This window comes from Erythrobacter rubeus, from assembly GCF_014705715.1.
In the GTDB taxonomy this organism is placed as follows: Bacteria; Pseudomonadota; Alphaproteobacteria; order Sphingomonadales; family Sphingomonadaceae; genus Erythrobacter; species Erythrobacter rubeus.
In genome coordinates this window covers 99,792-153,836 of the sequence record NZ_JACXLC010000001.1, presented here as the reverse complement: position 1 = coordinate 153,836, position 54,045 = coordinate 99,792, and the positions used below count along the sequence as shown (strand labels likewise).

Genomic DNA, 54,045 nt, shown 5'->3' with positions numbered 1-54,045 from the left:
CATTCCGGGACCTGCCCTGGAACGCGCCGTTTTATGCGAGACTGGGGTTCGAGGAAGTCACCGCTCTCGATGCCCACCCGCGGCTTGCCGGCGAACTGGCCAACGAAGCTGATGATGGGTTTCCGATGGATCGCCGCTGCGCGATGATCCAGTTCATCGATTGATCGAACGCTTACCGCCGGATCATCGTGCTGCGGGCAATTCGTCCGACCAACGGCAACATCCCCGCATGGTTCGCCCCTTCATAGGTGGAACCCTTCCCCAATTCGGCGTTGAGGCGGCGATGCGCTTCGGGAAGATCGTGGTACGGCATGGATGGCATCAGGTGATGCAGCGCGTGATAGCGCAGCCCGACAGGTGCCCAAAGCTCGGCAACCCGCCCCGGTGGGGGCACGTTCACGCTATCAAGGAACTGCGCGGTGACCGTCATCGGTTCGCCCTCGTTTTCCCAGAGGTGCGCCACGAGGGTGCGCAGCTGATTGAGAACGGCGGTGAGAGAGAAGATAGCAAAAGCAATCAGAACGGGACGCCAATCGAGCACTAGCGGGCTGAGCAGGATGGCAATCGCCCACACGCTCGCCGCGCTTTCCTGCCAGAGAACCCGCTTGCGAAAATCGCCGGTCGGCGCTTTTCGCCGGAACTCCGGATTGATCGAAAGCGCGGAAAAGCGCTGCCATACGAAATTGCGAACAGCCGGAATGACCAGGCCAAGCGGTACCAGTACCGCGAACCTTACGATAAGCGCGAAGGGGGCCAGCAAGGCGATCAGCACAAAAACCGGCAGGCTCCACGGCTTCATCAAGGCGAGCGGTAAGTATTCCGGGTCCTCGACCGTGCCGTATTGCGTGCGCTTGTGATGGATCACGTGCACACCTTCATACATGAAGCTCGGCGTGAGCATCGGGACACCGACCAGCATGTTCCAACCCAGCCGGAACCCGGGCAGCGCGTCTTTGCGAATGTGGGTCAACTCATGAATGAACATGAGCGCGCGGTAGAGAGCAAGCGAGGCAATCAAGCCTGCAACAACCGACACGGCCAGATTGCCTGAAAGGATCGAAGTAGCCATGCCGAGATATCCGACACCTGCGGAAACCAGCATGTCGCTCCAGTAAATGGAGGCCTTCGCCTCGCCGAGATCCTTTGTCAGATCGCGAGCAGCACGCAGCATATCCTTGTCGTCATTAGTCTGGAACTGAGCGCGCGTGGCGATGCCTTCACGGCGTTCGACCGTGGGCATATCTCGCGTGATCAGATGAGTTTGCTGCGTATTCATAACTTCGAGTTCGACATGCTTTACCGCAAACACACGGCAAGGCCAAACAGACTGTGTTGGCAAGTGTGATCGGTTGGCTTGCGCGTAATGGCCAATCAAGGGCAGAAGCCCGGAAACCAATATCAATACGGGGCGAGCCGCGTGACGGATGCACAAATAAGCATTGAAACGATCAACGACAAGCGTGGACGGGCGCGGTTCGTCGATCTTGGCCGCGATTTCGCGTCCCGTGTGAAGCATTCGGTGCCTCAGCTACGCAGCGAGCGCATCGAACTCATCACGCCGGAGAAGAACCCCTTTTTCGAGCATGCGCGGGCCGAGCTGTTCATCGCGCACCGCGGCGGGAAGCCAGTGGGGCGGATATCGGCGCATATCGATGAGCTCGCGCTCAAGATGCCCGCCGAACAGGGCTTTGGACCCGGCACAGGCATGTTCGGCTATTTCGATGCCGAGGATGAGGCCGTCGCCAGCGCCCTGCTGGAGCGTGCAGAGGATTGGCTGAAAAACGAAGGCATGACCCGCGTCCTCGGCCCAATTTCGATGGCGATGTGGGAAGAGCCGGGCCTGCTGACGAAAGGGCAAGACCATTCGCCAATGCTGATGATGGGGCACCACCCTTCACATTATGAGGCGTGGATCACGGGTGCAGGGTATCGTCCGGCAAAGACACTTTACACCTATGATCTCGACATTTCGCAGGAATTTCCTCCCATCATCCAGCGCATCGTGAAATCCGGCGAGCGCAACAAGCGGATCACGGTGCGACAGGTCAACAAGAAGCGCTGGGATGAAGAGGTCGAGGCGATCCTCGGCATCCTCAACGATGCGTGGTCCGACAATTGGGGCTTCGTGCCATTCACTCCGCACGAAGTCGAACATGCGGGCAAACAGCTCAAGCCGGTGATCCATGAAGAGCTCAACATGATCGCGGAGGTCGACGGGAGGCCGGTTGCTTTCATGCTGACTTTTCCCGACCTGAACGAGCCGCTGGCAGACATCAAAGGCAAACTGCTGCCCTTCGGCTGGATCAAGATGCTGCGGTGGCTCCGAAACCCGAAAGGGGCGGGAATGCGCGTACCGCTCATGGGCGTGCTCAAAGAGCTGCAGAATTCACGAATGGCGAGCCAACTCGCTTTCATGATGATCAGCGCCATCCGCAAGCAAGCGCACGAGAAATTCGGATCGGTGCGCGGCGAAGTTGGCTGGGTGCTTGAGGACAATCAGGGCATGATCGCGATTGCCGATGCGATCGAGAGCTCGATCAACCGCGAATACGTGATTTTCGAAAAGCCACTGGCCTGAAATAGCGAACAGTCCACGAAAAAGGCCTCCACTTCGGAAAGTGGAGGCCTCGGGATCGTATCACCAGCCGCTTGGACGGGAGGGGGGTCTCGGCGGTGACACAAGGATAATGCCTGCCGCGAAAAGCGGTTCCCGGAGCTCGGACTTTTTTTGATTTTTATTGGCTTTTTGCGGATCGAATGCGCTGCCTAAGGGTAATCCCCTTATCGGCAGTCGCTCGTCACGGGGCGGATGGCCGCTTGTTTGATGAGCGATTTACAGGCAAGCGATTTGGGGGTTCCAGACGGTTTTCACCGCGCCAGATCCACAATCGGATTGTCCAGCTCGGACTTGAAGCAATTTTTGGAGAGCGAGTTTCTATGTCGTTGGGTCAGCAAGTTGCAGCAAACCTTCCCTTCCTCCGCCGCTATGCACGCGCGCTGACAGGCTCCCAGGCGACGGGCGATGCGTTTGTTCGGGCAACTTTGGAAGCAGCACTTGCGGACGAGGAGCTCAAGGCTTCACTCGATGGCGGACGCATCCCGCTCTACAGCGCATTCAACAAGGTATGGTCGAGCGCCAATGTCGAAGTCGAGCAGGTCGATGATGTGAGCAGCGAGCACGAAGCTGGTGTGCAAAACCGTCTGGGTGCGATCACTCCGCTCAATCGTCAGGCCCTATTGTTGACCACGCTGGAGGATTTCTCCGCCGCCGAGGCTGGGACGATCATGGGGCTGGAAACCGCCGAAATCGAAGCGCTGGTAGCGGAAGCCATCAGCGAGATCGATCGCGAGCAGGCGACTTCGGTACTGATTATCGAGGACGAGCCGCTCATTTCGATGCAGCTCGAAGATCTCGTGTCCTCACTCGGCCATGAAATCTGCGGCACGGCAGCCACGCGCACCCAGGCGCGAGAGGTCGTAGAAAGCAAGACACCTGGCTTGGTGCTTGCAGACATCCAGCTCGCCGACGGATCGTCCGGCCTTGACGCGGTCGACGACATTCTGGAAATTGCGAAAGTCCCAGTGATCTTCATAACCGCCTACCCGGAAAGGCTGCTTACCGGCGATCGTCCTGAGCCGACCTATCTCGTCACGAAACCGTTTCAGGAACAGACAGTGCGGGCCGCCATCAGCCAAGCGCTTTTCTTCGGATCGACCCGCCCACTGGACTAAGGTCAACCAGGCGCTGCGTCCTCGCGGATCTGAAATTGATCGCGTTGCCGCACCGGAATGCGGAGCTTGCAACGCACGCCCTCTCTTTCAAAGCTGAGCTCGACAGGCTGTCTCAGTTCATGCGCGACGATCTTCTCGATCAGGTCGGTTCCGAAGCCGCGACTGCGCGTTGCCGGCACCGCCGGTCCGCTGCGCTCGATCCATTCAACCTCTGCGAGGTCGCTATCGAGCAGACGCCAGCTCACGGCTACTTCGCCGTGCGGGACGCTGAGCGATCCGTACTTGGCTGCATTGGTCGCCAATTCGTGGATCGCCAATCCGAAAGAGAGTGCATCGTTGGGGGCAAGATCAACCGGTGGCCCCTCGATCACGACCGTATGTTCTCCGCCTGCGCGGAAATGTTGAAGCTCCGCTTCAATCACAGCCCTCAGCGGAGTGGTTCCCCAATCGGTTCCGGTCAGAAGATCGTGCGTCGCCGATAGCGACCTGATGCGACCCTCCAAGCTGTCAGCGAACTCGTCCAGATCGGTGCTCCTGCGCCTCGTCAGCGAGAGGATCGAGAGAACATTTGCCAAAGTGTTCTTCACCCGGTGATTGAGTTCACGGCTTAGAGAATTGCGGATAGAATGCTGCTCTTCGAAAAAGGCGAGCCTCGACTGATCTTCAGCTGCCTGTTTGGTCAGCAATCGAGCCAGCAGCATCAAAAGGCTGGCGACGGCCAAGCCGAACAGCAGCGTGACCATCGACAAAGGTGCCAGCACCTGTGGATCGTCGCTCTGAACCACCAGACGCAGTTCGCGATTGGCAATCGAGACGGGGCGTTCGATTTCGTGCGCCACTTCCCCTTCGAGCGCGCGGGCGACGAGCAAGCGCTGAGAACCCTGCGATCCATCGTACAGCCGAACGCCAAGATCGCTCGAATCCGCAGTTTGTATCGCTGAATCAAGGAAGCGCGCCGCGTTGAAGGTGCTGTAGACAAATCCCGCCAGGCTGGTCTCGCTATCGCGCGTTTCCGGATCGCCGCCGTAGACCGGCATGAAGATGACGAAACCCGACGCATCGATTTCGCCATCTCTGGCTAGAGATACTTTGCCGGATGCCGTCGGGCGAACCGTCCGCTTCGCCTCATCCATAGCTTCGGCCCGCACCGGGTCTGAGTACATGTCGAAGCCGAGCGTGCGCGAATTGCGCTCATTATCAGGAGAGATGTAGGTGACCGGCGCAAACCGGGAGGCCATGGCGCGGCTACCATCAAGGGCGCCGTCATCGGCTGGCCCGGAGTTTGCTGCTGCCCAACCGATGCCTTCCGACCCCTTGTAATCGACATTGACCCGCAACTCGCTCACGAACTGGTTGAATGTCTGCTGGGTAACTTCGTCGACACTCGAAAACAGTGCGGCTCCCGCGCGCAAATAGGTCGAGAAACTGTTTCCTCGCTGCTCAAGCGCCGATGCGATCGATTCCGCGTATTTGCTCATCTGCGCGGTTTCACGCGCGCGCACGTTACTCTCAATCGAAAACACGCTGAGTATGGTCACAGCCGCGATTGCGAGGAAGATCGCGATCGGGATCGCGCGTGGGTAATCCAGTAGCCAACCGCGCGCACGGCCCCGGCCGAAAGACCGTTTGTGGCCGCCGGACCGTTCATCGCGGCCCGAACGCTGCAAGGCGGAATTGGAAGCGTGGATCCCCATGTCTTTCTTTATCGCGTGTGTCTTTGGACGGAACCAAACTCAGATCGCATCGTTCCCAAACCACAGGAATTCTAGGGTCCCGAAGGGACGAATTCTTGTTGAGCGACTAGAACTCGAAGCCAAGGGATCAAGGCAGACTGCGATATGCCGCGAAACGAACATGAAACTGAAAAAGCGCGCCGGAGCGGTAAGACCGCTGGTGGTGGCGCATCGCCAGAGTGGGCCGACGGCTTGCGACACCTCTACGATTCAGTAGTCGAAGAGCCCTTGCCCGACAGCTTCAAGGATTTGCTGGCGCAGCTGGACGAAACCGACGATGATGACCTTCCTTCAAAAGAAGGAAAGAAGGACTGATGGCCGAAAAGAAAGAACCGCCGAAGCGGACCGCTTCGGAAAAGGCCGACTTCAAGCGTGAGTTGACGGAGGTCGTTCCTCATCTGCGTGCATTCGCGCGCGGGCTGTGCGGACGGCCCGACATGGCAGACGATCTGGTTCAGGAAACCATGCTCAAGGCATGGGCTGCGCAGGAGCGGTTTGAACCGGGCACTTCCATGCGCGCCTGGACTTTCGTGATCCTTCGTAACGCTTACCTCACCGACATGCGGCGCAACCGGTTCCGCGGCGAGTATGATGAAGGCGTGGCAGAGCGCATTCTGACAGCCCCTGCCGGACAGGAAGAACCGCTTCACCTATCAGACATGCACCGTGCTTTGTTGACGCTCCCACCGGAACGCCGCGAGGCGCTCTTGCTCGTGGGGGCTGGCGGTTTCTCTTACGAAGAGGCGGCCAATATCTGCGGCTGCGCAGTCGGCACGATCAAGAGCCGGGTCGGGCGGGCGCGTGCAACGCTCAACTCGATGCTTGCCGATGGCGACATTCCGCAGCGGTCCATCGACGACGAAAGCGCACACCGGGCGATCCTCGAAGAGCTCGACGATGTGGCTGCCGGCAAAGGCGAAGCCGCCGCGAAAGCCTAATCCGCGCGGCTCCCCGTCCACCGATCCACAATCGAAGCGACCGAGACATTCATCGTCACGTTCGCAAGCGTGCGCATGATATCGGGCAGCATTTCGACCGCGACCAGCAGGGCCAGAGGTTCGATCGGAACGCCCATCGCCAGTGCGATCGGGCCAATTGAGACGACAAAGCTGATCGAACCGGGCAGGCTGACCGATCCGACGCTGATAATGACGGCAACCAATATGCCGACCACGATCAGCGGTGCGGAGACTTCAATCCCTGCGAGCGCAGCGACATAGAGCGCCACAGCGAGGTTCATCGCCACGCTCGTCGAACGAAAGATCGCCACCGCGAGCGGCAGCACGAACTCGCTCGTCGCCGGTTTCACGCCAAGCCGGTTCGAGCTGTCGAGCATTGCCGGGAGGCTCGCCAGCGAGCTTTGCGTGGACACCGCGACCGCCTGCGCAGGCAGCACAGAGGTGGCGAAGCGTAAAGGACCGATCCCGCCGAGCAGCATTGCCATCAGATAGGCCAGCACCAGAATGAAGCCGCCCATCGCCGACACCGCCAGGATGTAGTGCCCCAGCGCCGCAAAGGCACCGCCGCCGCTCCTAAGCCCAACACCGAAAGCAAGCGCGGCGACTCCAAACGGCGCAACCCACAGCACCCAGCCGATGATAAGCAGCATGGCGTTGGCGAGCGCATGGAAAAATCCCAGCAGCGTGCGGTTCTGATCGCCAGGCAATTTGGCAATCGCAACCGCAAAGACAGCGAAGAAGATCGTGAGCGGCAACATCGCGGTGTTCGCAGCTGCCGTAAAAACGTTCGATGCGATCAGCGACTCTGCAAAATCGAGGATTTCCGGCACGATCTGCTCGTCCTGCGGCATATTGGCGAGGAAGCCAGCCGCCGCTTCCGGGATCGGCACGACCTGCAGGATCAGCGGCATTGCGATCGCGGTGAATATTCCGCCGGCGATAAGGACCGCGAAAACCACCGCGAGGAATATGGCAGACGCCGCACCGGCCCTAGCAGCGCTGATCATCTGCACGATCCCGAGCACCAGCAGGCTCGCGACGAGCGGAATGATTGTCATCTGCAAAGCGCGCAGCCACAGCGTCCCGATGAGCGCGATCGTATCCCGCAACCATGGCGACAGCGCGAGGTCGGCAGAAAGGACACCCGCTGCCAGCCCAAGGATCAGAGAGGCGAAAGTCGCCAACACTGGAAGCCGAACGGCAACGAGTTCAAAACCGCTCTCTTCCAGCCCGCCATTTGAGTTTACCAAGAAAACGGCTCCCTTCGATCCCTGTCGCCCTTCCCTTCTCGCGATAACCGCGTCAGAAGCGCCTGACAAATAGTTGCGATCAATCACAGGCAGCACTTCATCATGGTACGCAAATTTTTCGGCACGGACGGGATCAGGGGCCGCACCAATGCCGACCTCATGACCGCAAAGACCGCGATGCGGGTCGGTCAGGCCGCGGGCAATTACTTCGTTCGCGGCGGGCACCGGCACAGGGTGGTGATCGGCAAGGACACGCGGCTTTCAGGCTACATGATGGAAAGCGCGCTGGTGGCCGGGTTCACCAGCGTGGGCATGGACGTGATCATGACCGGTCCCCTCCCCACGCCCGCCATCGCTCTCCTCACTCGCGAAATGCGCGCGGATCTCGGCGTGATGATTTCCGCCAGCCACAATCCTTACGCCGACAACGGTATCAAGCTCTTCGGACCGGACGGCTTCAAGCTGTCGGACGAGGCCGAGGCCGAGATCGAACGCTTGCTGGAAAGCGAGCCCGATCTGGCCGAAGCCGAAGCGATCGGGCGTGCAAGGCGGATCGAGGATGCGCGCGGGCGCTATATCCACGCGGTCAAGAACTCGGTTGCCAGCGACGTTCGTTTCGACGGATTGAAGGTCGTGGTCGATTGCGCTCACGGCGCCGCATATCAAGTTGCTCCGTCGGCCATTTGGGAGCTCGGCGCCGAGATCGTCACGCTCGGCGTGACACCCGACGGCACCAATATCAATGACGGCGTAGGATCGACCTCACTCGAAGCGCTCCAAGCGAAAGTGGTCGAGGAGAAAGCCGATATCGGCATTGCGCTCGATGGCGATGCCGACCGCCTGATCGTCGTCGATGAAAAAGGTCAGGCGGTCGATGGCGACCAGATCATGGCGCTGATCGCGACCCGGATGCACGAAAAAGGCGCTCTCACCGGGGGCGGCGTCGTTTCCACCGTGATGTCCAATCTCGGGTTAGAGCGTTATCTCGAGACGATCGGACTCACGTTAGAGCGCACGAAAGTCGGCGATCGCTATGTACTCGAGCGGATGAAAGAAGGCGGATTTAACGTCGGCGGCGAACAGTCGGGTCACATGATCCTGCTCGATCACGCGACGACCGGCGACGGAACGGTCGCCGCGCTCAGAGTGCTCACAAGCCTTGTCCATTCGAACAAGCCGGCAAGCGAGATCCTGCATCTGTTCGATCCCGTGCCGCAATTGCTCAAGAACGTGCGTTACGAAGGGGATTCGCCGCTAGGCAATGAGCAGGTCCGCGCCGTAATCGCCGATGTCGAAAGTGAACTCGTCGGCAAGGGGCGCCTTGTTATCCGTCCTTCGGGCACGGAGCCGGTCATCCGCGTGATGGCAGAAGGCGACGATGCCGCGCAGGTCGAAACCGTAGTCGACCGCGTTTGCGATGCCGTTCGCGTCGCCGCCTGAGCAGGGATCGCCCGATGCTTGAGATGCGCCCCGACTGCGAACGCTGCGGCACCGATCTACCGGCGGAGCAACCCGGCGCCTTCATCTGCAGTTTCGAGTGCACCTTCTGCGCATCATGCGCCGAGGATATGGACGATCAATGTCCCAATTGTGGGGGCGAGTTGATGGATCGCCCCACGCGCGCCAAGCGGCTTCATGACAAGTTCCCGCCGTCGACCACGCGGAAGTTCAAGGGATGAACAGCAGGCCCGTCCCCCGTATCCTCGCGATTGCAGGTTCCGATTCATCGGGCGGCGCAGGCATTCAGGCCGATATCAAAACCATCGCAATGCTCGGCGGATACGCGATGACCGCCATAACGACGGTCACCGCACAGAACTCGGTCGGCGTTCAGGCGATCGCGCCGATGTCCGGCGAGGTCGTGAGCAAGCAGATCGCATCATGCCTAGACGATATCGGGGTCGACGCGATCAAGATCGGGATGCTGCACGAGGCCGACATAATCGAGCATGTCGCCGAAGCCCTTTCCGGCGTCGCTGTCCCCATTGTGCTCGATCCGGTCATGATCTCCACCAGCGGCGCTACGCTGATCGCGCCTGATGCCATCAAGGCCATGCGCGAGAAGCTGTTCCCGCTGGCGACGCTCATCACGCCCAACCTTCCGGAGCTGGGCCACCTTCTCGAACGCAACCTCACAGACACCACTCAGATGGCTGACGCAGCCGAGGAACTCTCGCGCAAGGCCGGAGCAGCAGTGCTCGCGAAAGGCGGGCATACGAGCGATGCCCGGATCATCGATATTCTCTACGTCCCCGATGCGCGGGCGGTGCAATTCGACCACGCCCGCATCGACACCAAGCACACCCACGGCACGGGCTGCACACTCTCGTCAGCAGTCGCCACTCTGCTTGGTCACGGCCAACCGCTCGAACACGCAGTGCGGCTGGGCCGGAATTTCGTGCGCAGCGCAATCGAAAATGCGCCGGGGTTTGGCGAAGGCCACGGGCCGCTGGGCCACCAAGCGGTGAGACGCCTCGCCGACGAGGTCTAAGGCGCGGTTCCGTTCTCGAGCTCGTAGAATTCTTCGATGTGAGCCCACGCATCTTCGGCCGTTTCGCACCAGTGAAACAGGTCGAGGTCCTTCTTCGAAATCGTCCCCTCTTCGGCGATTGCCTCGAAATCGACCACGCGCGTCCAGAAATCCTTACCGAACAGCAGGATCGGTAGCGGCTTCATCTTGCCTGTCTGGATAAGCGTGAGCAGCTCGAAAAACTCATCGAAGGTACCAAATCCGCCGGGGAACACCGCTACCGCCCGCGCGCGCAGCAGAAAATGCATCTTGCGCAGGGCGAAATAATGGAAATTGAGCGACAGGTACGGCGTCACGTAGCTGTTTGGCGCCTGTTCGTGCGGCAGGACGATGTTTAGGCCGATGGATTCGCCGCCAGCATCGCTCGCCCCGCGATTGCCCGCTTCCATGATCGAGGGGCCGCCGCCCGTCGTCACGACGAACTGGCGCTTACCGTCTTCGATAATGGCCTTTTCGGAGACAAGCCGGGCAAGCTTGTACGCTTCCTCGTAATACTTCGCCTTTTCCGCGAGCCGCGCCGCAACCTTCTGCTCGTACTCGGTCCCGTTCTTTGCCGCATCCATCGTGGCCTGAGCCTGCTCCGGCGAAGGAATGCGGGCCGATCCGTACATGACCATGGTCGACCCGACGCGCGCTTCATCCAGCAGCATTTCTGGCTTTAGCAGTTCAAGTTGAAACCGGACCGGGCGCAGCTCGTCGCGCAGGAGAAAATCGTGGTCGCGAAATGCGAGCTTGTAAGCGGGATGTTCGGTTTGAGGAGTGCGATCCGGAGCTTCGTCAGCAAACCGGGATTCTTCGCCCGCGCGGTAAAACCGGCGGTCCTTTAGGTCTTTATCTGTCATCGCTGCAGCCCTAGGCGCAGCGAAAGCCATCGGCAAGGCGGAGCGTGATTACCGGAACACCGCATCGCTCGGTATTGGGTAGCAAACGCACAAAGCCAAGAAGTGCAGTATGCTCTAGCTAGTTAATCGACCGATCGAGGTGATCGCGAGTCTAGCATACAGCTTGCGCGCTGCATCGCGAGGGTCTGCGTTTCTTCGTCGGTAGCGAAAACGATCTCTTCCAAGATCGCCCGAAGTTTGTCGTAGTGTTGCAGACGTGTCCAAGTCTCATCGAAGCCTAACCCTTCTGCATGGACGTTCGCTGTGTAAGAATTGTCCTGCACATCGATACTGTATTCCGCAGCAAGTCCGTAGGGTCGAAGCATACTGCCCAGTCGATCCAAAACCTCTCGCAAGAGGGTGGCCTCATCTCCCGGTAGGTGTTTCATTGTCATCGTATCTCTTCTCTGTTTGCAGAGTGCGGACACAACCGCTTTTTACCTGATCGTGTCTTGCCCACACTTTTGAAATTGGATAGCAGGTTCGCAAAACAAATAGCGAACATTCTCTTATTCGGAATGATTGAGCTAGCAGCAGCAATATAGTGCAGGAGGTATGTGTGGTTGAGATCAAAGAAGCCAGTATCGGCTTCGGCAATGTCCGATACATCGGCAAGGTGGATGAAGTGCCGGAGACGACGCAGCGTGATGGAAATGTGACGATAGTCAACAAGGGTAGACCGGGCCAACCGGGCTACTTTGAGACATCTTTCACTCTGAGCTTTCATGCCTTTGACCAAGAAGCATCGGAGCACAATATCTTCACGGTAAGGCTTCCGATCAACCTACCGCATGACAGCCCTTACTCTGAGATCGAAGGAAAGGCAGCCGAGGACTTACCGGCAGTTCTGCGAGCAATCGCGGGTGAGGTCGAGCGGCTGGTAGACGAGGCGAAAACACCAGCGCCAGCCACGTAGTCAGGATGAATCGCTTGAAGGTAAATCGCTAGAGTATTCCCAATAAAGAAGAGGTCAGAAAAATGGAAAGAGATTCAGACGAAGGGCGAATGGCAGACGTAAGAGCGCAACTGCATTTCACGTCCGGGGCGCTCAGCTTCGGATTGGAAATGTTCGGTGACCACATTGCTGAACGAGAGGGATACAACGAGCATAAGGGGCTTGATGCAATCCGATTTTACCTCATGAACCAGTTTGGTTGGCTACCACGAGATGTAAACGCGATGAGTGTTGAGGAAATGCGGTTCCTGTTGGCCGAAGAAATGCACGGTTGGACGCTGCCCATCGAAGCGCGAGGAAGCTACCCACACTTGGATAGAAAGGCGTGGGAAAGCGGCGCGTAGTTCACATGGATGCACCTGCCTGCGGCCTCTGCCGGTAAACGCGCCATGAGGGCAAAGCGGAATGCACTTGATTTATCCGAAAAAGGTAACCCAATTTTCGTTCAATATGAGTCCGTTACCCGCAAAATGCCCTCGTCTCGCCGTAATGCTGTTTGAGTCGATCAAATATACTTCGTCACAATATCCGCACCGGTAGGCCTCACTGATCTACTCACCAGACACACCAGTTAGTTCTAGGGTAGCGGCTTCGAGCTTATGCTGCGTTCGAGATGCACCTCCACTGCACTTCGCGGGGCATGGATTGACCGATCTTCTCAACATAGCACCTTTCGAGCTAGTTCCTTCGATTATGGCGGCTGGAATTAAAATGGGGCGCTTGTGCGCCCCATTTGATTGATCGAAGTGGTCGAGTGAATCCTAATTCCGAACGTATCGGACAAGCCCTACAATATCTTCAGGGGCCTTAGGCTTCAACGCCCCATTGTTGTCATCGGCGAATTCAACGAGACCTTCGCTGCGGGCAGAAACCTTCCGAAACCGCATGGGCTTGGTTTCATCGTCCAAAGGAGACGCGATTATCACCAAATCGTCGGCTGCAATCTTCTGGCGGCTCTCGCTGGTAAGTTTGTCGGCAATTACAACCGCCCCATCGCTAATTCCGTAATTCACGCACGATTCTCCTCGCGCGACGCCGACCATACGATCGTCGAGATCAATGCTCTCGCCTTTTGCATCCCGGAAAAACCCATCAAACAAAAAACGACGCTTACGGAAGACCATTTCTTTCGAGCGAGCGGCATGGATCACTTGGCCTTGAGGGGAAAGGCTCCAAATGATTGCAAGAGCAAGAGCTGAAATGGCAGCGATGTAAATCATACAAACTCCTTAAGGCAGGGCGTCTTAATGGGTGCCTAACACCTCTCTCACCTCGATCCCGGAACCTCTTCAAAAGGCTTTTGCGAAGAGAATGATACATATCTGGGCACTAGTAGGCAAATGAATGCGAGTGCGAGTAGCCACATATGGGTGCTCTCCGAATGGTCTGCCCCATATATGGGAATCAAAGCGGCTACAACAATATATACGAGGAGAGCCAAAGCTGAGATGGTAAGTCCTGTCGGGGTCGCACGAGCGTGGCCGAGCAGCGCGGCGACCACGATGTCAACCAGTAGCAACAAAGGAATAAAGACCCGCTCAGATCGCGCTGCTTGGTCCCCATCGAAGAAATCATTGGCCAAGCTGGCAAAATCTACTGACAGAGTTTGGCTGGGAAAACCGACCATAAAAGCAAACGACAACCACAAGGTTGCGCAGAAAAACGCAGCTAAAACCGAACGCAATTGAAATCCCCCTTAATAACGGAGCCATGTAGATAGCTACATTTTTCGGGGTCAAGAGAAAAAGCGAAGTTTCCACCACACTTGAAAGATATGTTATATTATATCTGATTTGGGTTCTAATGTCAAGCCTTTCTTCGGACTTGCGGGAGTCCAGCCGTAATCGCGGCCACATCACACCGCATCGCCCGACACAGCCTCACCAACGATGCAAATGTCAGGTTATGCTCGCCGCGCTCGATCCGCCCGACGTAGCTGCGATCCAGCCCAGCTTCGTTGGCCAAGCCCTCTTGCGACATGCCGAGTTCTTTCCGCTTTGCGCGGATGCGTTGGCCAAGGATGTCGAGATATGGGTCCACGCCGCCAAATCGCGGCAAGGAGGAGTATCAGTCCACGGTGTATGAATCCCGCTGTTAACCTTTTGGCCCTAAGGAGGTTTGCGATCCATCAGCGGAGGCAATTATGAAAAGAGTATTTCTGGCCACCATCACTGCGAGCGCTCTGGCATGGCCCAGCGTTGCTCTTGCACAACCCGTGTTCTTGACATGCACCCTCACCGATCAGGGTGGCGAAAGCACTTTCGATGTCCAGTTGAACGAGGCGGCCAACACAGTCAGCTATTTCATTCATCGCAATGGAATGACCGTCAAAAAGCCAGCAATCTTCACTCCGGAGAAGGTCTTGTTCAATGGCTTTGAGATTGATCGCAAGGACCTCAGTTTCCGGAGGGACAACACCCAGAGCGCATTTTACCGCGTCACAGGCGGACCAGCTATGGATGTTGGGAAGTGTGTCATCGACCGCGAAGAGCGTGCTTTCTAGTCGGTCTCTATGGCGCACTGAATGCGGCTTGTCGCGATCATCACACGCCGACAAACACCATCCCCATCTGCCTGCGCCATGTGGCCTGTCAAATAGCGGGCTGTAGCGGACTGATCCGCAAGATCGTCGATGTCGGCACAGGGCAAGTCGATTGTGATGGGCTGATGTTGACCCATTAAATGAATTGTGAAGTTAGCCATCACGCGGCCTCCTTCCGGCGCTGCCAGTAGCCCTTCCATTGCATCGATGGTGGGTGGTGCAGCCCAGCCGTCACGAGGGTCAAGAATTGCTCACCATTGGACTTGCGCCGATGGTCTTCGCGCCAAGTCATCTCGTCGGCGTAGCCTTGTAGGTGATCACCGGAGATGCGGTGGTGAACACCCATCTGCGAGCGCTTGAGTCGCGAGTGGCTGGACTCTGCAAGGTTGGTGTGAACTCCGTCCCGCGAGTATGCGGCCTCTCCGTAGTTCTTCGTGTCGTTCCCGTCGTGATTGACGCGTTTCACATCAAACAGCGCTTCGAGCCCATCAAATGCTTTGGACTCGTCAAAGATCAGGACAGTCCCGTCCTCGACGAGATCGCGCATGACAGCGGCGGTCTGTTTCTCAGTTTGAACGAAAGCGCGAGATTTACCGCCTCGCTCGCGCAGGACGGTGATCGCCTGTCTCTTGCCTGACTGGTTCGCCAGCTTGCGTCGATCGCGGCGGTTCTTTTTGAGATTAGCAGGCTTTACATACCCACCAACATAGGTTGCGTCGCCCTCGACTTCGCCTGAGAGCTTTGCCGCGTGCTGGAGCGTGCCCATCACCTCGCGAAGCTTCTTTTCGAGAATGAACGCCGTCTTCGGATTTACATTCATGTCCCTGCACAAATGCAGGGCTGCTTCACCTTTCGCTCCGTTCACCCAAAGTGCGATCCCGAATAGGATGTCGCGGTGCTCCAGTTTGCGTCCGTGGAAGATCGTCCCTGAGGTTGGTGAAAACTGGTGGGTGCATTCGGCACATGTGTATTTGCGGCTCTTCCCGGTAACCTCACCGGTCTTGCGGTTCTTGATGGTGCGATTGATCTTGTAGGTTACCTGACACCCGCATTCCGGGCAGTATGGCTCACCATCCGTTTCTGGATAACGCAGCAAGACAAACGCATCCACTGCCTCCTCTTCGGACATGCGAGCGATGCGCTTGAGATCAAGCGTCCTAGCCCTTGCCGAAGTGAGAAAATGTTGCGACTTATCCTCCGATGCAGTGATATTGCATCGAATTTGATGAATAAGTCCGATTCTGTCAAGTGACTTTTCACCATATTTGGTGATTTAACCTCGTTAGGAGTGATATGGAGAGGGACTGGAACGTCTACGCAAAGGGTGTCCTGCAAGCCGAGATGGCTCGCAGAGGCATGAAAACGCCTGATCTGGTGAAGCTGCTTGCCGATGTCGGCGTGGAGGATAATCCGCGAAACGTGGCGAATAAGATCGCCAGAGGCACATTCTCTGCGGCGTTCCTTTTCCAGTGCCTCGCCGCGATGGAAGTTCGGAATCTCCACCTCGGCGAGGACTAACTTATTCTCTGGACTCCGAAATAAGAGTCACGTATAGCGTAATAACGCGCAGTTGATCTGCACGGGACACCTCCTTTCTACCGAAAAGGCGGTTGAAATGAAGCCACGAACACCTGCAAGTGTTCGTGGCTTTGCCCGTTTCTGGGGCTGGAATCCGTGCTTATAGCCGATTCGTTACTTATCGTAAAGTCCTTTATTTTCAGGTGTTTGTGTAAAGCAAAAGTATACATTCACTGCAATACTTGCTTTACATCATGGATCGAAATTGATTTCCGGCTTATTGATGGCTCGCCATTGGGCCGGATACTTCCCCGACGATTCTACCGTGCGCCCCCTGAACTTCCTAAGCGAGGACTCAACTGCCGTCTGGACGCGCCGCACAGCTTCGATGTCGGGCTCAGTCTCACCGGCTTGTCGCAGCAACTCCAATGTGATCTGCCGACATGTCATTGGCCGCTCAGTCTCACGCAACAGCGCCATTGCCCTTCGACCACACTGACCGAAAGGGATCGGATTCTTGAAAGACCACGGCTTGGTAGGTTCCACCACCGAGGGGTCCCAATCAGGGTCATTGTCCCGGAGCAACAAATCAGTTGCTTCGATCAGGCTTTCGAGATCAGGGATGCGGGCTTCGAGAGTAGGGAGTCTGTCTTGCTCTCGTTTGATCCGCTCGATCTGAAAATGAACGTCCTCAAGTTCGCCAGTGAGACCGGCGTATCGCTTTTGCAGAGATTTTCGAAGATTGGTTTGACCCATTGTAATTCCTTTCCGTTTGAACGGGAGGAATCTACGAATTGAGCGGGGCGCTCCGCTAGGTAGCTCTTTGTGCGTTTGCTACCCAATACCGACAAACTGGATGCCCCGTGAGGGCATGAACAATCATTCCGATTCAATTGGGTTGCAATGTCTAACCCAATTTTCGTGGCCACGCATTTCTGGGATCCGCTGGCCCCGAGTGTCTAACCTTTTGAGGCCTAATCGAAAGGCGCTCGAGCCGGTTGCCGCCAGCTCGAGCGCATGGGTTTCCGAGGCACTGGAAACTGCGGAGCACGATAGCCGCAGGGGAAGCGCTCCGCAATGAGCGGAGGCTTCATTGCGGCACATCGGGCCGTGTTCGATCATCCTCTATTCGATGGAGATTCCGCTCGCGCTGGTGCGTGGCTCTGGCTGATCGCGAAAGCGTGCTGGAAGCCCACGCCATTCGACATTGCGGGCCGGATCATCACGCTCGAGCGCGGCCAGCTCTGCGCATCCCGTGCCCAGCTCGCGAAGGCTTGGGGAATGTCGCCGAGCGCGGTGGAGCGGTTTTTGACCCGGTTGGAAACCGAACAGATGATCGAACGGGCAACCGGACAGGGACGCTCGATCATAACACTCAGTAATTACGACAAATATCAGGCGATCGGCGATGAGACCGGACAGGCAACCGGACAAGCAAGCGGACAGCCATCGGACAGCCACCGGACAACAAAAGAACAAAGGAACAAGGGAACAAGAGAACCTAGCGGTTCTAATTCCCCCTGTAGTCCCCCGGCGAAATCGAGATCGAAGCGAGCGGAGAAAATGCCCGCTGACTGGCAGCCAAATCTTACCGATCGATCAAAGCACATCGTGGCTGGTTGGCCTCCCGGAGAATTCGAGAGGCAAGTGCAGCGGTTCAAGGATCACGCTGCCGACAAGGGCCGAACGTCGAAAGACTGGCAGGCCGCTTTCCGAACTTGGATCGACAAAGCTGACGAATGGATGAAACCAAATGGCCGAGCATCAGACAATCAACACCAGCACGGCGACGGGTTTGCTCAAGCAATCGGGCGGAGACTCGGCCCTGCAGATGCTGGAAGCGCTTCCAACTACGAGCCTGAGCGACGAGCAATTCGAGCTGGTGAAGGCAATCGCCAAGGCTCCCTTGCCCTCCCCCGCGAGCGCCAATGAACAGGAATTTGGAATGGCGATGAAGCTGATGGAGGCCAGCCTACCACGCCGCAAGGATGATACGGACACGGGCGAGCTGAAATTCCGCGCCTATCGCAAGTGCCTCTCGCATCTGCCCAAGGTGCAACTCTGGTGGACGGTCGAGGAAGCGATCAAACGGCAGAGGTTTTTTCCAACCGTGAAAGAGCTGCTCGATATCGCTGATGAATGGATCAGAAGCGACGATGCCACAAAGGCCCATCGACTGGCGCGCCACCTTGTCCATCGCGAAACCAACCGCCGCCACATTGCCAGCACGCGCAAGCCAGCACCACCGCTGACACAGGACATGATCGATAAGATGGATCCCGCATTGGTGAGCATGGGCCTCAGGTGCGGTGCGCTGATCGAACGTGATGGGCGGGTGATCCCCAACCATGAAACGGAAGAGGCAAGCACATGAGACGCAAGCGATACACACAGCCGAAGCGCCGCCGGCCTCGCAACTTTCGTGGGATCTATATCGAGATGGGCTGGGGCGCGAGAGAGCACTACCGCACAACCACGCGGCAGGTTGCCAAGTGGATCGAGGAATGCGGTGGCGATGAGCTGCGCGCCGAGCGCGAGGCGTTCGCTGGTGGGCGGGCGAAGCCACGCCCCCATCTCCGCGCTGCGCACCGCAAGGCTCGCGAGAATGGCGAGGTCAACGAGCCACAATGACCACTCAGCCAAGACCACCAGTTTTACGAATGCTCGAGGATGGTTGCTCCATTCCATCTGAGAGCGGTGCGGCGCGTGTTGCGTGCCTTTCCTTCGCGCCGCACCACCAGTTTTGTTTGCTGAGAGACCGTGCTCACTGGTATCTCTCAGCGGCCCGGCAGGTGTGCTGCCCTACTTCCCTGCCGGGCCACCCCCATCTGGTCCCAATGCCCGGATGGGCGTCTTGGGGAGGGCTCGCGGAGCGGGCTGTTCAATTCTCTCTCCCAAAGTGCCCCTGATGGCGGGGCGGGCTTCAAAAAACGCGGCTGCGGCACTGCGATTTCTGCCGAAATTGGTGGTGCCGGAGGGCCGACTGGCGGGGAAAACGCTCAAGCTGGCCAAATACCAGCGGGATTTTGTGCGTGGCGCTTTTGCGCAGGGCATTGAGGCTGCGGTGCTTTCGATCGGGCGCGGCAATGCCAAAACTGCGCTTTCGGCGGGGCTAGCCCTTGGCCATCTGGTCGGAGAGATCGCGCCGCAGCCGCATCGCGAGATCCTGTTCGCAGCTCGCAACCGTGATCAGGCGAAAACGGCTTTCGGATTCCTGATCGGTTTCATCGATGGCCTGCCCGCCGAGCAGCGAGCGCAATTCACGATCCGGCGAGGATCTAAGCTCGAGGTCGAAACTGCCGAGAACGGTGGTAGCCTTGCGCGGGTGATCGCAGCCGATGGGAAATCGATCCTTGGCGGGGCGCCCACTCTGGCGATCCTCGATGAGCGGGCAGCATGGACACGCGATAAGGGCGATGCGCTCGAGAATGCCATCCTATCGGGGCTGGGCAAACGCGATGGGAGGGCGCTGATCATCAGCACCTCGGCTCCCGATGATGCCAACACGTTTTCGCGATGGCTCGATGAGCCTCCACCGGGAACATACGTGCAAGAGCATCGGCCACAGCCGGGCTTGCCGCCGGATGATCTTGAGAGCCTGTTGGTGGCCAATCCCGGCGCGAAAGAGGGCATCGGGCCATCACCCGATTGGCTTGTGGCTCAGGCCCGGCGCGCGATCGCCAGAGGCGGATCTGCACTCTCGAGTTTTCGCAATCTCAACCGCAATGAGCGGGTGGCGAGCGATGATCGCTCGGTGCTGCTGACCGTGGATGAATGGCTTGCCTGCGAGGTCGCGCCTGATGATCTTCCGCCGCGAGAGGGGCTGGTGGTGATGGGCGTGGATCTGGGCGGCTCGAGATCGATGAGCGCTGCGGCGCTGTATTGGCCCGAGACGGGGCGGCTCGAATGCGTTGGGGCATTCCCCTGCAAACCCGGCCTCGCTGATCGAGGGCAGGCCGATGGCGTGAGCGGGCGCTATGTCGAAATGGCTGATCGCGGCGAGCTGGTGACGATGGGAGATAGCACCGTGCCGGTTGGCAGGTTCCTCGCCAGCGTGGTGCAGCGGCTGAATGGACAGGCTCCGGCAGCGATCTGCGGCGATCGTTTCCGCCATGCCGAGTTTCTCGAGGCGCTGCGCGAGGCCGCCCTTGATCGCGTTCCGTTCATCTGGCGCGGTTTCGGGTGGAAAGATGGCAGCGAGGATATCGAGCGCACCCGGCGCGCTGTTTTCGAGGGCGAGGTGCGCACGGTTCCATCGCTTTTGCTGCGATCGGCGTTCGCCGATGCAATCACGCTGGTGGATCCAGCGGGCAACCACAAGCTCGCTGCCGGGCGCAGCACGGGCCGGGTGGATCCGGTTGCCGCAACCGTGGTGGCCGTGGCTCAAGGCCAGCGCATGAAGCGCGCGCCAACGATCTCGCCTGCGAGGGTGCATTGGGCGTGAGTGGGCGCTTCAAGCGGTATGGCCGATGGGTTTATCGGGATCCGCGATGGCCCGCTCTGCGCATCGCTGCGAAGCGGCGCGATGGGTGGGCGTGTATTCAGTGTGGCTCAAAGCATCGCCTCGAGGTCGATCATATCGTGCCAGTGCGCGATGCGCCCGAGAGGGCCTTCGATCTCGAGAATTTACAGACACTTTGCTGCTCCTGTCATGCCCGAAAAACCAAGAAAGAGGCGAACCTACCCGAGCTGGGGCCAGATCGCGTAAAATGGCGCGAACTCCTGAACAGACCGCTCCCAAACTGAGGACCAGAACATGCTCGAATCCGTCAAGATTTCCCGTCGCCAAAGCGAGATCCGCCAATCGCTTTCAGAGCTTGTGGGCAAGGAAAGCCCAACCGAGGATGAAACCCGCTCGATGAGCGAGCTGGATGCAGAGTATCGATCGAACGAAACCCGCTATCGCGCCGCGCTCATCACTGAGGATGAGGAAAGGCGCGAAGCCGGGCAGGAACTCGAGACGCGCGGCGATCGCGAGCTGGCTGAGCTGATCGCTGGTTTCGAGATGCGCCAAGTGGTGCTCGCGCTCGGTGAGGGACGCGCCCTCGAAGGCCAAACGGCTGAGATGGTGCAAGAGCTGCGCTCGCAAGGCGGATATCGCGGTGTCCCGGTGCCGCTGCAAGCCTTCGAGGTCCGCGCCGGCGAGACTGTCGCCAGTGGCACGCCAGACCCCGTCCAAACCCGCCCGATCATTGATCGCTTGTTCCCTTCAAGCGTAGCTGCCCAGATGGGTGTGCAGATGATCTCGATCGGAACCGGTGCTCTCGAGTATCCGGTGACAAGCTCGACTGTCACGGCAGGATGGGCCGATGGTGAGACCGGCAATGTCGCTGGGCCGACCGTGTATGCCACCACCGATAAGGCGCTCAAGCCTGAGCACAATCTGGGCATTCACATGCGGGTAACGCGCAAGGCGATGCTCCAGAGCGGTGATGCGCTCGAGCAGGCCATCCGGCGCGACATGAACGGCACAATGAGCGCCGAACTCGACAAGGCGATTTTCCTCGGCACGGGCGCAAATGGGGAGCCTCTTGGCCTCATTCCGGGTGTGGCAACCTATGGCATCACCTCCACCGATGCAGCAGCGCTTGCCACATGGGGAGCGCTGCGCGAGGCCGTGGTGCGTTTCATGAACGCGAACGCGGCGGCCAGCCCGAGTGCGGTTAGAGCACTGATCCGGCCCGAGCTGTGGTCCTATCTCGATGGCACCGAGGCATTCGCAAACACCGGCGTTACCGAATATGATCGTGCCAGCGCGCAGCTCGGCTCGATCGTCACCACCAGCAATTCACTCACGGAACCGTCTGGCACACCCCTCGAAACTCAAGCACTGCTGTCCACAAGTGCTGGCGGCGTTGCGCCAGCATTCGTCGGCATGTGGGGCGCGGTCGATATGATCCGCGATCCATACAGCGATGCGCAATCCGGTGGACTTCGCATCACTGGCCTCACTACCGCAGATGTAACTGTGGCGCGTGGTGCACAATTGCAGCTCGTTACCGGTCTCGAACTCGAGGCAGCCTAATGACCTCGCCGGTTTTCTCGGCAGGCCTCGAGCTTCGCGAGGAGGGAGACGGCACGCGCCGATTGCGCGGCTCGTTTCCCTATCGCAAACGCGCGGTAATCGATTCCGGTGGCAATGGGCGCAGGCCTCGCAAAGAGCAGTTTGCCTCGCGCGCTTTCAGCTTCGCAGTGGAGGATACCGAGCGCGATATCCATCTGCTGATCGGCCACAGCTTCGATCGGCCCCTTGCGAGCCGAAAGGCAGGGACGCTCTCATTCACCGATAGCGATGATGCCCTCACCTTTGAGGCCGTGCTCACGCGAGAGATCCAGCGCACCACATGGGGGCAGGATTTCCTCGCTGCATATGCGGCAGGCCTGATCACCGGCCTTTCGCCGGGCTTTCGTGTTGCGCCTCCCGAGGCGGTGCCCCGCCCAGAAGAAACCGTGGATGAGGATCCGGCAGAGGGTAATGCCCTCATCCGCACAATCTTTGCCGCGGTTCTGTTCGAGATGAGCCTTGTGACGCGGCCCGCATATCCCGACACTGAGGCGGACCTGCGCTCTTTCAACCCCGCCCCTGCGGCTCCGCATCCCATGACCGATATCATGAGGCGGTGGCGCTTGTGATCCGATCCATTCGCCAGATCGAAGCTTTCCCGGCGAGCTATCCCACTGTGACGGGCGTGAGCGGGGATGCACTGCCAATGATCTGGCAGCGGCTAGAGCACCACATCGCCTATCGCTACACTGAGCGAGAGGTGATTTGGCACATTGAGGCCGATGAGGGCGAATGGCTGCCACCTCTGGCTCCGATCGTCACGATCAGCGCGGTGCACGGCGATGGAGCTGCTGGCGAGCCTGATCTGGGCGCGTTCGGATACAAGCTCGCTTGTGGAAAAACCACGATCACAGCCACGGTGGGCGCCGGGCCGGTGCCCGAGGCCGTCAGTGAGGCAGCGCGGCGGCTGTCCCGCTACCTTACCGCAGAGAGCGAGCTGCCGCCCGGTGTGTCCAGCCTCAGGAGCGGCAAGCTCAATGTTGCCATCTCGAGGCGCGATATCAGCCCAGCCATGGCTTTGCAGAATAGCGGCGCTGCGGATCTGCTGCGCGGCTTTAGGAGAGTGGCCTGATGGGATGGCTCCAACGGATTTTTGGCGGCGCGCCAGAGCAGCGCGCAGCAAGCGGGACCGGATACACCTCGCAGATTATCGCTGCGCGCGAGGCCTATGTGGCCGGGCGTCTCGGGCTGGGCGAACTCACCAGCACCGTTCAAACCTGTGTTTCGCTTTGGGAGAGCGGCTTATCGCTCGCCGATGTGGATGGCACGGACCTGTTGCGGCGCCACACCATGGCGGTCGCAGCGCGCGCACTGGCGTTGCGCGGTGAGGCCGTGTTCCTGATCCGCGATCGACTCATCCCGGTGATCGATTTCGACCTCGCCACCCGAAATGGCGAGCCTGTCGCTTATCGCCTCTCCATCCCAGAGATCGGCGGTGGGCGCACCGAGACTGCGCTGGCAGGAGAGGTGCTCCACTTTCGCATTGCGCCAGATCCGGGAACGCCCTGGGCGGGCCAAGCACCACTGCGCAGAGCCTCGCTCACCGCATCGCTCTTGCATACGCTCGAGCACGCTCTGGGCGAGGTTTATGAGAATGCGCCGTTGGGTAGCCAAGTGGTGCCATTTCCTGAAAGCCAAGGCACGGACCTCGAAACGCTTGGCCACGGGTTTCGCGCTCGGCGTGGCCGGGTGATGCTTCGGGAATCCGTTGCGGTGCAGGCCGCAGGTGGACCTGCCCCATCGCACGATTGGAAACCGCAAGGCGTAACGCCGGATCTCAAAGACAGCATGGCCGTGGAAAGCCTCGATCGGGCCAGAGCCTCGATCCTTTCGGTTTATGGCGTTCTGCCGGCGTTGCTGGCGACGAATGCGCAGGGGCCGATGACACGGGAGGCGCAGCGGCACCTTGCTCAGTGGATCCTGCAGCCGATCGCTGTAACCATGGCCGAGGAGGCCAGCGCGAAGCTGGGCGCAGAGGTATCGATTGATGTGGTGCGGCCAGCTCAGGCCTTTGATCATGGCGGTAAGGCTCGAGCGTTCGGTGCCATGGTCGCGGCGCTCGCCGCGGCGAAAGAGGCTGGCCTCGATGCCGAAGCGGTGCAGGATTCTCTACAGTTCATCGACTGGGCGGATTAGTCTGAAACGATAAACTCCAACCCATTGCGTTCAACAATGAAATAATCGCGTTCCAATGGCGCTTTATCAATCTCACATGTTGTGACCACGCTCTCGGTCCCCATCCAGACCACAGACTCTCGGGCATCACACCTCTCGGACGTAATCAGCGTGGTATCTCCCTCCATTGCCAGATCATGAAGATTGAACACTACAAATATGGACAGAATGGTAGAGAAAACGAGGCCGAAATTACCGATGAAAGCGATTTCGGAGTCAGCTTTGATGAAGATCTGTTCGCGGGATACCGCAAGTGCTTCAAACCAGAACATTAGCGCAAAGGTGTAGCTGAAATACCAGATCAGACCATCCTCGGTCGAACCATCAAACCTCCAAGGAAAAAAGACAACCCAAACCATGATGGGGATAGCAGTCACGAATGCAATTATGCTTCTGGCCTTCTTGCTTGTGAATATTTCTCTTGATCTACGTCCGGCCAAAATGCCGAACATGGCTGCGATGAAAAATGGAAGGAGTAAAGAGAAGGCATCAATTCCGCCGACTATGATATCTGATGGAGTGATTACTGAAGCGTAATCTAGGCCCCACTGTCGAAACCTAAAAAAGTTCACGATCAGCGAGAATGCGGTACAGACAAGTGTAATTGCTGCCGCGTTTTCGCCGAAAAGACGAAACAAGCGAGTAACCGAGTAAGTGGACGAATCCTCGCTCACATTAATTTCCCCATGAATTTCTGACCAAGTCCAATCGTTTCATCGAAGATCGTTAGGCCAACTGGACGAAGCCCGCCAAGGGGTCGAGTACAGAAATTCCGCTCTTTGCTCAGGGCACAATCCACGATCCCACGCGGTTATCCGGTCGATCTTTGGCTTGAAGCATCCTTGGGCTTGACGTGTGAACTCTATTCCCACATAAGCTGGGATCAGAATTCACAGGATCCTGCAAATGGCTGACCAAACCTACACCAGCGCTCAACTCGCACATGCGATCAATATGAAGCACGATAACTTCCGCAAGCGGTTTGCTGCCTACCACTGGCTTGTTCTTGGAGATGACGCGATGGGGTCGGGTGTCGCCCACCGCTTCACAAAAGACAATGCGCTGGTTTACGCACTGGTCCGTGCACTTAATCTCCGAGGCTTCGATCTGGGAGACGCTTTCCAGATCGCGCAGAACGGTCTCAAAAATGAGGGCGACACGCGGCGAGATGCCTTCAAGCTCTATCCTGAGGAACTCGGGAAAACTTACTTTTTTGCATATCCCGCAGGAACATTCGGCGAATGCTATCCGTCCAGCGAGATCAAAGACCTTGGCGACCTCACGCCCTTCTTTGATCACAAAGGGGTCGAGCGAGGCGCAGGCGAAGAATTTGTAGCAATCAATCTCACCGCTTTGCGCAAACGGGTAATGTCCACGCTTGAGGGCGAGCGAGGCTAAGCATGGGCACCCGCCGCGCCCTTATCTCGAAAGACGATCTGAATCGGATGGCTTTGACCGTCGCGCAGCACGGCGTCGTCTTTCAAGGGCGCGTCACTCCCAGTGGCGATCTAACATTTCGGCTCACGCCATTCGTCACCAAACCCGAGGGCAGCGCTGACGATCTTGATGATCGGCTCGCAGATTGGGCTGCATCATGAAGCGTCCGCAATACGTCACCAAATTTCGCGATCGGCATGGCAAAACCCGCTACCGCTTCCGGCGCAAGGGATACCCTGCGCACTATTTCAAAGCTCCATTCGGAACTAAGGATTTTGAGCGCGAGTATGCAGCTTGCCTCGATGCTGAAAAGCAACCGGTGGGCGGGGACAGGATTCGCCCCGGCAGCGTATCTGATGTGATCGCGCGCTACTATGCGGACAGCGCGTTCCTCGACCTGCGGCCCGCAACTCAAGCGGTTTATCGAGGCGTCTTGGAGCGCTTCCGAGCGACTTTCGGTGATGATCCGATTTCGCGTTTTGATGCCGCGCGTATCCAGCGCCTGATGAACGGAATGCGCGATAAGCCTCATGCGGCTGCTCGGCTGCGCAAGCTCCTGCACCAATTGTTTATCGTTGCGCGGCGGGAGCGCATTGTGCCCGGCACCTTCGATCCGGTGAAAGACACCCGCCCACCAAAGGCCAGCAGCTCCGAAGGTTATCACCGGTGGACCGAGGCCGAGCTGACACAATTCGAGGCCGCACATCCATTGGGCACAAAGCCCCGGCTCGCGTTCGCTCTCCTACTGTATGGCGCGCAGCGCAGCGCTGATGTGCGGTTTCTGTCGCGCAGAGCCATAGCAGGCGGGCGGATCCGCTTGAAGCAATCCAAAACCTCCACGGCGGTCGATGTGCCCGTGGTCGAACCGCTGCGCGAAGCTCTCGAGGCTGGCCCACTCGGCGACACACTGCTGCTCGAGAACAATCGCGGCGATGCCTTCACCGCCAAAGGGTTCTACAATCTCATGCGGCGAGCCTGCGATAAGGCGGGCTTACCTCACTGCTCCGCGCATGGCCTGCGAAAGGCAGCAGCGGCGCGGCTCAGGCGAGCAGGATGCAGCGATCAGGAAGGCATGGCGATCACCGGCCACAAGTCGATTTCGATGTATCGCAAATACGCTGGCGATGCCGGCGATGCAGCTCTTGCAGATAGCGCGATGGCCAAGGCCTACGGCTCAAAAGTGTCTAACCCCGGCAAAAGGTTAGACACCGCATCACAAAAAACCGCAGAGGACTGCGAAAAATGATCGCAAGTTGGATGCCCCGTGAGGATTCGAACCTCAATTGACGGAGTCAGAGTCCGTAGTCTTACCATTAGACGACGGGGCAGTACCAGGCAGGTCCGTTGAGGGACTCGTGCTTTGCGAGCGCGCCTCCTAGTTTTGGCGCGTGCCAAGGTCAAGGCTTGTCAGCGCTTCGCGCAATGCAGCGGTGAACCTCTGCGTTTTTGGAGAGGCGCCCGTTCGCTTGCTCTCCCTGCCCGCTTCGGTTAGCATTTGTTTCAGGTGCTTGCGCAACAATAGCGTGAGTGGAATGAAAGATACGATTATGGCGGACATGCCTCCGCCGGACGAAGACAAGAGAGCGGGTAAGAAAAGGGGCGGCAGGTCCGGCAAAGTAGCCGATTTTCGCTACAAGCGTCCCTCCCAGCACGATGAAGCCCACCGCGGCGGCAAGAGCAATGGCCGTGCGCATGGCCCTTCGCCCCGGACCACTCATCCAAAACGTGTGCACCGCCCGGGGGAGGCGTATGCTGCGCTGGACCTGGGCACCAACAATTGCCGCCTGCTGATTGCGCGGCCCTCCGGGCGGGATTTCACCGTTATCGACGCGTTCAGCCGTGTGGTGAAGCTTGGCGAGGACCTCGCGAAAACCGGGCGGCTGTCGGATGAGGCAATGGACCGCGCTCTGGGAGCTTTATCCGTCTGCGCCGACAAACTTCGCCGCCGCAATGTTCGACTGGCGCGTTCGGTAGCGACCGAGGCGTGCCGCCGTGCTGCCAATGGTCCGAAGTTCATCGAACGGGTACGCGACGAAACCGGCATTGCGCTCGACATCATCAGCGCCGAAGAGGAGGCGCGGCTTGCCGTGCTCGGCTGCCACATCCTGCTCGAGAACGGGGACGGGCCCGCCGTTATTTTCGACATCGGCGGCGGATCGACCGAACTGGTCCTGCTCGAACCGGACGGTAAGATACCGCGCATCATCGACTGGCAGAGCGTGCCCTGGGGTGTGATTTCGCTGACCGATACTGTCGGGCGCGGAGAAGACACCCGCGACGCGCGGATCGATCGCTATGCGCGGATGCGTAAGATCGTGTCCGGCAGTTTCGCTCCATTCGCAGATCGGATTGCTGGCGCGGCCACGAAAGATGACATCCGTTTGCTCGGAACCAGCGGCACTGTGACCACGCTTGCCAGCCTGCATCTCGAATTGCCTCATTACGACCGCAACGCCGTCGACGGTCTGATCGTCCCGGCAACGGCCATGCGCGATATCAGCGAGCAATTATCCGGGATGTCGCCGTCCGAGCGCAGCCAGCTGCCCTGCATCGGTCAGGACAGGGCGGACCTGGTGGTTGCCGGCTGCGCCATTCTCGATTCCATTCTCGATCTGTGGCCTGCCGAGAGACTGGGCGTTGCCGACAGAGGCATTCGCGAAGGCATTCTGCGCAGCCTGATGGCGGCCGAGCGGCAGAGCGCCCGGGCATTGCAGGCGCTCAACGAAACACGGGCCGGGCAGAACCGCGCGTGACGCGTTCCGGTCGCAATCCCGATCGCCGCGTCAGGACGGCGAAGAAACGCACGGCGTCCTCGACCCGCTGGCTGGAGCGCCAGCTCAACGATCCGTATGTAAAGCAAGCCAAGGCCGATGGATATCGCAGCCGCGCAGCTTACAAGCTACTCGAACTGGATGACCGTTTCGGCCTCATCCGCGGGTCGAAGCGCGTTGTTGACCTAGGCATCGCGCCGGGTGGCTGGTCGCAAGTCGTGCGCGCCCGCGCTCCGAAGGCAAAAGTGGTCGGCATCGACCTGCTGCCGACCGATGCGATCGAAGGCGTGACGATATTCGAGATGGATTTCATGGACGATGCGGCACCTGCCGCGCTTGAAGAAGCGCTCGAAGGTCCGCCCGACCTCGTCCTCTCCGATATGGCGGCGAACACCGTCGGCCATAAACAGACCGATCACCTGCGCACCATGGCGCTGGTCGAGGCGGGGGCGTGGTTTGCGACCGAAACTCTGGAAAAAGGCGGTGCGTTCGTGGCGAAGGTGTTGGCCGGAGGGACCGATACCGATCTGCTGAAGCTGCTCAAACAGCACTTTACCAGCGTGAAACACGCCAAACCTCCCGCGAGCCGCAAGGGCTCATCGGAATGGTACGTGGTTGCTCAGGGATTCAAAGGCCGCGATTGATCGCGATCTTTCCGGGGAATCACTCGGCTGCTGCGACTTCTTCGATTTCGGCAGCTGCATCCTGTTCAGCTTCCGCTTCGGCTGCGCCTTCCGCTTCGCCTTCGGTTTCACCATCGGGGGTTTCTTCGCCAGCAGCTTCCTCGACATATTCCGGAACCGGCAGGTTGGAACCGTTGGCGTTGAGATAAAGCGCAACCGCGGCCCGATCCTCGATCTTGCCAAGGCCGGCAAAGCTCATCGATGTGCCCTCAATGTAGCGCTTGGGATTGAGAAGCCATTCGTTCATCTCTTCCCAGCCCCAATTGCCGCTCGCACCGGAAAGCGCCGAGGAATAATTGAATCCAGGCTTGCTCGCGAAGGGAGCGCCCATGATGGCATGCAGGTTTGGGCCAACGCCATTGGGGCCGCCTTGTGCGACGTTGTGACACGCCTGACACTTGGCAAAAACCTTCTCTCCTTGAGAGACCAGCTCGTCCTGCGGCATCATGTTGAGCGCCGCCGCCATGGTCATTTCAGGCTCGGCACCGCCCTCTTCTTCAGCAGCTTCGATAAAGTATCCCGGCTGCTCCGGCATTTCCGGATCATAGCCGTGGAAGAACTTGTCGCTCAGGATCGACAGGCCAAGCCCGAGGCCTGCTGCGAACAGAACCCAGCCGGCTGCCGTGTTGAAAAGATCGCCGCCACCATTCTCGGTCGCGGGATTCGCTTCTGAAGAGTTTTCTTGTGTCATCCCGGCGCTCCATTAATGCCGCCCACGCGCCTGTGCAAGAGCGATCGCGTCATCAGTTGTTGCGGGCTGTGCAAGCAGACTTGCCGCATCGTCACTCGGGTTCTAGCAACTGTGGCGAATATGCGCAGCTTTCCCGGACCAGCCCTCGCCATCGTCGACCAACTTCGCGCCGCAGCCGAGCGTGAACCGGAGCGCGCGATTGCGTTTCAGGGATCACCGGGTGCCAATTCGCACCGCGCCGCAACCGAAGCTCGGCCCGATGCGCTCCCCCTCCCCTGTTTCAGTTTCGAGGATGCGCTGGAAGCGGTGAAGGACGGGCGCGCTGGCCAGGCGATCATCCCGATCGAGAATTCGCAGCACGGCCGCGTTGCAGACATTCACTTCCTGCTTCCCGAAAGCGGGCTTTCGATCGTCGGCGAGTATTTCATGCCGATCCATCACGCCTTGATGGGCTTGGGCAAAGGCCCGTTCGAAGCCGCCTACAGCCACCCCCAGGCGCTCGGCCAGTCGCGGCTGTTCCTGCGCGAAAGAGGGATCGTCCCGCTCAGCCACGCGGATACAGCGGGCGCGGCGGCGTTCGTTTCGGAAAAAGGCGATCCTACACTGGCCGCCATCGCCCCAGCCATCGCAGCGGAGCTTTACGGGCTGGAAATCGCCGAAACCCATGTCGAAGATAGCGAGGACAACATGACCCGCTTCGTCATACTCGCAGGGGAACCGCTGCCGCCCGGCGAGTTGGCCGGGGCGGACGCGATCACCACATTCATTTTCGAGGTGAAGAACATCCCGGCAGCGCTTTACAAGGCGCTCGGCGGGTTCGCGACGAATGGCGTCAACATGACGAAGCTGGAAAGCTATCAGGAAGGGGCGAGCTTTTCGGCTTCCAAATTCTATGCCGACATAATGGGCGCGCCGGGCGATCCCGCAGTTGATCGCGCTCTGGAAGAATGCGCGTTTCATTCCAAGGAACTGCGGGTTCTCGGCACCTACAGCCAAGGCCGCGCGCGCGGCTGAGAAAGGCTGTGTGCCGCTGCGCCGTTAGGTGTTGCGCCGCTCGAAAGGCCGTGCCACCAATTAAGGCGAATGACCAATGCGGCGCCCAACCCTCCGGCCGAATTTCAGCCTTCGTCTGCCGCCACCACCAGTGAGCCGATAGGGGAAAGCTGGTCGAGCGTTCGCAATGACGGCGATATCCAGTTCGAGCCGATTGAAATTCCTGAGCCGGTGGCCGAACCACCCGGCATGTTCGAGAAGATGCTTGATGCATTTTTCGATTTTCTGGGGGAACTGCTCGCGCCCATCGGAGGATTCCTCGGATATTCCTGGCCGGTCCTGAAATGGGTCCTGCTCGCCGCGCTTGCCGGTTTTCTCATCTACTCGCTGATCAACACGTTCGGTCCCCTTCGCCGCAAGCAAAGCGACCGCCCGGATGCGCAAAGCCAGCCCGGATGGGAGCCCGACCGCGCGGAAAGCCTCGCGCTTCTTGAAGACGCCGACAGGCTGGCTGCCGAGGGACGATACGATGCGGCAACACACCTCCTACTCCAGCGCAGCGTCAGCCATATCGCCTCCGCGCGTCCGGACTGGGTCGAACCGTCAAGCACGGCGCGCGAGCTTGCCGAATTGTCCGCGCTGTCGGCACGCGCTCGCAAAGCGTTCGGCACGATTTCGCAGCGGGTGGAACGCAGCCTATTCGCCCTGCGATCGCTGGACGCCTCGGATTGGGAGGCCGCCCGCACAGCCTATGCCGAATTTGCGCTTGAGCGGATCGGACATGGCTCATGAACACGGTAGCCGGTCAGGGTAGGGACGCTTCCCCATTTACGCGCAGAACGGTGCTCGCTGTTGTGCTCGCGGGCTTCGCCATTTTCGTTGCCATGCTCTATTTCATCGGTGCCGGCGATACCGGAGGAAACCGCAATAACGGCGCCGCCCACGGCGCTGCGGTTGGGCTCAATGGCTATGCCGGGCTGGCGCGATTGCTTGAAGGGGAAGGCTACGATGTCTCGCTGTCGCGCAGCCCCGCGGGCCTTGAAACGAGCGACCTGCTGATCCTGACCCCCGGCCTTAATGCCGATGCGGAAGAGATCGGCCAGATCCTCGAGAACCGGCAATATATAGGCCCGACTCTGGTCATCTTGCCAAAATGGCTCGCCGGATCACCCCCGCGAGGCACGCCAAGCGAAACAGCGAATAAGTTCGAAGAGGGCTGGGTGGTGCTCGGCGAACCGCTGGGGCCCGATTGGACGAGCGAACTTCCATCACCCTTCACTTTCGCCCAAGATGGCGAGACGCGGGCTAGCGGCGACAATGCGCGTTGGGGCGGTCTCAATCTTTCCGGCGATTTGCCGTCAAATTCTGTCGCCTACACAGACCGGAGCGAGGGCATAGAACGGCTGGTAACCGCCCAGGATGGCCGTGTTCTCGCCTTCAGTGTTCTCGGCGAAGAAGGCACCGACTATTTCGAAGAGGCGCACTGGACGGTCTTCGTCGTTGAGCCTGACCTTATGAACAATTACGGTCTCTCAGACGCCTCCCGCGCTCGCGTAGCTCTCGCCTTGGTCGAGGAGGCTGGCTTTGGCGACGGGACGAGCATCAGTTTCGATCTCACGCTCAATGGCTTTGGCGGATCGAGCAACTTGCTCAGTCTCGCATTTCAGCCGCCGTTTCTGGCAGCGACCTTGTGCCTGATCCTTGCCAGTCTGATCGTCGGCTGGCGCGCTTTCATGCGGTTCGGATCGGTTCAGGCCGGGGCGCCGGAGATAGCGTTCGGCAAGGATCGTCTCGTGCGCAACGGTGCGGGATTGATCGTGCGTGCGAGACGTTTCGGGTTGCTCGCCGAGCCATATGCTGCCCTGTCGCAGCGACGGCTGGGGAAAGCACTCGGCATCGCTCGGCCCGACGCCCAATCCATCGATGCAGCTTTGGCAGCGCGCCTGCCCGGTGAAGAGCCGTTCTCACGCCGCGCAAACCGCTTGGCACAGGCCGAGACCGCATCGGATATTCTACACGCCGCACAGGCGCTGAAAGAGCTTGAAGGGAAACTCACTAGATGACCATGAGTCTAGACGAAGTGCGCGCTTTGGCGGAGGCTATCCGCTCCGAGGTGTCGAAAGCGATTGTCGGTCAGGATGAAATGATCGACCAATTGCTCGTCGCCTTGATCAGCGAAGGCCACGTTCTGCTGGAAGGTCCGCCGGGCACGGCCAAGACCTTTCTAGCCAATAGCTTTGCCACTGCATTGGGCCTCGATTTCGGGCGAATCCAGTTCACACCGGACCTTCTTCCCGGCGACATCCTGGGTTCGAACCTGTTCAATTTTCAGACCAGCCAGTTCACGCTCACGCGCGGCCCGATCTTTTGCGAGCTTTTACTGGGCGACGAGATCAACCGGACCCCGCCGAAAACGCAAGCCGCCCTGCTCGAAGCGATGCAGGAGAGGCTGGTGACGCTCGACGGGGAAACCCACGAGCTGCCTACCCGCTTCATGGTGATTGCCACCCAGAACCCGATCGAGAACCAAGGGGTCTACCCCCTTCCCGAAGCGCAACTCGATCGCTTCCTGTTCAAGCTGCTCGTGCCCTATCCCGACGAAAGCGAAGAGGCGCGGATCGTCAACGAATTCGGAAAGCGGCAAGGTCCGCAGCACCCTGCCGAGCTTGGGGTGACGGCAGTCGCCGATCCCGCCAAGCTTGAGGCTGCCAGCAAGGCGCTCGATCAGGTAACCGTCGCCGAAGAGATCACCCAATATGTCGTCCGCCTCGTCCGCGCGACACGCGATCACGCGGATCTTTCGGTTGGCGCATCACCGCGAGCGGCGGTCATGCTGGCGAACGCGGCGCGTGCGAGAGCTGCACTGTCCGGGCGAGACTACGTCATCCCTGACGATGTGAAAGCGCTTGCCGTACCCGTGCTCCGCCACCGCCTGACCCTTAGCCCGGCAGCAGAAATCGAAGGACGCGATCTCGAAACGCTCGTAGCGGAGTTGGTCGAAAGCACAGAGGCCCCGCGCTGATAGGCTGACACGCGAGTGATACGGATCCTCTCTCGATTTCCTCTTGTTCCGACAAGCCGAGCGGCATGGCTGATGGCCGGTCTTGCCCCGGCTGCCATCATTCTTGCGGCAATTGCGCCCGGCTTTTGGCTGGCCGCACCTGCGATAGCGGCTGGGGTGATCCTCCTCGTGGTGCTCGACGGATGGCTTGCCGGATCGTGCCGGGATTGGTCGGTAGAAGCGCCAGCCGACACCGAAGTCGGTCAAATCACTGCAATCGAAGTCGTGGCCGAGTTCTCTCGCGCAGCGCCGAACGGCCCGGTTGCCGCGCTGGAGTTCGATCCGCGCCTGGGCCAATCGGGCGCGGCGCGTTTTGGCTTGGCGACGAGTACGATCGACGCACGCCATCGAGGACAGGCCGAGCTTCATCCCGAACGGCGCGGCACAGCTGAAATCACGCGCGCCTGGCTGCGCTGGGAGGGGCCGCTGGGGCTCGGCGCAAGGCAGATCGCCCTGCCCGCCAAGCAGGGAATACGTATCTGGCCCGATCTTTCACCGGTGCGCAGCCGCGAATTGCAGACTTTCCTGCGAAACGCGCAAACCGGCCTCATCGCTCGGCGCATTCGCGGCGAAGGCACCCAGTTTGAGGCGCTGTCCGAATACGAACCCGGGATGGATCGCCGCCGGATCGACTGGAAGGCGAGCGCTCGTCACAACCATCTTTATGCGCGCGAGAACGAGAGCGAGCGGGACAACCAGATCGTGTTCGCATTCGATTGCGGGCAGGCGATGTGCGAGCCTGTCGATGGGATGCCGCGGATCGACCGAGCCGTCTCGGCAGCGCTGACATGCGCCTATGTCGCCCTGAAAAGCGGTGATCGGGTGTCGCTGTTCGGCTTCGCCCAGCGACCGCAGGTCATGACCCCGTTCGTCGGCGATCCACGCGCATTCCATCGCCTGCAGAGCGCTGCCGCCTCCCTCGATTACAGCGCGGCAGAGCCAAACTTCACTCTGGCTCTCGCGACGCTGACGGCGAAGCTACGGCGGCGGTCGCTGATCGTGCTGTTTTCGGATTTCACCGATGCAACGGCGGCCGAACTAATGATCGAAAGCATAGAGAGGCTGGTCGGCAAGCACCTCATCGTATTCGTGACGATTGCGGACAGCGAGCTCGACGCTTTTGTCGATGAAGAGCCCAGCGACATCGCCACCCTCGCCCGCAGCGTGACAGCGGACACGCTGGCGCGTCAACGCAGCATCGTCTTGCAGCGGCTGCGGCGAATGGGTGTCGATGTGATCGAGGCCCCGTGGGAGCAGATCGGTTATCAATTGATCGACCGCTATTTGCGCGCAAAGAACTCCGAGGCGATCGGGTGAAGGCGTCGGCAACCTCCAGCTTTCTCTCGGAGAGGATCGGTTCATGGCTGGGCCGCGGCGATATTGCCGCACCGGCAGACATCGAAAGCGCGGCGCTGCGCTCGGACCGCTTCCGGCTTGAGCGGGAGGGCGATTGGCGGCGGCTCGAAAGCATCGTGTCGCAGATGGAGCGGGCCGGCCTTCGCAAGATCGATGACGAGGATCTGCTCGCTCTCCCGACGCTTTACCGGACGGCGGCATCGAGCCTTTCCGTCGCTCGGGAAACCTCGCTCGATGCGGCCACGCTGAGCTACCTCGAAAGCCTCGTCCAGCGGGCGTGGTTCCAGGTTTACGGACCGCGCAAAGGGCTCTTCGCCTGGCTGCGCGAGTTCGTATTCGGAGGCTGGAGCCGCGCTGTCCGCGAAATCTGGCTGGAAATCTGCATCGCCCTGTTCGTGATGGTGTCCGGAGCGGCCGTGGGCTGGCTGCTCGTGGCGCAGGACACCGCCTGGTATTACAGGCTAGTGCCGACCGGGCTCGCCGATACCCGCGTTCCGGGGGCAAGCCGCGAGGTTTTGCTGGAAACGCTCCAGGTCGAGAACAATTCCGGCGGACTGACCGCCTTCGCCGCCTATCTGTTCAGCAACAATGCGGGTGTGTGCATTCTCGCCTTTGCGCTGGGCTTTGCGTTCGGCATCCCATCCCTGATGCTGCTCGTCAACAACATGGCCATGCTCGGCGCGATGATCTGGCTGTTCGCAGGGCAAGGGCTGGGATGGGAATTCGGCGCATGGCTGAGCGTTCACGGGACGACAGAGCTCTTCGGAATTCTGTTATCCGGCGCAGCTGGCCTGCATATCGGCCGCTCGATGGCCTTTCCGGGCTCGCGCTCGGTCCTGCAAGCCGCATCGGAAAGCGGCCGGCGCAGCGCGGTGGTCATGGTCGGTGTCGTCCTGATGATGGTCGTGGCTGCGATCCTGGAGGCTTTTCCGCGCCAGCTGGTCGGCGGGACCGAAACACGCTTCCTGATCGGAGGCATGTTGCTTACCTTCTGGCTGATCTATTTCTTTCTCTACCGGCCAGAATGGGTCGATGAGGAACAGTCGTGAACGCTGCCTCGCCATCCTTTGCGCACGCAACCGGACGCGAAAGGACGCTGGTCACTCCTGAAGGGATCGCGGTGCCCGTCACGGTCGCTTCACGCGGATCACGCGTGGGCGCGCTCGTGCTCGATTTCACGATCATCTTTCTCGGCCTCATCGCGATCCAGATCTTTCTCTACATGGTTGCAGGCGGTCTGTTCGATGAAGCCATTCAGGCTGCAGATGACAGCATTTCGGGCGCAGCAGAGTTCCTGTTTATCGTCCTTGTGCTGATCATCTTCCTCGCTCGGTATGCGTATTTTCTGGTGATGGAACTGGGTCCGCGCGGGGCTACTTTCGGAAAGCGGATCGTGGGCATTCGGGTGGCTGCGCGCGCCGGCGGTAGGCTGACACCGGAAGCGGTAATAGCGCGCAACCTGCTGCGCGATATCGAGCTCTTCATGCCTTTCGTTTTCCTGTCGATGGCGCCGAGCGGCGACACGGGAAGCGCCGGGATTGCAGGCCTCCTCTGGTTCCTGATCTTCATGGCGTTCCCGTTCTTCAACAAGGACGCGCTGCGGGCCGGGGATGTCATCGCGGGCACATGGGTGGTCGAGGCTCCCCGGACCAAACTGGCGAAGGCCATCTCGGCGACGGGAGCGGCGGCTCGCGGAACAAGCGAAGTTACCGGTATGCGGTATGAGTTCGGTGACGACGAACTGTCGGTGTATGGAGAGCGCGAGCTCCAGACGCTCGAGCGGATGTTGCGCGATGCGGATGCGAGTGCGCTTTCGGCGGTGCACGCCACCATCTGCAAGAAGATCGGCTGGGATCCCGGTGCGGGCGATGAGAGAGCTTTTCTCGAGGCGTTCTACAGCCAGCTTCGCGCAAAGCTCGAAGGGAACATGCGGTTCGGCAAGCGCAAGGCGGACAAGTTCTCATGATGAGCTATCGTATCGAGGCGGACGACCTCACCAGCCCCGATGTGCTCGGCCTGCTTAATTATCATCTCGACGAAGTGCATGGCTGGTCACCCACATGCAAGGTTCACGCACTGCCGCCCGAACGCCTGCGAGAGGCCGACATTGCCTTTTTCGCCGCACGCGATGGCGAGACACTGGCCGCTATCGGCGCGCTGAAGGAACTGAATGGGACCCGCGGCGAACTCAAATCCATGCGGGCTGCCCCTGAATATCGCGGCAAGGGCGCAGGGGAGGCGATCCTGCGCCATCTGATCGCCGAGGCGCGCAATCGCGGCTATAATTGGCTGGGGCTCGAAACTGGTCGACCCGACAATTTCATTCCGGCTAAGCGGCTCTATAAAAAGTACGGTTTCAGCGAATGCCCGGCATTTGCCGATTACGTGTCCGACGAATACAGCATGTGCATGGAGAAACATCTGTGACTTTCGATCGCCGCAGGTTTCTGGGCGGAACACTGGCGCTGGGCGCGGGCGCTTGCATCCCGCCCGATCAAAGCCCGATCGGCAGGCTTCAGGCGAAGCTGCGCATTGTCGAGGCCGCTGCCGACGGGACGCTGGGCGCAGAGATCCTCGACACGCGCACTGGCATTTCGGTTGGTATCAACCGCGACAGGCGCTTCGGGCATTGTTCATCTTTCAAACTGTCGCTCGCGGCGATGGTGCTCGCGCGCGATGCCGCGGGCGAACTAGATGCGGACAGGCGGGTCACCTGGAGCGAGGACGATCTGATGTTCGTCTCGCCCTTCACCACCCGACGCCTGGCCGAGGGTGCTACGCTCAAGGAACTGGCCGAATTCACGCAGAAATATTCGGACAACGCAGCGGCCAACATCCTGCTGCGGGAGCTGGGCGGACCGCAATCGCTCACCGATTTCTGGCGCAGCATTGGCGATAATGTCAGCCGTCTCGACCGGATCGAGCCAGCTCTCAACAATGTCCCCGTCACCGAGGTGCGCGATACAACCACGCCAGCCGCGATGGCGCGCACGGTTTCACGGCTGGTCTATGGAGGCGTGCTGCCGGACGCGCAGAAATCGCTACTGCGGCAATGGATGATCGACACACCGACAGGCGCGAGAAGGGTCCGCGCCGGTCTGCCCGAGGGCTGGATCGCAGGCGACAAGACCGGCACATCGATCTGGCCGGGCATGGGAAGCCTCTATGTCGATATCGGGTTTGTAGAGCCGGAGGATCACGCGCCGATCGCCTTTGCCACGTATTTCCGCGCGCAGGACACCCATAGCGGGATGGATCCGGCATCCGAAGAAGCACTCGCCCGTGTCGGCGAGGTCATAGCGGATTTCGTGAAGCGGGACCGTCCGTTTCCATTTTAGTGGCGATCTGATACCTATCTTTGCCGAGTGAAGATCATGGAACGCGTATTCAAAGCCATCGCCTATATCTTGCCCATGGCCTTCGCCCTGGCATTTCTGGTGCCCGTCATCGCGCAGGGAATGGAAGCGCTCGGGCTTGCCGCGCCTTTCGGGCTTACGCACCTCACCTTCGCGCTCATCGTGGGCGGCGGATGGGGGCTGTTTGCGCAAGCGACATGCCGCTGGATATGAACGCGCACGCCCCGATAACGCCCGGCGACCTGTCTGCGCTTTCCGATGGAGAATTGCGCAAGCTCGAGCTGAAGATCGCGCGTAAGTATTCGGGCCGCGTGCCGTGGATCGCGGTCTTCTGGGCGTTCGGGAACCTCGCAGTCTGGCTCTCGCTGTGGCCGCTGGTGATGTCGGGCATCCTGCCGCTGTGGCTGGCCTTCCCGATCGCGGTGATCAACCTTTCGCTGATCTATCTGCCCACGCATGAGGCCCAGCACGATATTATCGCCCGGCCCGGCACCAAGCTGCGCTGGCTCAATGAACTGGTCGGGCATGCAACAAGCTGGGTGATGGTGATGCCGTTCCAGGTCCTGCGCGTGACGCATCTCGATCATCACCGCCACACCAACGATCCGGAGCTCGACGTCGACATCACATCGAGCGCGAGCGGACCGTGGCAGGCCCTGTGGCGCACGGTGCAGATCAGGCAACCGGGGGCGAAACGCAATCAAGATTATGTCGCAAGCCTGGTGCGCAACGGGCGCGAAGACCTCGTGGCGCTCTCGCTCATCTACCGCGCCGGGTTCATCGCGATCCTGGGCACGCTCGCGTGGAGTGGATACGCGCTCGAGGCGTTTTTCCTGTGGTGGCTGCCGTACCAGATCGCGATGAGCTATATCATATTTTTCCTGTCATGGGCGCCGCATCATCCCGGCACGCACAGGGGGCGGTACGACAACACGCGCAGCTGGAAATCGGCGGTCGGGAATATCGGTTCGATGGGGATGCAGTTCCACATCGTGCACCACCTGCACCCGTACATTCCGCTGCATCTGACGCCGGCAGCCTACCGGGAAATGCGACCGATCCTGGAAGCGCGCGGTTGCCGCCTGGGCGACATATAGCGCCTATTCCGCGGCGAAGATCGCCACTTCATCCACACCTTCGCTCGTGGCGCGACCGCGATACATGCCGGTGGTGTTGAAGCTGTAGAGCGCGTTCCCCTCGGGCGTGACGAGAATGATCCCGCCATCCCCGCCGAGCTCCTTCACTTCGGCCATCACGGCGTCGGCGATGTTCTGATCGCCCCCTCCAGTTGCATCATCGCTCACTCGCAGGCGCGTGCAGATTTCCTGCGCCACCCCGACGCGGATGAAATACTCGCCCCAGCCTGTTGCTGAGACCGCGCAGCTGCGATTGTCGGCGTAGGTGCCCGCGCCGATCACCGGGGCATCGCCGATGCGGCCCCAGCGTTTCCCGGTCATGCCGCCAGTCGACGTACCCGCCGCCAGGTTGCCTTCCATATCGAGCGCGACCGCGCCCACCGTCCCGAACTTGTGATCGACATCGAACGCGGAGAGGCGATCCGCCTTCATCCGCTCGAGCGATTCCCGCCGCGGCTCGGTGGCGAACCATTCAGGCGGCGCGGTTTCCAGCCCCTGCCCGCTCGCGAATTCTTCCGCGCCTTCACCCATCAGGAAAACATGCGGGCTGTCGGTGCGGACCTTGTCGGCGAGCAGGATCGGATTCTTGATCGTCGTTACGCCCGTCACCGCCCCGGCGCTGCGATCGCGGCCATCCATGATGGATGCGTCGAGTTCGTTCGTGCCATCCCATGTGAAGACGGAGCCGCGCCCGGCATTGAACAGCGGATCATCCTCCAGCGGAATGATGGCCGCCTTCACCGCGTCCATCGCGCTCCCCCCGCCGGCAAGCACAGCTTTGCCCGCATCGAGCGCGTTCTGGAGTGCCGCCTCATAAGCTGCGCGGCGCTCCGGCGTCATCTTGTCGGGGTCGAGCGTGCCTGCGCCGCCATGGATCGCGATCGACCAGCGTGGTTCAGCACTCTCTTGCGCGTGGGCTGGCAGGGAAAAGGCAAAAGCTGCGGCGACAAACAGTCGGATCATTGTTTTCATGAGTTGAAGGACTAACCCAATCGCGGGCATGACGCCACAATGATAGTATCGATATTGAGGGAGCAGGCTGCATGAGCGATTTCGGCGCGCAATCGACCACGGACGAAGTTCTGGCGGGTAAGGACATGAGCGGCATGACCGTCTTCATTACCGGCGGCAATTCGGGCCTAGGGCTTGAGACGGGCCGCGCGATGTCTGCAAAAGGGGCGCATGTAGTTCTGGCGGGCCGGGACCAAAGCAAGCTCGATGAGGCGGTAGCCGCCATTCGCGCGGAACATCCAAACGGCGAGCTGGAAACGATTATCTGCGATCTAGGCTCGCTGGAAAGCGTGCGTAAATGCGGTGCCGACGCGGCGGAGCGTTTCGACAAGATTGACCTGCTGATCAACAATGCGGGCGTCATGGCCTGTCCGCAAAGCATGACCGCGGACGGCTTTGAAACACAGTTCGGCACCAATCACCTCGGCCATTTTCTGCTGACGAAGCAATTGATACCGCTCATCGAAAAGGGCGCGGCCAGGCGGATCGTCAACCTGTCGAGCCGCGGGCATCACTTCGCGCCGGTGGATTTCGCCGACCCGAATTTCGAGACAAGGTCTTACGATCCGTGGGTCGCTTATGGGCAGTCAAAAACCGCCAATATCCTGTTCACTGTCGGGCTGGAGCAGCGCTTTGCAGGCGGCGGCGTGCATGCCTACGCGGTGCATCCGGGCGGTATTCAGACCAATCTCGGCAGGCATATGACCGAAGCGCAAAGCGCCGCGCTGATCGAGCGCGTTTCCAAAAGCGATCCCGATTTCGCGTGGAAAACGATCCCGCAGGGCGCGGCTACCCAATGCTGGGCGGCCACGGCGGAGAAGCTGGAAGGCACTGGCGGGGTCTATTGCGAGGATTGCCACGTCGCCGAGATAAGCGACCAATCGCCGAAATCGGGCGTGCGCAGCTATGCGCTCGACAAAAGCAACGCCGACAAACTCTGGTCGCTCAGCGAGGAATTGGTGGGCGAGAGTTTCGCGGCCTAGGCGGCGAGAAACTCTCCGAGCAGCTTCAAGGTATCCTTCGATTCCTTCGTCGGCGTCACCGCCATGAATACGTGCGGCGCGCCCTCATATTCATAAAGCTTCGCATCGACACCGGCATCGCGCAATTTGCCGGTGAAGGTGCGGCTGTCGACGATGAATAGGTCATGGCGTCCGGTCCAGATGCGGGTCGGCGGGAGCAGCGCGAGATCTTCGGCGCTCGCATAGAGCGGGCTGCATTCCGCACTTCCCGGATCGCGGTCTCCCGCGAACATCTTGCCGCAGCTGCGCAAGGTGCCGATTTTCAGCATGGTATCATGCGGTTCGACGCCGCGAATGCCCTCGTCCTGCATGGTGAGATCGAGCCACGGCGCGAATAGCGCAAGCTTGCCCGGCATTGCCCCGCCCGCCCGCGCCAACCTCAAGGCGAGGCTTAAAGCCATGTGGCCTCCGGCGCTGTCACCGTTCAGAATGATGCGCGATGGATCGTGCGAAGCGGCGAACTTCGCGTAGACTTCATCAGCCAGAGCATCCTGCACCGCATGCGAGCTTTCAGGCACGACGTCGTAAAGCGGCACCGTTACGCTGACCCCGAGCCGCTCGACCATCGCGGCAATCAGCGGCCAGTGCACATCGAACATCGGCAGCACGAAGCCGCCGCCATGAAAATAAAGCATGTGCCATACGCCGGGACCGGATTTCGGGTGAAGTGTCACGACGGGCTGCCCAGCCGCCTCCCACCGCTCGACCACATATTTGCTCTCGAACTTTTCCGGCATGGGCGCGTCCTGCGGCAGGTCGCGCTGCGCCATATAGGCTTCGAATTCGCTCGCGGTGTGCGGGAACACAGGCTTGCGCCTCGCCATAAGCCACTTGATGGCGCGCATCATGAGGCTCGGCTTGGCGGTGCGCAGTTCGATCGAGGTTTCGCTCAGCATTCCGGTTCTCCCTGAGGCGCGAACATGAACCATCGCGAAGGGGCGTCAAGCCTTCAGGCTGATAATCATTCCTTCTTTCAGCCAATCACCGAGCAGCGCGCCGGCACGCATCGCCGCATCCTGCACCTGTTCGGGGGATGGCTCATTGCCGGCGAGCGCAACTATGACTTCGCCGTAGGTTGCGCCCTCCTGCATCGCGGTAAAGGCTGTCACCGCTTCGGGTTCGGTCAACTGAAAGGTAGGCCGCTCGCCCTCTCGCCACACGAGGCATCCGCGCGGCTCGGCAAGCCGAGGGTCCGGCCGCTCCGTTGCCGCTGCGTCCTCCAGAGCGTTCCAGAGACCAGTGAGATTTGTCTCCACGATCCGCCCGCACGACCGCGCCTGGAATTCCAATCGAAGCGCCATCCATTCGTTATCGCCGAATTCCCCGGTTGCCGCGGCGAACTCTTGCGGTCCAAGCGGCTCCACATCCGGACCGATAGCGACCTGAAGCATGGACCATTCCAGCCATGCGAGGTCGGCGACTTCCGGATTGTTCGCGAACAATTGCTCGCAGGTCGCATCGAACCCGGCGCCGACTTCGTCGATCGTCCACCCCGCCGGTGGATGCGTGATAGCGTGGTGTGCGCTCGCTTGCTTGAAGGCGCTCTCGCCAACGTAGAGCGCGGTCCGCTCGAACGTGTTTTCGAGCGCGCCGACAAGGGCCGAACGGTAATTCCCGCGGTACACCGCCATCCCCGCCGCCTGGCGATTGGTCCAGCCTTCAGGGAGCGGAGCCCCTTCGTCGAGAATGGCGCGCAGGAACGTCTCCTGCCGTGCTTTCAGATCGGATGCGCCGTTCATGCCGGGACGAGGGCCCGCTTCGCGATGCCGCGCGCCCGGTCGAGCTCTGTGATCAGCTCTGCCAGCGGCGGAATATGCTCGTCGCGTTCGATCATGGTCGCCACCGGCTGCGGCAGCATCGCCATGGCCTTGGCGTAGAGATCCCATACCCCGTCAGCGACTTCGCGGTCATGCGTGTCGATGATGATATCTCTCTCGGGCGTTGCCGGGTCGTGGCCTGCAAGATGGATCTGGCGCACGCGCTCCAACGGCAGACCTGCGAGGTAGTCCTCCGCTTCAAACCCGTGATTGCGCGCGCTCACATAGATGTTGTTGACATCGAGCAGCAGATAGCAGCCCGTTCGCCGCGTCATTTCGGTCATGAAGTCCCACTCGGTCATCTCGTCTTCGGGAAAGGTGAGATAGCTTGAGGGATTTTCGAACAGCATCGCCCTCCCCAGCAAATTCTGAGCCTGCTCGATATTCGCGCATACGGCGGCCAGCGCGCTTTCGGTAAGCGGCATTGGCAGCAGGTCATGGCTGTTATGCGCACTCGTGCGGGTCCAGCAGAGATGGTCGGAGACCCAGAGCGGGTCGATGCGCTGCTCCAGCCGCTTGAGCTTGTCCAGGTGATCGGTGTCGAGGCCGCCCGCCGATCCGATCGACATCGACACGCCGTGGAGGATCACGGGGTATCTCTCCCGCACCTGTTCGAGGATGCGCAGCTGCCGCCCGCCTTCGACCATGTAGTTTTCGCTGATCACTTCGACGAAATCGACCGGCACGCCCGGCTCCTCCGGGCCTGCGAGAAAATCGTCGTAATGCACTTCGCGAAGGCCAAGTCCGAAACCGCCGAACGGCTGAATGGGATCGTGATGCTGCGTCATGTCTGCCCTCCATAGCAGAAACCTGTGAATGTCGATGGCAGCAAATCGGCGCATCGTGGCGCGATCACCGGAGCAATGGCAAAAAGCGCTCAATTCCAGTGTCGCCATTGGCGCATTGTCTCGCCGAATAAGGTGCGATACCTTCCCTGCTGCGGACATGGGGGTGTTCGCGCATGAGAGCTGCCGGGTTACAAGGAACCGAGCCGAGGGGATCGCCTGCAAACTTTTTCCATATTTCTGTAACCGGCACGTGTCTCGCCGCGAATGACCCGATGAGCCCGGCACGATGCTGGGCGCATTATTTCTGACAAGTCTGGAGAAAAACCATGAATGCCAAGTCTATCGCGAACATCGCCGGCCTCGCCCTTACCGCAGGTATTGCAGCCGGTCTCGCCACAACACCGGTCGCTGCGCAGGGCGCCAAGGAAAAATGCTACGGCGTTTCCAAAGCGGGCAAAAACGACTGTGCTGCCGGTCCGGGCACAAGCTGCGCCGGAACATCAACGCGTGATTACCAGGGCAATGCCTGGACCTATGTCGACAAAGGCAGCTGCGTGAAGATCAAGACGCCAAAGGGCAACGGCTCGCTGAAGCCGATCAAGCGCTAACACGTCTGCGCCGGGGAAGCGCAGCCAGGAGTTTCAGGCTCAGCTAGGAGGAACACGATGAGCGGACTGGTTTCAATGTATAATCGTTTGACAGACATGCTGTCAGGCACCTTTGTAGAAAGCATAATGCAGCTGCTTGCTCGCATTGCTCTCGCCGGAATTTTCTGGCGCTCTTACGAGACGAAGGTCGTCGACGGCACCTGGCTGCAGATCGATGAAACGCAGTACTTCATTTTCGAGAACGAATTCTCAGGGTTGCCCATCCCGACCGATTTAGCGGTGCCGATGGCGACCTATGCCGAATTCCTCTTCCCGATCCTGTTGGTACTGGGACTTGGCACTCGGTTCTCGGCGCTCGCCCTGATGATCATGGCGCTCGTCATCCAGCTCTTCGTGTTCCCTGATGCGGCACACTTCTTTGGCTGGGCGATTACGGTCCTTGGCCTCGGCGGGTTTCTGCTGAGCCGCGGAGCCGGGTTGTTCTCCGTCGACGCCCTGATTGCCAGGGTAACGGGTTCGAAGACCGCCTAAATGGTAGCTGACGAACCCACCTTCGCCCGCCTGATGGCAGCGACGCAGAATGGCGACAAAGCCGCCGGGAATGTGTTGCTGTCAGAGGCTGGCGTCTGGTTGGAGCGGTATTTCCGCAGGCGAGTGCCACCGCACCAGATCGATGATCTGGTTCAAGAGGTGCTCATCGCCTTCTACACAAAGCGCGGGACCTGGGATCCCGCGCGTCCGTTTCTGCCTTGGCTTGCAGCCATCGCGCGGTATCGCTGGGTCGATCATCTGCGCAAGGTCTACAAGCATGACAGTCAGGAACTGATGGACGATGACGCAGCGCACGACAGCGACGAAGAGGTCGTGCTCGCCCGCGTCAGCCTCGATCGGCTTTTCGGTCAGATACCGGAGAAGCAGGCCGAGGTTATCGAAATGGTGAAGATCGGCGGACTTTCGATCCGGGAAGCCGCCGAGAAAACCGGGCAGAGTGAAAGCCTGGTAAAAGTGAATATCCATCGTGGCCTCAAGAAGATGGCCACTCTGGTCGAGAAAGCTGAGTAATATGGAAAAGTACAACAACCGCGCGGACCTGATTGCCGCCATGACAGAGGACCTTACCCCGGTACGCCGGGTCAAGCGGTCCGATGGCATCGCTCTCATCGCGTTCGCCACCATCGTTGCCGGAGTGGCCTCGATAGCGGTGTTCGAATGGTGGTCGGGGCTGTTCAGCGGCGAAGCATCTGGATATTTCCTGATCACGCACGGACTGCTGTTGATCCTGGGCGCGGCGAGCACCGTATCGCTCGTATCCGGAGCTCTGCCTCGGGTCGGCGCGCGGGCCACGGCGCCGATGTGGGGTGCAGGCATGCTTGCCACGCTGCCGATCGGTGCTGTGCTCAGCTTGCTTTCCGGTCATGAGTCTCACACACATTCCGGGCTCAACGACCCCGTTGCCTTCATGTGCACCACCGCATCGCTTTCAGCAGCCGCGCTGGTCGGGATTGCTTCGGTACTCTGGCTACGCCGCGGTGCTCCGGTTTCGATCGAGCGTTCGGGCTGGCTCACCGGCCTCGCCGCAGGATCGCTCGGCACGCTGGCTTATGGCATTACCTGCCCGCTCGACACGTTCTCGCATGTCGGACTGTGGCATGTCGCCCCGGTTGCGATTTCGGCAGTGATTGGCCGGCTGGTCGTCCCGCCGCTTATCCGCTGGTAATTTGATCCGCTGGTAATTTAACAATGAGCCGCTCGTAAAAGGGGCGGCTCATTGCATTCCGGCTTCGACGCCAACTGGTATCACAGCCATTTCCACCGCCAGAACAGAATCAGCTGAAGTGCGATGATGGCAAAGCAGATGCCGGACACGATCCAGAACGCATCGGCATCATCGACACCCGGCATTCCGCCGACATTGATCCCCATCAGGCCGGTCAGAAATCCGAGCGGCAGGAAAATCCCGGCAACAATCGTCAGCATGTAGGTCGCATGCTCATTCGAGGCGAGACTGCGTGCTCGCAGCTCATCCTGCAAAACCAATGCGCTCTCCTTGCTGATCTCGATATCGTCGATGTAGCGGCGCAGACGGGCAATCGATTCCTCGATTTCGCGCCGGTCGTCGTCTTCGAACCATTCCGGTGCATCGCGCGCAATGCTTTGCAGCGCTTCATGCTGCGGCGACATGTGCCGTTGCAGCGCCAGGCAATTGCGGCGGATTGCCGTAATCTTGGGTAGGATTTCCTCGTGATCTTCCTCGACATCCATCCCGTCGAGCTCGTCAATCCGGAGGTTCATGTCGACAATCGTCTGGTTCATGCGGACAGTAAGCTGCTCGACGATGGCAGTGATTGCGCTGCCCGCATCGGTCGGACCTTTACCCGTCTCCAGCATGGCGCGGACGTCGCGCGGTGTCTGCATGGGCGCCTTGCGCAAGGTCATCAGCCTGAGGCCGTCCGACCATACCTGCAGCGAGATCATGTCTTCGGGCTTCGCTTCCTCATTGAAGTTGATGCCGCGAAGGGTCGCCGCGATCGCACCGCCTTCTCGCAGTGCGCGCGGCCGGGTGGAATCAGAAACGAGGAATTCCGCCGTCGGCTCGGGGATGCCAAGGTCGTTTTCGAGCCACGGTTGCACCTCGGGCGCATGACGCCGCAAATGGAGCCACAAAACCTCGCCCGGATGTGCCGGTGTCCAGTTGTCGACCTCGTCCCTGCCGATCGGTGCCGCGCCCCCTTTGCCATCGAGCACGCAGCCGAAGATCAGCGGCCCGGTGCCCTCTGCCTCATCGGTTATCTTCATCTCCATGGCCTTGCACTCTGCCGAAATGCACGGGCTTTTCCTACTGCCGTTTCGCTATGTTAAAGCGGAGCCAATGCAAAAGGGTCGCAAAATCGCAGCAAAGCCGCCATATAAACACGCACGGGTCTGCTTTGGCGGGGCCCATCAATTTTTGGTTCTGGACCGTGTAACATGCGGTCCATGTCTCTGTAGGAAACGGTCAATCCGATGAGTTCAGTCCGGCCCTGGCGCGATATCGAACGGCGGCAATGCCGCCAGATCATGGTCGGCGATGTGCCGGTGGGCGGCGATGCGCCGATCACCGTGCAGACGATGACGAACACTCCGACCGAAGACGCGGTGGCGACAATCGACCAGATCCGCCGCTGCGAAGAGGTAGGCTGCGACATCATCCGCGTGTCCTGCCCGACCGAGGAAGCAACCGCCGCCTTTGACAAGATCACCAAGGCCTCGCGCATCCCGGTCGTCGCGGACATCCACTTCCATTACAAGCGCGCACTCGAAGCCGCCGATGCGGGCGCGGCCTGCCTGCGGATCAACCCCGGCAATATCGGCTCGTCCGACCGCGTCGCCGAAGTGGTCCGCGCGGCGAAGGCCAATGGCTGTGCCATCCGCATCGGTGTGAATGCCGGGTCGCTCGAAAAGGACCTGCTCGAGAAATACGGCGAGCCCTGCCCCGAAGCGCTGATCGAAAGCGCGCTCGACCACATCAAGCTGCTGCAGGATCACGACTTCCACGAATTCAAGGTCGCGGTCAAAGCGAGCGACGTGTTCCTCGCAGTCGCGGCCTATCACGGGCTCGCCGAAACGGTGGATTGCCCGCTGCATCTCGGCATCACCGAGGCGGGCGGCCTGATCGGCGGCACCGTCAAAAGCTCGATCGGAATGGGATCGCTGCTGTGGGCGGGTATCGGCGATACGATCCGCGTCTCGCTATCCGCAGAACCGGAGGAAGAGGTCAAGGTCGGCTACGAGATGCTGAAAGCGCTCGGCCTGCGCACCCGCGGCGTTCGCGTGGTGTCTTGCCCCAGTTGCTCGCGTCAGGGTTTCGACGTGATCCGGACGGTCGAAACGCTCGAAAAACGGCTCGAGCACATCAAGACGCCCATGTCGCTGTCAGTGCTGGGCTGCGTGGTGAATGGCCCCGGCGAAGCGCGCGAAACCGATATCGGCCTCACCGGCGGCGGCAATGGCAAGCACATGGTCTATCTTTCAGGCATGAAAGCGCACGCCATCGAAGACGAAGCGATGCTCGACCACATCGTCAAACTGGTCGAGGAAAAAGCCGCGAAGATCGAGGCGGGCGAGGAAACGGCGTTCGATCCGCACGCTACCGAGGCAGAAGCCGCCGAGTGATCCGCCCGATTTTCAGCATGGGATCGGCGTTGGTTCTCGCCGCAGCAATCCTCGCCGCGGACGTGTTCCTGCCGCAAGGCGGCGCGGCGCATGATTATCCCGAAGCCGAAGCCTACCTGGTATCCGACGACGCCGAAGCCGATGTCGAAGCCGCGCTCGGCCGCGCAGCAGAAAACGGCAAGCGCGCGATGATCGTTATGGGTGCAAACTGGTGCCACGATAGCCGGGCGCTCGCAGGATGGCTCGGCACGCAGCGTTTCGCCGAGTTGATCGATGCACATTACGAGCTGGTGTTCGTGAATGTCGGGATGCCGCAATCGGGCGACGGGCATAACCTCAAGATCGCCGAGCGCTTCGGCCTGGATGAGCTGCCCGGCACACCCAACGTCCTCATCGTTACGCCGGAAGGCGAGCTGGTGAACGCCGATACCGCGACCACCTGGCGCAATTCGGCAAGCCGCAGCGAAGATGAAATCTTCGACGAGCTGTCCGCGCTCGCTGATGGGAAAGCCTGACTCTGCTGCACGTCGTCCATCACGCCGATTACATGGCACCGCAGCCCACGCGCGGGACTTTCAAGTTCGACAAATACTATCTCGTGATGGAAGCACTCCGCGAAAGCGGAGCCGCCATCACCGAGCATGCTCCTGCACCCATGCCGCGCCAATGGCTCGAAGCGGTGCATGACCCGGACTATGTCGACGAAGTGTTTCGCGCCGCGGTTCCCCGCGAAAAGGAACGCCGGATCGGCTTTCCCGTGACAGAGCGGATCAGGGACCGGGTGCGCCATACCAATGGCGGCACATGGCTCGCGGCCCGATTGGCAATGGAGCACGGCTATGCTGCCAACAGCGCTGCAGGCAGCCATCATGCGCTTGCCGACACCGGCGCAGGATATTGCGTGTTCAACGATCTTGCGGTCGCATCGCACAGACTGATTGCAGAAGGCGACGTGAAGCACATCCTCATCGTCGACCTCGATGTGCACCAGGGCGATGGGACGGCCAGCCTGACCGCCGGGCGTGAGGACATCTTCACCCTCTCCCTCCATGCAGAGAAAAACTTCCCGGTTCGCAAAGCCCGGTCGAGCCGGGACATCGCCTTGCCCGATGCACTGGACGATGATGGCTACATGGAAGCACTCGGCCGCCACCTCCCCTCCATCATCGACGAGTTTGCCCCCGATCTTGTCCTGTACCAGGCAGGGGTTGATCCCCACGCGAATGACAAGCTCGGGCGGCTGGCGCTGAGCGATGCCGGGATTGCAGCGCGTGACCGATATGTCGTCTCGGAGGCCCGCAAGCGCGGCCTGCCCGTCGCTTCGGCGCTAGGTGGAGGGTATGGCGACGATCAGCGCGAGGTTGCCGAACGCCACGCCCGATCGATGCTAGAGATGGCGCAGGAAAACAGTCGCTTCGCTGCTCCGGCAGAGGTCTTTAGATCGCCTTAATCTGTCGGGCTTACTGTCCCGGGAATGCTAGGCCGGTATGCCCTTTTTGCCTTTGGCGTGGTCGCTTTCACGCTCGTTGCGGTACCCCGCGGCGAGATTGACGGTGGCGTGGCCGAGGCACCCTCTGCAGAGGGCGGCGCTACCGCTCCAGACTCAAGCTGGAGCCACGGATACCACACGCTTCAGCGGCAGTCCGACGGGCATTTCTACGCAACAGCCTATATCGATGGACAAGAAGTGCGCATGCTCGTCGACACCGGTGCCAGCGTTATTGCCCTGACCCGCCGCGATGCCGAGGCGATTGGCGTGTACTGGAACGATTCCGACGTTGCACCGATCGGTCAGGGTGCGAGTGGGACCGTATACGGTGTTCCAACCAAGCTTGACGATGTTGAGGTCGGCGGCGTTGTCCACCGCGACGTGGCAGCCGTGGTCGTGCCCGAAGGACTGCACATCTCTCTGCTGGGCCAATCCTATCTCGGCAGGTTGGACTCGGTTGAGATCAGCGGCAACGAGATGGTAATCTCCGGCGATTGATGGACGCTTAGAAATATCGCAGCTATCCGTATCGCCGCTCGCCACGTGGTGGTAAGGCTCCCCCGCTTTAGGTGATGACGAGGGAGGACGAGCATGCGGCAAATGGAAACCGATTACCTTATCGTGGGCGCAGGCGCAGTGGGCCTGGCATTTGCCGATACCATGCTGGATGAGGATCCCGATTGCCACATCACCATCGTCGACCGGCATTCGAAGCCGGGTGGTCACTGGAACGACGCCTATTCGTTTGTCGCACTGCACCAGCCAAGCGCGACCTATGGTGTGAACTCGATGGAACTGTGCCCAGACCGTGTGGACACCCATGGCCATAACGAAGGGATGTACCCTCTCGCAAAACACTCCGAGATTTTGGCCTATTACGGCAAGCTGATGAATGAGCGCATGCTCCCCAGCGGGCGCGTTTCGTATCTACCGCTCACCGACTACGTCTCGAAGGACGGCAAGGAACATACCGTGCGCGGTATCCTGTCGGGTGATGAGAAGACCATACACGTCCGCCGAAAGCTGGTGGATGCGACCTGGTTTCAGACATCGGTTCCGTCAACGCACAAACCTTCGTTCGAGATCGCCAAGGGCACGCGTTTCGCAATTCCCGGCGACCTGCCCGGCCTTTGGAAAGAGCGCGACAATCTGCCGAGCCACTACATCGTGCTAGGTGCTGGCAAGACGGCGATGGACAGCGTTGTGTGGCTGCTGGAATCGGGCGTCCCGGCAAGCAAGATCGGCTGGGTGCGACCGCGCGATTCGTGGATGTTCAACCGCGCCTTGCTTCAGCCTGCACAAGCCCGGATCGAGGGGCTGATCGAATTCCAGCAGGCCCTGGTCGAAACCGCCGCCACCTCCGAAACAGGCGATGAAATGTTTGCGAAACTGGGTGAGCGCGGCGTTATGCTCCGCATCGATCCAGACATAACACCCAAGATGTTTCACTTCGCGGTGATCTCTCAGGGCGAAATCGACATGCTGCGCACGGTCGAACAGGTCTATCGTCAGGGCCGCGTCACAAAGATCGAACCCGGCGCGATGCATTTCGCGGACGAGACTGTCGATGTACCGGAAGATACGCTTTTCATCGATTGCACAGCGACCGCAGTGCCGTTCGAAGCGCGCGACAATGCGCGCCCCATATTCGAAGGGGACCGCATCACCATTCAGGTCGTCCAAGCCCCCTTCGTACCGTACAGCGCGGCACTGGCGGCATTCCTCGAGGCGAACTTCGACACCGATCAGGAGCGCAATGCGCTCTGCCCGCCCGCACCGCTGACGGACAGCACCGAAACCTATCCCTACGCCGTCATGGCCAATCTTTTCAGCACTGGGATTCTCTCCGCGAACCCGAAAACCAACGCGTTCAACGCGCGCAGCCGCCTGCATCCGACAGGCCCGGCGATCACGAAATTGATCGCAGAGGGCAGCCCCAAGCTGGCCGGCCTGCAAGAAGTCGGCGCGGCCGTCGAAAAGAACATGCCCGGCGTAATCAAGCTCGGCATGAAGGCAAAGGCGATCCACGAAGGCGCCGAACAAACCGGTTAATACCGCGCGCATTTTCCTGTTCACGGGAACTCCATAATTGCGCTATTAGTATTGGCATTATGAAACGGCGCGATCTGCTCAAAACCGGTATCGCTGCTGGAGCGGCCCTGTCGCTACCGGCAAGTGTGGCCGCTGCCCCGCGCAAGGGCAGCGAAAGAGACAGAAAGCTGTTCGAATTGGCCAAGCGCGAGCTTGACCGCGCAGGCGATGTCATCTGGAAAAAGGACATCGTCGGCATTGCCGATTTCGGGGTGCATTCGGCGGAAAAGCGCTTTCATTTCGTCAATCTCGATCGCGAGGAAGTGCAGAGCTTTCACGTCAGCCACGGCACCGGTTCCGACCCGGAGCATGATGGGTGGCTCAACAACTATTCCAACGTCGAGGGATCCAACGCGACCAGCAAGGGCGCCTATATCACTTGGGAATGGTATGTCGGGCGCTATGGCACGTCAGTGCGATTGGGCGGCCTCGATCCCACCAACGAGGCCGCGCTGCGCCGCTACATCGTGATGCACCGCGCCAAATATGCAGAGCCCTCGCATATCGATCGCTGGGGGCGGCTTGGCCGCTCTAACGGGTGCTTCGCGCTCGGCGAAGAGCAGTTCCGCGTTGCACTGCTCAATCTTTCGGGCGGCAGGCTGCTTTATGCCGACAGCCTCGGCTGGTCGGACAATTCGCTGGAATTGCTGCAACCGGATGAACCGAATGCGACGCAGCGCTACGTGCCGGGCTCGTTCTAGCCCCCGACCCGCGGATCGTCTTCGATCACGATAACCTCATCATCGATCTCGTTGCTGCGGTTGCGCTCACGCGGCTTGTCGAGGCTCGCGAGGACCGGGGCGTCGCGGCCGTAGATGTCATCAAAGGTCTGCATTTCCCCGTCAATGTCCGACGCCATCGTGAAATAGGTGATGTAGGCGGGCAGCTCGTCCTTCATGTACACCTTGGTGTATTCGCCGGAAGTCGCGATCTCGACCGCTTCGTCCTTACTGGTCGCCTTGCCGAGGATCGCCATCGTGATCGCCAGTTCGAGCGCGCGCTCCGTCCGGATGCAACCATGGCTTAGCGCCCGGTTGTCATTGGCGAACAGATGCCGCGACGGCGTATCGTGGAAGAAAATCGCATGCGGGTTCGGCATTTCGAGCTTCATCCGGCCGAGCGAGTTGCCCGGTCCGGGCTGTTGCACCACGGTGATCCAGCCGTTCTCGCCGCGCGTCGCCTTGTATCCATTGCGCTTCGCCCACGCAGGGTTGCTCAGCACCTTGTTGCCGAGCCCTTCGCCC

Annotated in this window: 66 protein-coding genes and 1 tRNA gene (2 of these 67 running past the window's edge); 47 read left to right on the top strand and 20 right to left on the bottom strand. The window is 60.1% G+C overall.

What is annotated here, in order from left to right:
- Window positions 1-164, top strand: the end of a protein-coding gene (locus IB285_RS00830; RefSeq protein ID WP_190786394.1) for a GNAT family N-acetyltransferase. The gene continues 373 nt to the left of window position 1, outside the view; only the last 164 of its 537 coding nucleotides appear in the window; its start codon lies off the left edge, out of view; the stop codon is at window positions 162-164.
- Window positions 165-172: 8 nt separating this feature from the next.
- Here the strand turns inward: IB285_RS00830 and IB285_RS00825 are convergent, their stop codons facing one another.
- A complete protein-coding gene (locus IB285_RS00825; protein ID WP_190788927.1) occupies window positions 173-1,240 on the bottom strand; it encodes a fatty acid desaturase family protein in 1,068 nt (355 codons plus the stop codon).
- A 123-nt stretch (window positions 1,241-1,363) separates the two neighbouring features.
- Here IB285_RS00825 and IB285_RS00820 point away from each other — a divergent pair, with 123 nt between their 5' ends.
- Together IB285_RS00820 and IB285_RS00815 are read left to right on the top strand one after the other, a co-directional pair.
- Window positions 1,364-2,578, top strand: coding sequence for an N-acetyltransferase (locus IB285_RS00820; RefSeq protein WP_199803316.1), 1,215 nt, complete (start codon window positions 1,364-1,366; stop codon window positions 2,576-2,578).
- A 359-nt stretch (window positions 2,579-2,937) separates the two neighbouring features.
- On the top strand, window positions 2,938-3,732 hold the full coding sequence (locus IB285_RS00815; RefSeq protein WP_190786393.1) for a response regulator: 795 nt from the start codon (window positions 2,938-2,940) through the stop codon (window positions 3,730-3,732).
- A gap of 2 nt (window positions 3,733-3,734) precedes the next feature.
- Here IB285_RS00815 and IB285_RS00810 read toward each other — a convergent pair whose 3' ends face one another.
- Complete coding sequence (locus tag IB285_RS00810; RefSeq protein ID WP_190786392.1) at window positions 3,735-5,426, bottom strand: CHASE domain-containing protein; 1,692 nt, start codon at window positions 5,424-5,426, stop codon at window positions 3,735-3,737.
- A 144-nt stretch (window positions 5,427-5,570) separates the two neighbouring features.
- On the opposite strand from IB285_RS00810, the gene IB285_RS00805 reads away from it, so the two are divergent.
- Window positions 5,571-5,780 (top strand): NepR family anti-sigma factor, encoded by a 210-nt coding sequence (locus tag IB285_RS00805; protein ID WP_190786391.1) that lies wholly within the window; start codon window positions 5,571-5,573, stop codon window positions 5,778-5,780.
- Window positions 5,780-6,403, top strand: coding sequence for a sigma-70 family RNA polymerase sigma factor (locus tag IB285_RS00800; RefSeq protein ID WP_190786390.1), 624 nt, complete (start codon window positions 5,780-5,782; stop codon window positions 6,401-6,403). Before IB285_RS00805 ends, IB285_RS00800 begins: the two co-directional genes overlap by 1 nt.
- Here the strand turns inward: IB285_RS00800 and IB285_RS00795 are convergent.
- The gene (locus tag IB285_RS00795; RefSeq protein ID WP_190786389.1) at window positions 6,400-7,674 is read right to left on the bottom strand and encodes a dicarboxylate/amino acid:cation symporter; all 1,275 of its coding nucleotides are present in this window, start codon (window positions 7,672-7,674) and stop codon (window positions 6,400-6,402) included. The genes IB285_RS00800 and IB285_RS00795 overlap by 4 nt on opposite strands.
- Window positions 7,675-7,776: 102 nt before the next feature.
- Here IB285_RS00795 and glmM point away from each other — a divergent pair, with 102 nt between their 5' ends.
- The 3 genes from glmM to thiD are packed head-to-tail and all read left to right on the top strand — an operon-like array spanning window position 7,777 to window position 10,165.
- A complete protein-coding gene (gene glmM, locus IB285_RS00790; protein ID WP_190786388.1) occupies window positions 7,777-9,114 on the top strand; it encodes a phosphoglucosamine mutase in 1,338 nt (445 codons plus the stop codon).
- Window positions 9,115-9,128: 14 nt separating this feature from the next.
- Entirely contained in the window at window positions 9,129-9,353 is a 225-nt protein-coding gene (locus IB285_RS00785) for a DUF1272 domain-containing protein (RefSeq protein ID WP_190786387.1), read from the top strand.
- Window positions 9,350-10,165 carry a bifunctional hydroxymethylpyrimidine kinase/phosphomethylpyrimidine kinase gene (gene thiD, locus IB285_RS00780; RefSeq protein WP_190786386.1) on the top strand — a complete coding sequence of 272 codons (816 nt, stop codon included), beginning with the start codon at window positions 9,350-9,352 and terminating at the stop codon, window positions 10,163-10,165. Before IB285_RS00785 ends, thiD begins: the two co-directional genes overlap by 4 nt.
- Here the strand turns inward: thiD and IB285_RS00775 are convergent.
- Window positions 10,162-11,046, bottom strand: coding sequence for an LOG family protein (locus IB285_RS00775; RefSeq protein WP_190786385.1), 885 nt, complete (start codon window positions 11,044-11,046; stop codon window positions 10,162-10,164). The genes thiD and IB285_RS00775 overlap by 4 nt on opposite strands.
- 122 nt (window positions 11,047-11,168) lie before the next feature.
- Complete coding sequence (locus tag IB285_RS00770; protein ID WP_190786384.1) at window positions 11,169-11,411, bottom strand: hypothetical protein; 243 nt, start codon at window positions 11,409-11,411, stop codon at window positions 11,169-11,171.
- Window positions 11,412-11,644: 233 nt separating this feature from the next.
- Between IB285_RS00770 and IB285_RS00765 the strand changes: the two genes are divergently transcribed.
- A complete protein-coding gene (locus IB285_RS00765) occupies window positions 11,645-12,001 on the top strand; it encodes a hypothetical protein (RefSeq protein ID WP_190786383.1) in 357 nt (118 codons plus the stop codon).
- A gap of 62 nt (window positions 12,002-12,063) precedes the next feature.
- The gene (locus IB285_RS00760; RefSeq protein WP_199803315.1) at window positions 12,064-12,384 is read left to right on the top strand and encodes a hypothetical protein; all 321 of its coding nucleotides are present in this window, start codon (window positions 12,064-12,066) and stop codon (window positions 12,382-12,384) included.
- Between the two features lie 417 nt (window positions 12,385-12,801).
- Here the strand turns inward: IB285_RS00760 and IB285_RS00755 are convergent, their stop codons facing one another.
- Entirely contained in the window at window positions 12,802-13,260 is a 459-nt protein-coding gene (locus IB285_RS00755) for a hypothetical protein (RefSeq protein ID WP_190786382.1), read from the bottom strand.
- Between the two features lie 586 nt (window positions 13,261-13,846).
- On the bottom strand, window positions 13,847-14,080 hold the full coding sequence (locus IB285_RS00750; RefSeq protein WP_328705827.1) for a helix-turn-helix domain-containing protein: 234 nt from the start codon (window positions 14,078-14,080) through the stop codon (window positions 13,847-13,849).
- A gap of 103 nt (window positions 14,081-14,183) precedes the next feature.
- Between IB285_RS00750 and IB285_RS00745 the strand changes: the two genes are divergently transcribed.
- A complete protein-coding gene (locus IB285_RS00745; protein WP_190786381.1) occupies window positions 14,184-14,543 on the top strand; it encodes a hypothetical protein in 360 nt (119 codons plus the stop codon).
- Here the strand turns inward: IB285_RS00745 and IB285_RS00740 are convergent.
- Both IB285_RS00740 and IB285_RS00735 read right to left on the bottom strand, forming a co-directional pair.
- Complete coding sequence (locus IB285_RS00740) at window positions 14,540-14,743, bottom strand: hypothetical protein (RefSeq protein ID WP_190786380.1); 204 nt, start codon at window positions 14,741-14,743, stop codon at window positions 14,540-14,542. The two genes, IB285_RS00745 and IB285_RS00740, sit on opposite strands and share 4 nt — an antisense overlap.
- On the bottom strand, window positions 14,743-15,792 hold the full coding sequence (locus IB285_RS00735) for an IS1595 family transposase (RefSeq protein WP_190788923.1): 1,050 nt from the start codon (window positions 15,790-15,792) through the stop codon (window positions 14,743-14,745). Before IB285_RS00735 ends, IB285_RS00740 begins: the two co-directional genes overlap by 1 nt.
- Before the next feature lie 83 nt (window positions 15,793-15,875).
- On the opposite strand from IB285_RS00735, the gene IB285_RS00730 reads away from it, so the two are divergent.
- On the top strand, window positions 15,876-16,100 hold the full coding sequence (locus IB285_RS00730) for a DUF6471 domain-containing protein (protein ID WP_190786379.1): 225 nt from the start codon (window positions 15,876-15,878) through the stop codon (window positions 16,098-16,100).
- A 252-nt stretch (window positions 16,101-16,352) separates the two neighbouring features.
- Here the strand turns inward: IB285_RS00730 and IB285_RS00725 are convergent, their stop codons facing one another.
- Together IB285_RS00725 and IB285_RS00720 are read right to left on the bottom strand one after the other, a co-directional pair.
- On the bottom strand, window positions 16,353-16,856 hold the full coding sequence (locus IB285_RS00725; protein WP_190786378.1) for a hypothetical protein: 504 nt from the start codon (window positions 16,854-16,856) through the stop codon (window positions 16,353-16,355).
- A gap of 362 nt (window positions 16,857-17,218) precedes the next feature.
- A complete protein-coding gene (locus IB285_RS00720) occupies window positions 17,219-17,470 on the bottom strand; it encodes a hypothetical protein (RefSeq protein WP_190786377.1) in 252 nt (83 codons plus the stop codon).
- A 383-nt stretch (window positions 17,471-17,853) separates the two neighbouring features.
- On the opposite strand from IB285_RS00720, the gene IB285_RS00715 reads away from it, so the two are divergent.
- The 8 genes from IB285_RS00715 to IB285_RS00680 all read left to right on the top strand — a co-directional run bounded on the left by IB285_RS00715 (window position 17,854) and on the right by IB285_RS00680 (window position 24,300).
- On the top strand, window positions 17,854-18,474 hold the full coding sequence (locus tag IB285_RS00715; RefSeq protein ID WP_190786376.1) for a hypothetical protein: 621 nt from the start codon (window positions 17,854-17,856) through the stop codon (window positions 18,472-18,474).
- A complete protein-coding gene (locus tag IB285_RS00710) occupies window positions 18,471-18,731 on the top strand; it encodes a hypothetical protein (protein ID WP_190786375.1) in 261 nt (86 codons plus the stop codon). Before IB285_RS00715 ends, IB285_RS00710 begins: the two co-directional genes overlap by 4 nt.
- A 277-nt stretch (window positions 18,732-19,008) precedes the next feature.
- Window positions 19,009-20,544: a terminase large subunit domain-containing protein gene (locus IB285_RS00705; RefSeq protein ID WP_190786374.1), complete on the top strand. Its 1,536-nt coding sequence runs from the start codon at window positions 19,009-19,011 to the stop codon at window positions 20,542-20,544.
- A complete protein-coding gene (locus IB285_RS15165) occupies window positions 20,541-20,846 on the top strand; it encodes an HNH endonuclease (protein WP_190786373.1) in 306 nt (101 codons plus the stop codon). The genes IB285_RS00705 and IB285_RS15165 overlap by 4 nt, the downstream gene beginning before the upstream one ends.
- Before the next feature lie 10 nt (window positions 20,847-20,856).
- Complete coding sequence (locus IB285_RS00695) at window positions 20,857-22,125, top strand: phage major capsid protein (RefSeq protein WP_190786372.1); 1,269 nt, start codon at window positions 20,857-20,859, stop codon at window positions 22,123-22,125.
- The gene (locus IB285_RS00690; protein ID WP_190786371.1) at window positions 22,125-22,733 is read left to right on the top strand and encodes an HK97 family phage prohead protease; all 609 of its coding nucleotides are present in this window, start codon (window positions 22,125-22,127) and stop codon (window positions 22,731-22,733) included. The genes IB285_RS00695 and IB285_RS00690 overlap by 1 nt, the downstream gene beginning before the upstream one ends.
- Complete coding sequence (locus tag IB285_RS00685) at window positions 22,730-23,236, top strand: hypothetical protein (protein ID WP_190786370.1); 507 nt, start codon at window positions 22,730-22,732, stop codon at window positions 23,234-23,236. The genes IB285_RS00690 and IB285_RS00685 overlap by 4 nt, the downstream gene beginning before the upstream one ends.
- Window positions 23,236-24,300: a phage portal protein gene (locus IB285_RS00680; RefSeq protein ID WP_190786369.1), complete on the top strand. Its 1,065-nt coding sequence runs from the start codon at window positions 23,236-23,238 to the stop codon at window positions 24,298-24,300. Before IB285_RS00685 ends, IB285_RS00680 begins: the two co-directional genes overlap by 1 nt.
- On the opposite strand, the gene IB285_RS00675 is transcribed toward IB285_RS00680, so the two are convergent.
- Window positions 24,297-25,013: a hypothetical protein gene (locus tag IB285_RS00675; protein ID WP_190786368.1), complete on the bottom strand. Its 717-nt coding sequence runs from the start codon at window positions 25,011-25,013 to the stop codon at window positions 24,297-24,299. The two genes, IB285_RS00680 and IB285_RS00675, sit on opposite strands and share 4 nt — an antisense overlap.
- Before the next feature lie 232 nt (window positions 25,014-25,245).
- Here IB285_RS00675 and IB285_RS00670 point away from each other — a divergent pair, with 232 nt between their 5' ends.
- The 3 genes from IB285_RS00670 to IB285_RS00660 are packed head-to-tail and all read left to right on the top strand — an operon-like array spanning window position 25,246 to window position 27,022.
- Window positions 25,246-25,737 (top strand): hypothetical protein, encoded by a 492-nt coding sequence (locus tag IB285_RS00670; RefSeq protein ID WP_190786367.1) that lies wholly within the window; start codon window positions 25,246-25,248, stop codon window positions 25,735-25,737.
- Window positions 25,738-25,739: 2 nt separating this feature from the next.
- On the top strand, window positions 25,740-25,937 hold the full coding sequence (locus IB285_RS00665; protein ID WP_190786366.1) for a hypothetical protein: 198 nt from the start codon (window positions 25,740-25,742) through the stop codon (window positions 25,935-25,937).
- Window positions 25,934-27,022 carry a tyrosine-type recombinase/integrase gene (locus IB285_RS00660; RefSeq protein ID WP_190786365.1) on the top strand — a complete coding sequence of 363 codons (1,089 nt, stop codon included), beginning with the start codon at window positions 25,934-25,936 and terminating at the stop codon, window positions 27,020-27,022. The genes IB285_RS00665 and IB285_RS00660 overlap by 4 nt, the downstream gene beginning before the upstream one ends.
- 8 nt (window positions 27,023-27,030) lie before the next feature.
- Here IB285_RS00660 and IB285_RS00655 read toward each other — a convergent pair.
- Window positions 27,031-27,104 (bottom strand) — tRNA-Gln (locus IB285_RS00655).
- Between the two features lie 219 nt (window positions 27,105-27,323).
- Here IB285_RS00655 and IB285_RS00650 point away from each other — a divergent pair.
- Both IB285_RS00650 and IB285_RS00645 read left to right on the top strand, forming a co-directional pair.
- Window positions 27,324-28,529: a Ppx/GppA phosphatase family protein gene (locus tag IB285_RS00650; RefSeq protein ID WP_190788922.1), complete on the top strand. Its 1,206-nt coding sequence runs from the start codon at window positions 27,324-27,326 to the stop codon at window positions 28,527-28,529.
- Window positions 28,526-29,191 (top strand): RlmE family RNA methyltransferase, encoded by a 666-nt coding sequence (locus IB285_RS00645; protein ID WP_190786364.1) that lies wholly within the window; start codon window positions 28,526-28,528, stop codon window positions 29,189-29,191. The genes IB285_RS00650 and IB285_RS00645 overlap by 4 nt, the downstream gene beginning before the upstream one ends.
- A gap of 19 nt (window positions 29,192-29,210) precedes the next feature.
- On the opposite strand, the gene IB285_RS00640 is transcribed toward IB285_RS00645, so the two are convergent.
- Window positions 29,211-29,921, bottom strand: a complete 711-nt coding sequence (locus IB285_RS00640; protein ID WP_190786363.1) for a c-type cytochrome — start codon at window positions 29,919-29,921, stop codon at window positions 29,211-29,213.
- A gap of 120 nt (window positions 29,922-30,041) precedes the next feature.
- Here IB285_RS00640 and IB285_RS00635 point away from each other — a divergent pair, with 120 nt between their 5' ends.
- The 11 genes from IB285_RS00635 to IB285_RS00585 all read left to right on the top strand — a co-directional run bounded on the left by IB285_RS00635 (window position 30,042) and on the right by IB285_RS00585 (window position 39,784).
- Entirely contained in the window at window positions 30,042-30,935 is an 894-nt protein-coding gene (locus IB285_RS00635; protein WP_190788921.1) for a prephenate dehydratase, read from the top strand.
- Between the two features lie 69 nt (window positions 30,936-31,004).
- Window positions 31,005-31,706, top strand: a complete 702-nt coding sequence (locus IB285_RS00630; protein ID WP_199803314.1) for a hypothetical protein — start codon at window positions 31,005-31,007, stop codon at window positions 31,704-31,706.
- On the top strand, window positions 31,703-32,977 hold the full coding sequence (locus tag IB285_RS00625; RefSeq protein ID WP_190786362.1) for a DUF4350 domain-containing protein: 1,275 nt from the start codon (window positions 31,703-31,705) through the stop codon (window positions 32,975-32,977). Before IB285_RS00630 ends, IB285_RS00625 begins: the two co-directional genes overlap by 4 nt.
- Window positions 32,974-33,936, top strand: a complete 963-nt coding sequence (locus IB285_RS00620) for an AAA family ATPase (RefSeq protein WP_190786361.1) — start codon at window positions 32,974-32,976, stop codon at window positions 33,934-33,936. The genes IB285_RS00625 and IB285_RS00620 overlap by 4 nt, the downstream gene beginning before the upstream one ends.
- Before the next feature lie 72 nt (window positions 33,937-34,008).
- Window positions 34,009-35,292, top strand: a complete 1,284-nt coding sequence (locus tag IB285_RS00615; RefSeq protein WP_190786360.1) for a DUF58 domain-containing protein — start codon at window positions 34,009-34,011, stop codon at window positions 35,290-35,292.
- A gap of 62 nt (window positions 35,293-35,354) precedes the next feature.
- Window positions 35,355-36,380: a stage II sporulation protein M gene (locus tag IB285_RS00610; RefSeq protein WP_190788919.1), complete on the top strand. Its 1,026-nt coding sequence runs from the start codon at window positions 35,355-35,357 to the stop codon at window positions 36,378-36,380.
- Window positions 36,377-37,297 carry an RDD family protein gene (locus tag IB285_RS00605; protein WP_190786359.1) on the top strand — a complete coding sequence of 307 codons (921 nt, stop codon included), beginning with the start codon at window positions 36,377-36,379 and terminating at the stop codon, window positions 37,295-37,297. Before IB285_RS00610 ends, IB285_RS00605 begins: the two co-directional genes overlap by 4 nt.
- A complete protein-coding gene (locus tag IB285_RS00600; protein WP_328705826.1) occupies window positions 37,294-37,758 on the top strand; it encodes a GNAT family N-acetyltransferase in 465 nt (154 codons plus the stop codon). The genes IB285_RS00605 and IB285_RS00600 overlap by 4 nt, the downstream gene beginning before the upstream one ends.
- On the top strand, window positions 37,755-38,669 hold the full coding sequence (gene bla / locus IB285_RS00595; protein ID WP_328705825.1) for a class A beta-lactamase: 915 nt from the start codon (window positions 37,755-37,757) through the stop codon (window positions 38,667-38,669). The genes IB285_RS00600 and bla overlap by 4 nt, the downstream gene beginning before the upstream one ends.
- A gap of 36 nt (window positions 38,670-38,705) precedes the next feature.
- Window positions 38,706-38,900, top strand: a complete 195-nt coding sequence (locus IB285_RS00590; RefSeq protein ID WP_190786357.1) for a hypothetical protein — start codon at window positions 38,706-38,708, stop codon at window positions 38,898-38,900.
- Window positions 38,897-39,784 carry a fatty acid desaturase gene (locus tag IB285_RS00585; RefSeq protein WP_190786356.1) on the top strand — a complete coding sequence of 296 codons (888 nt, stop codon included), beginning with the start codon at window positions 38,897-38,899 and terminating at the stop codon, window positions 39,782-39,784. Before IB285_RS00590 ends, IB285_RS00585 begins: the two co-directional genes overlap by 4 nt.
- Before the next feature lie 3 nt (window positions 39,785-39,787).
- On the opposite strand, the gene IB285_RS00580 is transcribed toward IB285_RS00585, so the two are convergent.
- A complete protein-coding gene (locus tag IB285_RS00580) occupies window positions 39,788-40,786 on the bottom strand; it encodes an isoaspartyl peptidase/L-asparaginase family protein (protein ID WP_190788917.1) in 999 nt (332 codons plus the stop codon).
- 80 nt (window positions 40,787-40,866) lie between these two features.
- Here IB285_RS00580 and IB285_RS00575 point away from each other — a divergent pair, with 80 nt between their 5' ends.
- Window positions 40,867-41,817, top strand: a complete 951-nt coding sequence (locus IB285_RS00575; protein ID WP_190786355.1) for an SDR family NAD(P)-dependent oxidoreductase — start codon at window positions 40,867-40,869, stop codon at window positions 41,815-41,817.
- On the opposite strand, the gene IB285_RS00570 is transcribed toward IB285_RS00575, so the two are convergent.
- From IB285_RS00570 to bufB, 3 genes are read right to left on the bottom strand one after another with little or no spacing between them, the layout of a single operon-like run.
- On the bottom strand, window positions 41,814-42,752 hold the full coding sequence (locus IB285_RS00570) for an alpha/beta hydrolase fold domain-containing protein (protein ID WP_190786354.1): 939 nt from the start codon (window positions 42,750-42,752) through the stop codon (window positions 41,814-41,816). The genes IB285_RS00575 and IB285_RS00570 overlap by 4 nt on opposite strands.
- A gap of 45 nt (window positions 42,753-42,797) precedes the next feature.
- Window positions 42,798-43,595, bottom strand: a complete 798-nt coding sequence (locus tag IB285_RS00565; RefSeq protein ID WP_190786353.1) for an HvfC/BufC N-terminal domain-containing protein — start codon at window positions 43,593-43,595, stop codon at window positions 42,798-42,800.
- Complete coding sequence (bufB, locus tag IB285_RS00560; RefSeq protein ID WP_190788916.1) at window positions 43,592-44,461, bottom strand: MNIO family bufferin maturase; 870 nt, start codon at window positions 44,459-44,461, stop codon at window positions 43,592-43,594. The genes IB285_RS00565 and bufB overlap by 4 nt, the downstream gene beginning before the upstream one ends.
- A gap of 326 nt (window positions 44,462-44,787) precedes the next feature.
- Here bufB and IB285_RS00555 point away from each other — a divergent pair, with 326 nt between their 5' ends.
- The 4 genes from IB285_RS00555 to IB285_RS00540 all read left to right on the top strand — a co-directional run bounded on the left by IB285_RS00555 (window position 44,788) and on the right by IB285_RS00540 (window position 46,786).
- Complete coding sequence (locus IB285_RS00555; protein ID WP_190786352.1) at window positions 44,788-45,069, top strand: BufA1 family periplasmic bufferin-type metallophore; 282 nt, start codon at window positions 44,788-44,790, stop codon at window positions 45,067-45,069.
- A gap of 126 nt (window positions 45,070-45,195) precedes the next feature.
- On the top strand, window positions 45,196-45,600 hold the full coding sequence (locus tag IB285_RS00550; protein WP_234033017.1) for a DoxX family protein: 405 nt from the start codon (window positions 45,196-45,198) through the stop codon (window positions 45,598-45,600).
- Window positions 45,601-46,131: a sigma-70 family RNA polymerase sigma factor gene (locus IB285_RS00545; protein ID WP_190786350.1), complete on the top strand. Its 531-nt coding sequence runs from the start codon at window positions 45,601-45,603 to the stop codon at window positions 46,129-46,131.
- Between the two features lies 1 nt (window position 46,132).
- Window positions 46,133-46,786, top strand: a complete 654-nt coding sequence (locus IB285_RS00540) for an NrsF family protein (protein WP_190786349.1) — start codon at window positions 46,133-46,135, stop codon at window positions 46,784-46,786.
- A gap of 80 nt (window positions 46,787-46,866) precedes the next feature.
- Here the strand turns inward: IB285_RS00540 and IB285_RS00535 are convergent, their stop codons facing one another.
- Window positions 46,867-47,865, bottom strand: a complete 999-nt coding sequence (locus IB285_RS00535) for a zinc transporter ZntB (RefSeq protein ID WP_234033016.1) — start codon at window positions 47,863-47,865, stop codon at window positions 46,867-46,869.
- A 207-nt stretch (window positions 47,866-48,072) separates the two neighbouring features.
- Here IB285_RS00535 and ispG point away from each other — a divergent pair, with 207 nt between their 5' ends.
- The 6 genes from ispG (at window position 48,073) to IB285_RS00505 (ending at window position 53,502) form a co-directional block, all read left to right on the top strand.
- Window positions 48,073-49,221 (top strand): flavodoxin-dependent (E)-4-hydroxy-3-methylbut-2-enyl-diphosphate synthase, encoded by a 1,149-nt coding sequence (gene ispG / locus IB285_RS00530; RefSeq protein ID WP_190786347.1) that lies wholly within the window; start codon window positions 48,073-48,075, stop codon window positions 49,219-49,221.
- Complete coding sequence (locus IB285_RS00525) at window positions 49,218-49,736, top strand: thioredoxin family protein (protein ID WP_328705824.1); 519 nt, start codon at window positions 49,218-49,220, stop codon at window positions 49,734-49,736. Before ispG ends, IB285_RS00525 begins: the two co-directional genes overlap by 4 nt.
- Window positions 49,737-49,768: 32 nt before the next feature.
- The gene (locus IB285_RS00520) at window positions 49,769-50,671 is read left to right on the top strand and encodes a histone deacetylase family protein (protein ID WP_190786346.1); all 903 of its coding nucleotides are present in this window, start codon (window positions 49,769-49,771) and stop codon (window positions 50,669-50,671) included.
- Window positions 50,672-50,779: 108 nt separating this feature from the next.
- Window positions 50,780-51,208, top strand: coding sequence for a retropepsin-like aspartic protease family protein (locus IB285_RS00515; protein ID WP_328705823.1), 429 nt, complete (start codon window positions 50,780-50,782; stop codon window positions 51,206-51,208).
- Window positions 51,209-51,301: 93 nt separating this feature from the next.
- Window positions 51,302-52,762 carry an NAD(P)-binding protein gene (locus IB285_RS00510; RefSeq protein ID WP_190786344.1) on the top strand — a complete coding sequence of 487 codons (1,461 nt, stop codon included), beginning with the start codon at window positions 51,302-51,304 and terminating at the stop codon, window positions 52,760-52,762.
- Between the two features lie 59 nt (window positions 52,763-52,821).
- Window positions 52,822-53,502: a murein L,D-transpeptidase catalytic domain-containing protein gene (locus IB285_RS00505; RefSeq protein ID WP_190786343.1), complete on the top strand. Its 681-nt coding sequence runs from the start codon at window positions 52,822-52,824 to the stop codon at window positions 53,500-53,502.
- Here the strand turns inward: IB285_RS00505 and IB285_RS00500 are convergent.
- Window positions 53,499-54,045, bottom strand: the final stretch of a protein-coding gene (locus tag IB285_RS00500; RefSeq protein ID WP_190786342.1) for a L,D-transpeptidase family protein. The gene runs 875 nt beyond the window's last position; 547 of the gene's 1,422 nt are visible here — the last part of the coding sequence; the start codon falls outside the window, past its right edge — the gene reads right to left on this strand; the stop codon is at window positions 53,499-53,501. The two genes, IB285_RS00505 and IB285_RS00500, sit on opposite strands and share 4 nt — an antisense overlap.

Coding starts and splice junctions, on each gene's coding strand:
- IB285_RS00755 (WP_190786382.1), bottom strand. CDS start 13,260: ATGATTTACATCGCTGCCATTTCAGCTCTTGCTCTTGCAATCATTTGG.
- glmM (WP_190786388.1), top strand. CDS start 7,777: ATGGTACGCAAATTTTTCGGCACGGACGGGATCAGGGGCCGCACCAAT.
- IB285_RS00620 (WP_190786361.1), top strand. CDS start 32,974: ATGACCATGAGTCTAGACGAAGTGCGCGCTTTGGCGGAGGCTATCCGC.
- IB285_RS00760 (WP_199803315.1), top strand. CDS start 12,064: ATGGAAAGAGATTCAGACGAAGGGCGAATGGCAGACGTAAGAGCGCAA.
- IB285_RS00670 (WP_190786367.1), top strand. CDS start 25,246: ATGGCTGACCAAACCTACACCAGCGCTCAACTCGCACATGCGATCAAT.
- IB285_RS00710 (WP_190786375.1), top strand. CDS start 18,471: ATGAGACGCAAGCGATACACACAGCCGAAGCGCCGCCGGCCTCGCAAC.
- IB285_RS00640 (WP_190786363.1), bottom strand. CDS start 29,921: ATGACACAAGAAAACTCTTCAGAAGCGAATCCCGCGACCGAGAATGGT.
- IB285_RS00665 (WP_190786366.1), top strand. CDS start 25,740: ATGGGCACCCGCCGCGCCCTTATCTCGAAAGACGATCTGAATCGGATG.
- IB285_RS00635 (WP_190788921.1), top strand. CDS start 30,042: ATGCGCAGCTTTCCCGGACCAGCCCTCGCCATCGTCGACCAACTTCGC.
- IB285_RS00715 (WP_190786376.1), top strand. CDS start 17,854: ATGGCCGAGCATCAGACAATCAACACCAGCACGGCGACGGGTTTGCTC.
- IB285_RS00580 (WP_190788917.1), bottom strand. CDS start 40,786: ATGATCCGACTGTTTGTCGCCGCAGCTTTTGCCTTTTCCCTGCCAGCC.
- IB285_RS00520 (WP_190786346.1), top strand. CDS start 49,769: ATGGCACCGCAGCCCACGCGCGGGACTTTCAAGTTCGACAAATACTAT.
- IB285_RS00585 (WP_190786356.1), top strand. CDS start 38,897: ATGAACGCGCACGCCCCGATAACGCCCGGCGACCTGTCTGCGCTTTCC.
- IB285_RS00510 (WP_190786344.1), top strand. CDS start 51,302: ATGCGGCAAATGGAAACCGATTACCTTATCGTGGGCGCAGGCGCAGTG.
- IB285_RS00540 (WP_190786349.1), top strand. CDS start 46,133: ATGGAAAAGTACAACAACCGCGCGGACCTGATTGCCGCCATGACAGAG.
- IB285_RS00805 (WP_190786391.1), top strand. CDS start 5,571: ATGCCGCGAAACGAACATGAAACTGAAAAAGCGCGCCGGAGCGGTAAG.
- IB285_RS00690 (WP_190786371.1), top strand. CDS start 22,125: ATGACCTCGCCGGTTTTCTCGGCAGGCCTCGAGCTTCGCGAGGAGGGA.
- bufB (WP_190788916.1), bottom strand. CDS start 44,461: ATGACGCAGCATCACGATCCCATTCAGCCGTTCGGCGGTTTCGGACTT.
- IB285_RS00555 (WP_190786352.1), top strand. CDS start 44,788: ATGAATGCCAAGTCTATCGCGAACATCGCCGGCCTCGCCCTTACCGCA.
- IB285_RS00535 (WP_234033016.1), bottom strand. CDS start 47,865: ATGAAGATAACCGATGAGGCAGAGGGCACCGGGCCGCTGATCTTCGGC.
- IB285_RS00550 (WP_234033017.1), top strand. CDS start 45,196: ATGCAGCTGCTTGCTCGCATTGCTCTCGCCGGAATTTTCTGGCGCTCT.
- IB285_RS00545 (WP_190786350.1), top strand. CDS start 45,601: ATGGTAGCTGACGAACCCACCTTCGCCCGCCTGATGGCAGCGACGCAG.
- IB285_RS00810 (WP_190786392.1), bottom strand. CDS start 5,426: ATGGGGATCCACGCTTCCAATTCCGCCTTGCAGCGTTCGGGCCGCGAT.
- IB285_RS00625 (WP_190786362.1), top strand. CDS start 31,703: ATGAACACGGTAGCCGGTCAGGGTAGGGACGCTTCCCCATTTACGCGC.
- IB285_RS00825 (WP_190788927.1), bottom strand. CDS start 1,240: ATGCCCACGGTCGAACGCCGTGAAGGCATCGCCACGCGCGCTCAGTTC.
- IB285_RS00630 (WP_199803314.1), top strand. CDS start 31,005: ATGACCAATGCGGCGCCCAACCCTCCGGCCGAATTTCAGCCTTCGTCT.
- IB285_RS00725 (WP_190786378.1), bottom strand. CDS start 16,856: ATGGGTCAAACCAATCTTCGAAAATCTCTGCAAAAGCGATACGCCGGT.
- IB285_RS00785 (WP_190786387.1), top strand. CDS start 9,129: ATGCTTGAGATGCGCCCCGACTGCGAACGCTGCGGCACCGATCTACCG.
- IB285_RS00565 (WP_190786353.1), bottom strand. CDS start 43,595: ATGAACGGCGCATCCGATCTGAAAGCACGGCAGGAGACGTTCCTGCGC.
- IB285_RS00575 (WP_190786355.1), top strand. CDS start 40,867: ATGAGCGATTTCGGCGCGCAATCGACCACGGACGAAGTTCTGGCGGGT.
- IB285_RS00775 (WP_190786385.1), bottom strand. CDS start 11,046: ATGACAGATAAAGACCTAAAGGACCGCCGGTTTTACCGCGCGGGCGAA.
- IB285_RS00800 (WP_190786390.1), top strand. CDS start 5,780: ATGGCCGAAAAGAAAGAACCGCCGAAGCGGACCGCTTCGGAAAAGGCC.
- IB285_RS00600 (WP_328705826.1), top strand. CDS start 37,294: ATGATGAGCTATCGTATCGAGGCGGACGACCTCACCAGCCCCGATGTG.
- IB285_RS00745 (WP_190786381.1), top strand. CDS start 14,184: ATGAAAAGAGTATTTCTGGCCACCATCACTGCGAGCGCTCTGGCATGG.
- IB285_RS00770 (WP_190786384.1), bottom strand. CDS start 11,411: ATGCTTCGACCCTACGGACTTGCTGCGGAATACAGTATCGATGTGCAG.
- IB285_RS00590 (WP_190786357.1), top strand. CDS start 38,706: ATGGAACGCGTATTCAAAGCCATCGCCTATATCTTGCCCATGGCCTTC.
- IB285_RS00680 (WP_190786369.1), top strand. CDS start 23,236: ATGGGATGGCTCCAACGGATTTTTGGCGGCGCGCCAGAGCAGCGCGCA.
- IB285_RS00615 (WP_190786360.1), top strand. CDS start 34,009: ATGGCCGGTCTTGCCCCGGCTGCCATCATTCTTGCGGCAATTGCGCCC.
- IB285_RS00720 (WP_190786377.1), bottom strand. CDS start 17,470: ATGATCGAGCGTCCCTGTCCGGTTGCCCGTTCGATCATCTGTTCGGTT.
- IB285_RS00570 (WP_190786354.1), bottom strand. CDS start 42,752: ATGCTGAGCGAAACCTCGATCGAACTGCGCACCGCCAAGCCGAGCCTC.
- IB285_RS00820 (WP_199803316.1), top strand. CDS start 1,364: ATGGCCAATCAAGGGCAGAAGCCCGGAAACCAATATCAATACGGGGCG.
- IB285_RS00660 (WP_190786365.1), top strand. CDS start 25,934: ATGAAGCGTCCGCAATACGTCACCAAATTTCGCGATCGGCATGGCAAA.
- IB285_RS00815 (WP_190786393.1), top strand. CDS start 2,938: ATGTCGTTGGGTCAGCAAGTTGCAGCAAACCTTCCCTTCCTCCGCCGC.
- IB285_RS00730 (WP_190786379.1), top strand. CDS start 15,876: ATGGAGAGGGACTGGAACGTCTACGCAAAGGGTGTCCTGCAAGCCGAG.
- IB285_RS00695 (WP_190786372.1), top strand. CDS start 20,857: ATGCTCGAATCCGTCAAGATTTCCCGTCGCCAAAGCGAGATCCGCCAA.
- IB285_RS00650 (WP_190788922.1), top strand. CDS start 27,324: ATGGCGGACATGCCTCCGCCGGACGAAGACAAGAGAGCGGGTAAGAAA.
- IB285_RS00505 (WP_190786343.1), top strand. CDS start 52,822: ATGAAACGGCGCGATCTGCTCAAAACCGGTATCGCTGCTGGAGCGGCC.
- ispG (WP_190786347.1), top strand. CDS start 48,073: ATGAGTTCAGTCCGGCCCTGGCGCGATATCGAACGGCGGCAATGCCGC.
- IB285_RS00705 (WP_190786374.1), top strand. CDS start 19,009: ATGGCGGGGCGGGCTTCAAAAAACGCGGCTGCGGCACTGCGATTTCTG.
- IB285_RS00740 (WP_190786380.1), bottom strand. CDS start 14,743: ATGGCTAACTTCACAATTCATTTAATGGGTCAACATCAGCCCATCACA.
- thiD (WP_190786386.1), top strand. CDS start 9,350: ATGAACAGCAGGCCCGTCCCCCGTATCCTCGCGATTGCAGGTTCCGAT.